The sequence below is a fragment of the Nonomuraea ceibae genome (assembly GCF_019396325.1).
GTDB lineage: Bacteria > Actinomycetota > Actinomycetes > Streptosporangiales > Streptosporangiaceae > Nonomuraea > Nonomuraea ceibae.
Genome location: NZ_JAHKRO010000006.1, coordinates 110,430 through 167,652, shown reverse-complemented (window position 1 = coordinate 167,652; position 57,223 = coordinate 110,430). Strand labels below are relative to the sequence as shown.

General features: G+C 71.6%; 49 protein-coding genes (2 of these 49 only partly in view). 23 read left to right on the top strand and 26 right to left on the bottom strand.

The genetic code is table 11. The features are described 5' to 3' along the window. The 4 genes from KME80_RS06905 to KME80_RS06890 form a co-directional block, all read right to left on the bottom strand. Window positions 1–458, bottom strand: the 5' portion of a protein-coding gene (locus KME80_RS06905) for a metallophosphoesterase family protein (RefSeq protein ID WP_219501591.1). 25 nt of this gene lie to the left of the window's left edge; 458 of the gene's 483 nt are visible here — the first part of the coding sequence; it begins with the start codon at window positions 456–458; its stop codon lies beyond the left edge, outside the window. Between the two features lie 614 nt (window positions 459–1,072). Beyond that, complete coding sequence (locus KME80_RS06900; protein ID WP_219501589.1) at window positions 1,073–1,690, bottom strand: hypothetical protein; 618 nt, start codon at window positions 1,688–1,690, stop codon at window positions 1,073–1,075. Further along, a complete protein-coding gene (locus KME80_RS06895) occupies window positions 1,687–2,238 on the bottom strand; it encodes an RNA polymerase sigma factor (RefSeq protein ID WP_308125638.1) in 552 nt (183 codons plus the stop codon). The genes KME80_RS06900 and KME80_RS06895 overlap by 4 nt, the downstream gene beginning before the upstream one ends. 128 nt (window positions 2,239–2,366) lie before the next feature. Further along, a complete protein-coding gene (locus KME80_RS06890) occupies window positions 2,367–3,020 on the bottom strand; it encodes a YdcF family protein (protein ID WP_246644228.1) in 654 nt (217 codons plus the stop codon). 201 nt (window positions 3,021–3,221) lie between these two features. Between KME80_RS06890 and KME80_RS06885 the strand changes: the two genes are divergently transcribed. Beyond that, window positions 3,222–4,202 carry an endonuclease/exonuclease/phosphatase family protein gene (locus KME80_RS06885; protein ID WP_308125637.1) on the top strand — a complete coding sequence of 327 codons (981 nt, stop codon included), beginning with the start codon at window positions 3,222–3,224 and terminating at the stop codon, window positions 4,200–4,202. Between the two features lie 52 nt (window positions 4,203–4,254). Next, entirely contained in the window at window positions 4,255–5,406 is a 1,152-nt protein-coding gene (locus tag KME80_RS06880; protein ID WP_219501661.1) for an MFS transporter, read from the top strand. A gap of 36 nt (window positions 5,407–5,442) precedes the next feature. Here the strand turns inward: KME80_RS06880 and KME80_RS06875 are convergent, their stop codons facing one another. Next, window positions 5,443–6,576: an esterase-like activity of phytase family protein gene (locus tag KME80_RS06875; RefSeq protein WP_219501584.1), complete on the bottom strand. Its 1,134-nt coding sequence runs from the start codon at window positions 6,574–6,576 to the stop codon at window positions 5,443–5,445. Between the two features lie 280 nt (window positions 6,577–6,856). Between KME80_RS06875 and KME80_RS06870 the strand changes: the two genes are divergently transcribed. The 4 genes from KME80_RS06870 to KME80_RS06855 all read left to right on the top strand — a co-directional run bounded on the left by KME80_RS06870 (window position 6,857) and on the right by KME80_RS06855 (window position 11,161). Then, window positions 6,857–8,578, top strand: a complete 1,722-nt coding sequence (locus tag KME80_RS06870; protein WP_219501582.1) for an HAD-IIB family hydrolase — start codon at window positions 6,857–6,859, stop codon at window positions 8,576–8,578. 73 nt (window positions 8,579–8,651) lie between these two features. Further along, a complete protein-coding gene (locus tag KME80_RS06865; protein ID WP_219501580.1) occupies window positions 8,652–9,257 on the top strand; it encodes an RNA polymerase sigma factor in 606 nt (201 codons plus the stop codon). Beyond that, window positions 9,250–10,296 (top strand): CU044_5270 family protein, encoded by a 1,047-nt coding sequence (locus tag KME80_RS06860; protein WP_219501578.1) that lies wholly within the window; start codon window positions 9,250–9,252, stop codon window positions 10,294–10,296. The genes KME80_RS06865 and KME80_RS06860 overlap by 8 nt, the downstream gene beginning before the upstream one ends. A gap of 28 nt (window positions 10,297–10,324) precedes the next feature. Beyond that, window positions 10,325–11,161, top strand: coding sequence for a hypothetical protein (locus KME80_RS06855; RefSeq protein ID WP_219501576.1), 837 nt, complete (start codon window positions 10,325–10,327; stop codon window positions 11,159–11,161). Window position 11,162: 1 nt separating this feature from the next. Here the strand turns inward: KME80_RS06855 and KME80_RS06850 are convergent, their stop codons facing one another. The 3 genes from KME80_RS06850 to KME80_RS06840 are packed head-to-tail and all read right to left on the bottom strand — an operon-like array spanning window position 11,163 to window position 14,305. Then, complete coding sequence (locus KME80_RS06850; RefSeq protein ID WP_219501574.1) at window positions 11,163–12,254, bottom strand: sialidase family protein; 1,092 nt, start codon at window positions 12,252–12,254, stop codon at window positions 11,163–11,165. Between the two features lie 40 nt (window positions 12,255–12,294). Beyond that, on the bottom strand, window positions 12,295–12,954 hold the full coding sequence (locus KME80_RS06845; protein WP_219501572.1) for a potassium channel family protein: 660 nt from the start codon (window positions 12,952–12,954) through the stop codon (window positions 12,295–12,297). After that, window positions 12,947–14,305, bottom strand: coding sequence for a TrkH family potassium uptake protein (locus KME80_RS06840; RefSeq protein WP_219501570.1), 1,359 nt, complete (start codon window positions 14,303–14,305; stop codon window positions 12,947–12,949). Before KME80_RS06840 ends, KME80_RS06845 begins: the two co-directional genes overlap by 8 nt. Window positions 14,306–14,425: 120 nt before the next feature. On the opposite strand from KME80_RS06840, the gene KME80_RS06835 reads away from it, so the two are divergent. Further along, entirely contained in the window at window positions 14,426–15,298 is an 873-nt protein-coding gene (locus KME80_RS06835; protein ID WP_219501569.1) for a sulfotransferase family protein, read from the top strand. Beyond that, complete coding sequence (locus KME80_RS06830) at window positions 15,295–16,452, top strand: glycosyltransferase family 4 protein (RefSeq protein WP_219501567.1); 1,158 nt, start codon at window positions 15,295–15,297, stop codon at window positions 16,450–16,452. The genes KME80_RS06835 and KME80_RS06830 overlap by 4 nt, the downstream gene beginning before the upstream one ends. 12 nt (window positions 16,453–16,464) lie before the next feature. On the opposite strand, the gene KME80_RS06825 is transcribed toward KME80_RS06830, so the two are convergent. The 3 genes from KME80_RS06825 to KME80_RS06815 all read right to left on the bottom strand — a co-directional run bounded on the left by KME80_RS06825 (window position 16,465) and on the right by KME80_RS06815 (window position 18,431). Further along, the gene (locus KME80_RS06825) at window positions 16,465–17,397 is read right to left on the bottom strand and encodes a sporulation protein (protein ID WP_219501557.1); all 933 of its coding nucleotides are present in this window, start codon (window positions 17,395–17,397) and stop codon (window positions 16,465–16,467) included. Between the two features lie 67 nt (window positions 17,398–17,464). Then, the gene (locus tag KME80_RS06820) at window positions 17,465–17,833 is read right to left on the bottom strand and encodes an STAS domain-containing protein (RefSeq protein ID WP_219501555.1); all 369 of its coding nucleotides are present in this window, start codon (window positions 17,831–17,833) and stop codon (window positions 17,465–17,467) included. A 73-nt stretch (window positions 17,834–17,906) separates the two neighbouring features. After that, entirely contained in the window at window positions 17,907–18,431 is a 525-nt protein-coding gene (locus KME80_RS06815) for a MarR family winged helix-turn-helix transcriptional regulator (protein WP_219501554.1), read from the bottom strand. A 116-nt stretch (window positions 18,432–18,547) separates the two neighbouring features. Between KME80_RS06815 and KME80_RS06810 the strand changes: the two genes are divergently transcribed. From KME80_RS06810 to KME80_RS06800, 3 genes are all read left to right on the top strand, one after another. Beyond that, window positions 18,548–20,704 (top strand): transglycosylase domain-containing protein, encoded by a 2,157-nt coding sequence (locus KME80_RS06810; RefSeq protein ID WP_219501553.1) that lies wholly within the window; start codon window positions 18,548–18,550, stop codon window positions 20,702–20,704. A gap of 115 nt (window positions 20,705–20,819) precedes the next feature. Then, a complete protein-coding gene (locus tag KME80_RS06805; protein WP_219501552.1) occupies window positions 20,820–21,791 on the top strand; it encodes a LacI family DNA-binding transcriptional regulator in 972 nt (323 codons plus the stop codon). Then, window positions 21,778–23,085, top strand: coding sequence for a serine/threonine-protein kinase (locus KME80_RS06800; RefSeq protein ID WP_219501551.1), 1,308 nt, complete (start codon window positions 21,778–21,780; stop codon window positions 23,083–23,085). Before KME80_RS06805 ends, KME80_RS06800 begins: the two co-directional genes overlap by 14 nt. Here KME80_RS06800 and KME80_RS06795 read toward each other — a convergent pair. Further along, window positions 23,082–24,452: a glycoside hydrolase family 12 protein gene (locus KME80_RS06795; RefSeq protein WP_219501550.1), complete on the bottom strand. Its 1,371-nt coding sequence runs from the start codon at window positions 24,450–24,452 to the stop codon at window positions 23,082–23,084. The genes KME80_RS06800 and KME80_RS06795 overlap by 4 nt on opposite strands. A 222-nt stretch (window positions 24,453–24,674) precedes the next feature. Between KME80_RS06795 and KME80_RS06790 the strand changes: the two genes are divergently transcribed. Next, the gene (locus KME80_RS06790; RefSeq protein WP_219501549.1) at window positions 24,675–25,742 is read left to right on the top strand and encodes a lytic polysaccharide monooxygenase; all 1,068 of its coding nucleotides are present in this window, start codon (window positions 24,675–24,677) and stop codon (window positions 25,740–25,742) included. Window positions 25,743–25,763: 21 nt separating this feature from the next. After that, window positions 25,764–26,300, top strand: coding sequence for a hypothetical protein (locus KME80_RS06785; protein ID WP_219501532.1), 537 nt, complete (start codon window positions 25,764–25,766; stop codon window positions 26,298–26,300). A 142-nt stretch (window positions 26,301–26,442) separates the two neighbouring features. Here KME80_RS06785 and KME80_RS06780 read toward each other — a convergent pair whose 3' ends face one another. From KME80_RS06780 to KME80_RS06770, 3 genes are read right to left on the bottom strand one after another with little or no spacing between them, the layout of a single operon-like run. Then, the gene (locus KME80_RS06780; protein WP_219501530.1) at window positions 26,443–28,005 is read right to left on the bottom strand and encodes a cellulase family glycosylhydrolase; all 1,563 of its coding nucleotides are present in this window, start codon (window positions 28,003–28,005) and stop codon (window positions 26,443–26,445) included. A gap of 57 nt (window positions 28,006–28,062) precedes the next feature. Next, a complete protein-coding gene (locus tag KME80_RS06775; RefSeq protein ID WP_308125636.1) occupies window positions 28,063–30,561 on the bottom strand; it encodes a glycoside hydrolase family 9 protein in 2,499 nt (832 codons plus the stop codon). Window positions 30,562–30,572: 11 nt separating this feature from the next. Continuing rightward, complete coding sequence (locus KME80_RS06770; protein ID WP_308125635.1) at window positions 30,573–33,524, bottom strand: glycoside hydrolase family 48 protein; 2,952 nt, start codon at window positions 33,522–33,524, stop codon at window positions 30,573–30,575. 267 nt (window positions 33,525–33,791) lie between these two features. On the opposite strand from KME80_RS06770, the gene KME80_RS52620 reads away from it, so the two are divergent. Continuing rightward, window positions 33,792–36,143 carry a glycoside hydrolase family 6 protein gene (locus KME80_RS52620; protein WP_308125634.1) on the top strand — a complete coding sequence of 784 codons (2,352 nt, stop codon included), beginning with the start codon at window positions 33,792–33,794 and terminating at the stop codon, window positions 36,141–36,143. A 61-nt stretch (window positions 36,144–36,204) separates the two neighbouring features. Here KME80_RS52620 and KME80_RS06760 read toward each other — a convergent pair whose 3' ends face one another. From KME80_RS06760 to KME80_RS06740, 5 genes are all read right to left on the bottom strand, one after another. Next, entirely contained in the window at window positions 36,205–36,603 is a 399-nt protein-coding gene (locus KME80_RS06760) for a DnaJ family domain-containing protein (RefSeq protein ID WP_219501525.1), read from the bottom strand. A 16-nt stretch (window positions 36,604–36,619) separates the two neighbouring features. Beyond that, the gene (gene folP / locus KME80_RS06755) at window positions 36,620–37,525 is read right to left on the bottom strand and encodes a dihydropteroate synthase (protein ID WP_308125633.1); all 906 of its coding nucleotides are present in this window, start codon (window positions 37,523–37,525) and stop codon (window positions 36,620–36,622) included. Between the two features lie 89 nt (window positions 37,526–37,614). Beyond that, window positions 37,615–38,079 (bottom strand): ATP-binding protein, encoded by a 465-nt coding sequence (locus KME80_RS06750; protein ID WP_219501523.1) that lies wholly within the window; start codon window positions 38,077–38,079, stop codon window positions 37,615–37,617. 88 nt (window positions 38,080–38,167) lie between these two features. Next, the gene (locus tag KME80_RS06745) at window positions 38,168–39,220 is read right to left on the bottom strand and encodes an NAD-dependent epimerase/dehydratase family protein (RefSeq protein ID WP_219501521.1); all 1,053 of its coding nucleotides are present in this window, start codon (window positions 39,218–39,220) and stop codon (window positions 38,168–38,170) included. A gap of 42 nt (window positions 39,221–39,262) precedes the next feature. Then, on the bottom strand, window positions 39,263–40,444 hold the full coding sequence (locus tag KME80_RS06740) for a zinc-dependent alcohol dehydrogenase (protein WP_219501519.1): 1,182 nt from the start codon (window positions 40,442–40,444) through the stop codon (window positions 39,263–39,265). Window positions 40,445–40,655: 211 nt separating this feature from the next. Here KME80_RS06740 and KME80_RS06735 point away from each other — a divergent pair, with 211 nt between their 5' ends. The 4 genes from KME80_RS06735 (at window position 40,656) to KME80_RS06720 (ending at window position 46,812) form a co-directional block, all read left to right on the top strand. Continuing rightward, window positions 40,656–41,705: a polyprenyl synthetase family protein gene (locus KME80_RS06735; protein ID WP_219501518.1), complete on the top strand. Its 1,050-nt coding sequence runs from the start codon at window positions 40,656–40,658 to the stop codon at window positions 41,703–41,705. Window positions 41,706–41,812: 107 nt separating this feature from the next. Further along, window positions 41,813–43,225, top strand: a complete 1,413-nt coding sequence (locus KME80_RS06730; protein ID WP_219501516.1) for a family 2B encapsulin nanocompartment shell protein — start codon at window positions 41,813–41,815, stop codon at window positions 43,223–43,225. Window positions 43,226–43,261: 36 nt separating this feature from the next. Then, window positions 43,262–44,626 carry a family 2B encapsulin nanocompartment shell protein gene (locus tag KME80_RS06725; RefSeq protein WP_246644225.1) on the top strand — a complete coding sequence of 455 codons (1,365 nt, stop codon included), beginning with the start codon at window positions 43,262–43,264 and terminating at the stop codon, window positions 44,624–44,626. A 35-nt stretch (window positions 44,627–44,661) separates the two neighbouring features. Beyond that, complete coding sequence (locus KME80_RS06720; RefSeq protein WP_219501514.1) at window positions 44,662–46,812, top strand: terpene synthase family protein; 2,151 nt, start codon at window positions 44,662–44,664, stop codon at window positions 46,810–46,812. A gap of 19 nt (window positions 46,813–46,831) precedes the next feature. On the opposite strand, the gene KME80_RS06715 is transcribed toward KME80_RS06720, so the two are convergent. Both KME80_RS06715 and KME80_RS06710 read right to left on the bottom strand, forming a co-directional pair. Further along, window positions 46,832–47,164, bottom strand: coding sequence for an STAS domain-containing protein (locus tag KME80_RS06715; protein ID WP_219501511.1), 333 nt, complete (start codon window positions 47,162–47,164; stop codon window positions 46,832–46,834). A gap of 347 nt (window positions 47,165–47,511) precedes the next feature. Beyond that, window positions 47,512–47,763 (bottom strand): hypothetical protein, encoded by a 252-nt coding sequence (locus tag KME80_RS06710; RefSeq protein ID WP_219501509.1) that lies wholly within the window; start codon window positions 47,761–47,763, stop codon window positions 47,512–47,514. Between the two features lie 359 nt (window positions 47,764–48,122). On the opposite strand from KME80_RS06710, the gene KME80_RS06705 reads away from it, so the two are divergent. Continuing rightward, complete coding sequence (locus KME80_RS06705; protein WP_219501506.1) at window positions 48,123–48,692, top strand: C40 family peptidase; 570 nt, start codon at window positions 48,123–48,125, stop codon at window positions 48,690–48,692. Window positions 48,693–48,905: 213 nt separating this feature from the next. Here the strand turns inward: KME80_RS06705 and KME80_RS06700 are convergent, their stop codons facing one another. Further along, on the bottom strand, window positions 48,906–49,157 hold the full coding sequence (locus tag KME80_RS06700) for a hypothetical protein (RefSeq protein ID WP_219501505.1): 252 nt from the start codon (window positions 49,155–49,157) through the stop codon (window positions 48,906–48,908). Window positions 49,158–49,565: 408 nt separating this feature from the next. On the opposite strand from KME80_RS06700, the gene KME80_RS06695 reads away from it, so the two are divergent. After that, entirely contained in the window at window positions 49,566–50,057 is a 492-nt protein-coding gene (locus KME80_RS06695) for a hypothetical protein (protein WP_219501503.1), read from the top strand. A gap of 9 nt (window positions 50,058–50,066) precedes the next feature. Beyond that, a complete protein-coding gene (locus KME80_RS06690; protein ID WP_219501501.1) occupies window positions 50,067–50,624 on the top strand; it encodes an O-methyltransferase in 558 nt (185 codons plus the stop codon). A gap of 152 nt (window positions 50,625–50,776) precedes the next feature. Here the strand turns inward: KME80_RS06690 and KME80_RS06685 are convergent, their stop codons facing one another. Next, window positions 50,777–51,217 (bottom strand): MarR family winged helix-turn-helix transcriptional regulator, encoded by a 441-nt coding sequence (locus KME80_RS06685; protein ID WP_219501499.1) that lies wholly within the window; start codon window positions 51,215–51,217, stop codon window positions 50,777–50,779. Beyond that, window positions 51,214–51,840 carry a type 1 glutamine amidotransferase family protein gene (locus KME80_RS06680; RefSeq protein WP_219501496.1) on the bottom strand — a complete coding sequence of 209 codons (627 nt, stop codon included), beginning with the start codon at window positions 51,838–51,840 and terminating at the stop codon, window positions 51,214–51,216. The genes KME80_RS06685 and KME80_RS06680 overlap by 4 nt, the downstream gene beginning before the upstream one ends. 60 nt (window positions 51,841–51,900) lie before the next feature. On the opposite strand from KME80_RS06680, the gene mads6 reads away from it, so the two are divergent. After that, complete coding sequence (gene mads6 / locus KME80_RS06675) at window positions 51,901–53,253, top strand: methylation-associated defense system protein kinase MAD6 (RefSeq protein ID WP_219501494.1); 1,353 nt, start codon at window positions 51,901–51,903, stop codon at window positions 53,251–53,253. Between the two features lie 113 nt (window positions 53,254–53,366). Then, complete coding sequence (gene bla, locus KME80_RS06670; protein WP_219501492.1) at window positions 53,367–54,293, top strand: class A beta-lactamase; 927 nt, start codon at window positions 53,367–53,369, stop codon at window positions 54,291–54,293. A gap of 567 nt (window positions 54,294–54,860) precedes the next feature. Here bla and KME80_RS51705 read toward each other — a convergent pair. Continuing rightward, a protein-coding gene (locus KME80_RS51705) for an AfsR/SARP family transcriptional regulator (RefSeq protein WP_219501490.1) crosses the window boundary here: on the bottom strand, window positions 54,861–57,223 show its 3' portion. The gene runs 328 nt beyond the window's last position; 2,363 of the gene's 2,691 nt are visible here — the last part of the coding sequence; its start codon lies beyond the right edge, outside the window — the gene reads right to left on this strand; its stop codon occupies window positions 54,861–54,863.

The window sequence follows — 57,223 nt, the reverse complement described above, 5'->3', positions numbered from 1 at the left end:
TCCACCAGCTCCCCGCCGTCCACCTCCAACACCCCCACCGTCCCGTACGGCTGCCGCCGCCGATCCGTCGGCGACCCGGGATTGAAGATCCGGAACTCGCCGGCTGACTCGTCCAACGGAATGTGCGAATGCCCGAACACCACCAGATCCGCCGCCGGGAACCGCCGCCGCATCCGCCCCAGCCTGCCCTTCGCCGGGCCGCTGTCGTGGATCATCCCCACCCGCAACCCGGCCAGCTCCAGCTCCAGCGTCTCCGGCGCCACCACGTCCGGGCCGTCGTTGTTCCCCTTGACCACGTGCACGGGCGCGTACTCGGCCAGCTCGTCCAGCACCGGCCGCACGCACACGTCCCCGGCGTGCAGGATCACCTCCGCACCACGCAACTGCTCGGCCACGCGCGGCGGACACGACCGCCAACGCCGCGGGCCGTGCGTGTCGGCCAGCACCACCACCCTCATCCCCTGCCCTTACCCCCAACGGCAAGGTCCTCGCCCACGGCGCTCCGCGCTCCCCTGCTCGGGCTCCCTCCAGTGGGGGGCCCAGCCCCCCACACCCCCGGCAAGGGGCCTCCCGGCCCCCTGCACCCCCGGCGTGGACCGGGGGCGCTCGGTGCAGAGGGACCGGTCGCCCGGCAGCACCCGCTCACGGGGGTGACGGAGTCAGCGGGCCGGGCCCTCGACCCACGGCGGACCGAGACGGGCCCTCGCCCCAAGGCGGACCGGCCACCCGGCCGTGCCCGCCCACGCGGAATCCCGGAGGCCAGCATGCCGGGCAAGGCACTCGACCCAAGCCGGACCGAGACGGGCCTTCGCCCCCGAGGGGGACCGGCCACCCGCCAGCACCCGCTCACGCGGAATCCCGGAGCCCTACAGGCGGGGCCGGACGCTCGGGCCAGGGGGACCGGCCGCCCCGGGCCGGGCGCTCGGTCCAGAGAGGACCGGCCACCCGGCCGAACCGCCCGCCGAGCCGGGCGTTCGGCTCGGAGGGACCAGGTCGCAGAACCCGGTCGCCTGGGTTCGCGGGCTGCCCCTGGTGGTCATGGCCCTGGTCGGGCGGGTGCGGTTTCGGTGGGTCAGCTACTAGCGGGGGAAGGCCGGCCGGGGCGGTCGGCATCGTCCCAGAGCGGGTCGTCGACGACCACGCAGGGCTTGACCTGGCCTTCGACCACGTAGGCCGCGAGCTGCCACTGGACCGCCGGCTTCGCCGCCTCGGCGGCCCCGCCGGTCCTCTCGGTGAACGCCATCACCAGGGTCTGCCCGGTGCCGACGTGCCGGGGGTCGATGGTGAACCCCTTACCGGGCCGCAGGCGTACGGCCTTGTCCGATGCGGAGCCCTCCCACTCCTCCGGGGACGCACCTCCGACGATCTTGCCTCGGTTCCCCTCGCAGGACTTGCCGGGCTTGAGGTACGTGATGTCGGCGGGGACCTTCAGCCTTTCCAGGTCCCGTTCCAGCTTGTCGGCGTCCCTGAACTCGTTGAGCTGGACGTTGATCGTGCCGTCGGCGTTCTCGGCCACGGCGTACGCGGGCTGCTCCGACCCGGTCAGCAGCGGCACCGCGATCGCCGTGACCGCGGCCAGGCCGGCCACCGCCGCCCCGGTGAACAGGCGGCGACGGGTGCGGTGACGCCGTTCGGCACGGGCGGTCATCTCGGCTTTGAGCTCCATCAGTATCTGCTCCTCGAATCTCATCCTGGTGCTCCCTCCATGACCAAGGGCAGTGCCTGCAGCTTGCGGCGGGCGCGGTGCAACCGCACCTTGGCGGTCCCCGGCCGGATGCCGAGGGCGATCGCCGCTTCGGTGACCGTGAGCTGGTCGACGACCACCAGTTCCAGCACGGCGCGTTCGCGTTCGGACAGGTCGGCCATGGCCTTGAAGACCTCCCTGGCCGATCTCTCGGCGTCGATGCGTTCTTCGAGCCTGGCGAGGTCGTCGGTGTCCAGGACGCGGCGGCCGCCCACGCGGTTCGTCAGCCGCGACTCCTTGAATGCCCGGCGCCGCTCGCTCGACAGCGTGTTGCGCGCCACGCCGTACAGCCATGCCAGTTCGGGCCCGAGCCCGGGCTGGTAGGTGCGGGCGGAGTCGAGCACCGCCAGGAACACCTCGGCCACGAGATCGGCGACCGTGTGCGGATCCTCGACCCGCCGAGCGAGGAAAAGGGTGATCGCGTCGACGTGCCGCCGGTAGAAGGCTTCGAACGCCACCTGATCTGTAGCGATCTCCGCCCGTTTGCGATGCACCGGCATGCTCCCTTCGTCATCTGACATCCCCTTTTGGGCAGAACCGCGCGAAGGGTTACACCGCGAAGGGTGACGAAGGCGGCGCTTCTCTCGTCACCCCCCGAGCGTCCGGGTGCGGGTCCGGGGCCTCATGGGATGACCCTGCTGTCGAACCCGGCGCGCAGCAGCGACTCGTAGGCGCCGCGTACGGCCGGCGGGATCTCCTGCTCGACGCTGTAGCCGCGGGCCGGGTACTCGATGACCCGCTGGAGGTCGCCCACCAGCATGTCGATGACCAGTTCGCCGTCGCCGATCGCCCGGACGTACGCGTCGAGGCGCTGGGCCCCCGAGGCGCACACCACCTCGACCTCGGGCCACACCTTGCGGGTCGTGGCGTAGGCCCGGCGTTCCATGTACGGCTTGGAGATGAGCATCACCGAGCGGGGGCGGATGCCGGCCTCGTGCAGGACCCGGCGGGACAGGACGATGTTCTCGCTGGTGTTGGTGGCTCGCGGTTCGAGGAGGATGGCCTCGTCGGGCACGCCGAGCCCGATCGCGTGCTCCCGGTAGTGGACGGCCTCGCCATGGGGGAAGCGGGCGGCGGTGGTCGGCGTGGTGGCGCCCGAGAAGACCAGGCGCGGGAACCAGCCTGCGTGGTGGAGCGCCGCCGCGGTGGACGCGACGCCCAGGTCGTGGCTGCCCAGTCCGATCGCGGCGTCGCAGTGGCGCAGCGGGTGGTGCATCTGGAGGTAGTCCCAGAGCAAGCCGGCCTGCCTCCACTGCTCGTCGGTGATGCCCGCCAAGGCTGCTCCCGGTCCTCGTGGTCAGGTTCCTTCCAAGGGCTCGTGGCCGTGTCCATGATGGCACCGGCGATCTACGGACACCCGTGAGCGGCCCGCGGGCCGGCCGGCTTCCACCGCAACCGGGTCCCATCTTGAGCGGCCGCTCAGGATGCGTAGGCTCCACCTCAGAACGTTCAGCGCGATTCGGAGCGGCGGAAGCACGTGGGCATCTCGGTCGAGGACAAGGAGGCCGGCGGGGCGCCGCCGCGCCGTCGTCGGCGCAGCCGCTGGCTGTCGTGGACGGTCGTGGCGTGCCTGGCCGGGTGGGCGGTGGTGCGCGTGGGCGGGCTGGAGGCGGGCTCGTTCCTGACGCAGCTCGTGACCGTGACGCCGCTCGGCGCGGTGCTGTCGCTGCTGGTGGCGCTGCTGGTGGTGCGGCGCAACCGGCCGGCGGCGCTGGTGGCTCTGGTGGCGTGCGTGCTGATGGCGGCCGTGGTGGCGCCGAGGGCGTTCGCCGTGGGCGAGCGGCCGGTGGGCGGCGTGCCGTTCAGGGTGCTGACGATCAACCTGTTCGGGCGGGCGGACCCGCAGGCGGTGGTGGAGCTGGTGCGGCGGCTGCGGCCGGACGTGTTCAGCGCGCTGGAGCTCACGCCGCGCGCGGTGGCGGCGCTGGACGCGGCGGGCCTGGCGGAGCTGATGCCGCACCGGGTGCTGGAGGCGGACCACGGCGCCACGGGCAGCGGGCTGTACGCGCGGCATCCGCTGACGGCGTTGCCCGATCTGTTCACGCCGATCGGGCACAACATGCCGGCCGCCGCGCTGACGCTGCCCTCGGGCGGCAGGGTGGAGGTGGTGGCCGTCCATCCGAACCCGCCGCTGGGCCGGAAGACGGCAGGCTGGTACGCGTCGCTGGCCGCCCTGCCCGGGCTGTCGCCGGACGCGGTCCGGGTGCTGGCGGGCGACTTCAACGCGAGCCTGGACCATCGCGCCTTCCGTGAGCTGCTCGACCGTGGCTACGTGGACGCCGCCCGGCAGGTGGGCATGGGGCTGACGCCGACGTGGCCGGACCGGGCCGTGCCGCCGTTCATCACGATCGATCACGTGCTGGTCGACGAGCGGGCCGGGGTGCGCGAGGTCCAGGTGGTGGACGTGCCGCGTACGGACCACCGGGGGGTTTACGCGGAGCTTAGGCTGCCCGGCTAGACTCGCCCGCATGAAGTGGCGACATTGATTCGTTGACGGAAGCCCGTCCCGGCTGGCGGGCACGCTTTATCTTTACTCGTTCCTGGATGAGTTCGTCCTGCTCTATCCGGTCTATGCGCTGCTGTTCAGCGAGACCGGGTTGTCCGTGGCCGAGACCACCTCGCTGTTCGTGATCTGGTCGGTCACCGGGCTGCTGCTGGAGGTGCCCTCCGGCGCGCTGGCCGACGTACTCTCCAGACGGTTGCTGCTGTGCGTGGGGCCGCTGCTGGCCGCCGCGGGCTTCGCGCTGTGGGTGATCTTCCCGTCCTACTGGGTGTTCGCCGCCGGGTTCGTGCTGTGGGGCGTGCGTGGCGCGCTCACGTCCGGCTCGCTGGAAGCCCTGGTGTACGAGGAGCTGGAGCGCGCCGGCGAGGCCGAGCGCTATGCCGGGCTGATGGGCCGGGCCTCCTCGGTGGGGCTGGCGGCGACGGCTTCGGCGATCGGGCTGGCGATCCCCGTGTTCGCCGTGGGCGGTTATCCGGTGGTGGGCGCGGCCAGCGTCGTGGCCTGCCTGCTGTGCTCGCTCGCCGCCCTGGCGTTCCCGGAGCATCGCACGGCCGCGGCCGCCGATGACGACGACGAGCCCGGCTACTGGGCGGTGCTGAAGAGCGGGCTGTCGGAGGCGCGCGGCAACCGTCACGTGTCGAGGTGGCTGGTCCTGTCGGCCGTGGCGGGGGCGATCTGGGGCGCGCTGGAGGAGTACGTCCCGTATCTCGGCAAGGAGCTCGGGACGCCGGTCGCCTGGGTGCCGGCGCTCGTCCTGCTGGTGTGGGCCGCGGCCACGGCCGGCGGGCTGCTGGCGGGCCGGGCCGAGCGGGTGGCGGAGCGGCCGTTCGCGGTGATGCTGCTGGCCGCGGCGCTGGCGCTGGCGGGCGGCGCGCTGAGCGGGGAGCTCGCCGGGTTCGCGCTGATCGCGCTGGCCTTCGGGGCGTTCCAGCTCGCCGACGTGGTGGCCGACGCGCGGCTCCAGGAGAGCATCGACGGGCCGAGCCGCGCCACCGTGACGTCCGTCGCGGGGCTCGGCAAGGAGGCGGTCACGCTGCTCGTCTACGCGTCGTACGGCGCCGCGTCGACGATGGCGGGTCACGGCCTGACGTTCGCCCTGTTCGCGGTGCCGTACGTGGTCGTCGCGCTGGTGTGGGGACGCAAGAGCCCGCGCCCCTGATGGAGGGCAGGGGCGCGGGCGGTCGGGCGGGCGGCGTCAGCAGCCGCGGACGGCGAAGGCGAGGAACTGCGTCACCTCGCGCTCGTCGAAGTTGTCGTCGGAGCCGGCGACGAGCGTGCACTCGCCGGTGCGCAGCCGGGGACCCCAGGCCAGGCCCTCCAGGTTCTGCACCGGCCCGCGCAGGTCGCTGAAGTCGTAGACCAGCCGCTTGCGGACCGGGCGGTACGACCGGCCGTCCGCGAGGCTCCGCCGGGGCAGCACGTCGGTCGCGCCGCGCAGGTCGATCTCGTACAGCTTGACCCGGTAGTCCACGCCCTCGATCCAGGAGCGTTCCAATGCCAGGTAGCGGTGGTCGTCGATGGCGAGGAGCTCGGAGACGCCGCTGTCGGTCGCGCCGGTCGGCGGCACGGGCGCGGCCGGGAGCGGGTCGATCGGGTAGGCGTACTGGCCGAGCAGGTGGCCGTCGCGGTTCCAGACGGTGATCCTGGCCGGGGCGCCGCGCTCCACGGTGGGCGGCTGCCCGTCCTCGTAACGCGGTCCTTCGGCCACGGCGGCGATCGTGCGCGGGCCGAGCGCCAGGCCCTCGAAGCCGAAGTTGCGCCGGGGGCCGCTGTCGGTGGTGGTCAGCCGGAGGTTGCGCGGGATCGGCAGGGAGCCGAGGTGGCGGCCCTGGCGGTCCATGCGGCGCACGAAGAGCTGGGAGACGGGGATGTCCGGGTTGCGCGTGTCGGGCCGGTCGCCTTCGTGTCCCCAGACCAGGTGGCGGGTGCGCCGGTCGAAGCGGATCGTCTCGGGGTCGGCCGAGCGCGGCTTGCCGTAGCCGGGGTAGGGCTCGCCGTCGGGGCCGATGAGCGTCTTGACGCCGGAGAGGTGGGCTCCGGTGAACCTGCCGGTGCGCCGGTCGAAGTCCAGCCTGCCGGTGTAGAAGCGGGCCGGGTTGTAGCGCCACCGGTCGTCGGAGATGAAGTACCAGGTGCCGGTGCGCGGGTCACGGTCCAGCCCGGAGAAGCCGCCGACGACCGTGCCCGCGAACTCCATCTTGTGCGGCAGCCGCTGCTCGCCGAGGAAGCGGGTGACGCGCACCCGCTCGGCCGCCATCACCGGCTGCGCGAATCCGATGGCCAGCGCGAAGGCGACCGTGACCTGCGCTATCCGCCGTGGATACAGCATGTGTTCCCCTGTCCGTGTAGGGCCTGCGAACCGGGGGACATGAGATCGCGGGTGAGGGCGGATTTCCAGGTAGCGGGGCAGGCGAAAGTTCGCGCACCGGCGAAGGCCGCGTTTCCCCTGAAAACGCGGGGCGAAGTGTCAGCGTCACGCGGGATACGTGAGAGAACCGCCGCAGATCCGCGGCTTTCCCGCTTCGCCCGGAGCGGGTCGTGCGACCGTTTCCACTCCTCCGTACGGGGTGATCCAGATTTCGCCGGGGTCTCGGGGGTACGTGCGCGACATGAGGTATCACGTGCTCGCCTGCGACTACGACGACACGCTGGCCAGGCACGGACGGGTCCATGAGCACACCGTCCGGGTCCTGGAGCGCGTCTCCCGCTCGGGCAGGAAACTGCTGCTGGTGACCGGGCGGGAGCTCGACGACCTGCTGTCCGTGTTCCCGCACGCCGACCTGTTCGACCTGGTGGTGGCCGAGAACGGCGGGCTGCTCTACGACCCCGGCAGGCGCAGCGCCGAGGCGCTGGCCGAGGCGCCGCCGCCGGAGCTGGCCGACCGGCTGCGCGCGGCGGGCGTCACGCCGCTGGGCGTCGGCTCGGTGGTGGTCGCCACGCGCGAGCCGTACGACGCGCAGGTGCACGAGGTCATCCGGGACCTGGGCCTGGAGCTGCAGGTGATCAGGAACAAGGGCGCGGTCATGGTGCTGCCGCCCGGCGTGAACAAGGCCACCGGCCTGGCCGCCGCGCTCGACCGGCTGCGCCTGTCGCGGCACAACGTGGTGGCCGTCGGCGACGCGGAGAACGACCACGCCTTCCTGAACGCGGCCGAGTGCGGCGCGGCGGTGGCCAACGCGGTGCCGGCGCTGCTGCGCCAGTGCGACCTGCCGCTGGGCCGGCAGGCGGGCCACGGCGTCGTCGAGCTCGCCGAGCTGCTGCTCACGGGCGAGCTGGACCAGATCGAGATCCCGCGTCACGACGTGCTGCTGGGCCACGGTGACGGCGGCGAGGCGCGGCTCAAGCCGTACGGGACGGGGCTGGCCGTGGCGGGGCCGTCGGGCAGCGGCAAGTCCACGGTCACCACGGCGCTGCTGGAGCGGCTGGTGGAGAGCGAGCACCAGTGCGTGGTGATCGACCCGGAGGGCGACTACGCCGAGTTCCCGGGCGTGGCCGTACTGGGCGAGCCGGACCGGCCGCCCGCGGTGGAGGAGGTGCTGCGGCTGCTGGAGTCGCCCGGGCACAGCGCCGTGGTGAACATGATCGGGATGCCGCTGCGCGACCGGCCCGCGTTCTTCGCCGAGCTGGTGCCGCGCCTGGTCGCCATGCGGGCCAAGCTGGGGCACCCGCACTGGGTGGTCGTGGACGAGGCGCACCACCTGATGCCGGCCGAGCTGCAGGAGGTGCCGCTCAAGGACCCCGGCGACCTGGGCTCGATCATGCTGATCACCGTGCATCCCGAGGCGCTCAGCCCGGCCGCGCTCGACCTGCTGAACGGCGTGATCGCGGTCGGGCCTGAGCCCGCCGACACGCTGGGCGCGTTCGCCGACGCGCTCGGCCGGCCCTTGCCGGCCGTCGAGGGCGAGGGCGGTGACGGCAGCGTCGTGCTGTGGCACATCGCGCTGGACGCCGCCACGCGGATCCAGCCCTCGGAGGCCCGCGCCGACCGCACCCGCCATCGCCGCAAGTACGCCGCCGGCACCATGTCCAAGGACAAGAGCTTCTACTTCACCGGCCCCGACGAGCGGCTGCACCTGCGGGCGCGCAACTTGCACACGTTCGTGGAGCTGGCCGAGGGAGTGGACCAGGAGACGTGGACGTACCACCTGAAGCGGGGCGACTACTCGGCCTGGATCCGCGACCGGCTCGGCGACGACGAGCTGGCCGGCGAGGTCGAGGCGGTGGAGCGGGAGGAGCCCGACGACAGCCTGAGCCAGGTGGTCGGCCTCATCGACCGGCGCTATACGCTGCCGGCCGAGCCCACCCGCTACGACCCGGACCACGACGACTGATCACGCGGGGACCGTGAAGGGGAAGGCGACGATCGGTGGAGTAGGGGTGTAAGCAACAGAAGGGACACCCCGAATGACCGCGCCCCCCGAGGTGAGCGACCCTCCGGTCGCGGCCGACGACGCGGCCGTGATCAAGGAGTCCGTCCGGGAGCCGGAACGCTTCGCGGTCCTCTACGACCGGTACGTCGAGGAGATCTACCGCTACCTGGCGGCCCGCCTCGGCCCGGAGGCGGCCGACGACCTGACCGCGGAGACGTTCCTGACGGCCTTCCGCAAGCGGCACACGTTCGACCCGGCACGCGGCGGCGTCCGGCCCTGGCTGTACGGCATCGCCACCAACGTGGCCGCCCAGCACCGCAGGGGGCTGTCGCGGATGTTCGCGGCCTTCCGCCGGGCCCCGGCGGCCGAGCGGAGCGAGGCGGGCCCCGAGGAGCGGGTGCCCACGCGGCTGGACGCCGCGGGCGCGCGGGGGCCGCTCGCGGCGGCGCTGGCCGCGCTGCCCGCGGGCGACCGCGACGTGCTGCTGCTCGTCGCCGTGGCCGGGCTCAGCTACGAGGAGGTCGCGGCCTCTCTCGGCATCCCCTACGGAACGGTCGGCTCCCGGCTGCACCGCGCCCGCAAGAAGGTGCGGAAGGCGCTCGGCGAGGTCAACCCGGTGATCGGAGACATAGATGGATGACCTGTCCGCGGTGCGGGAGCTGCTGGCCCCGCCCGGCCCGTCCCGGGAGACGGTGGCGCGCGGGCGCGACCGGCTCCTGACGGAGATCGCCCGCGACCGTCCCCCGAGGGGCGCGCACGACAGGCCCGCGCGCAAGCGGGTGCGGGCGGCGCGGTGGGCGACGTTCGGGCTGGGGCTGGCGTCGGCGGGGGCGGCGGTGGCCGTCGTGCTCTCGTCGGCGCCGCCGGTCGAGGCCCCGCCGCCCGACGCCCGCACGGTCCTGCTGGCCGCCGCCACGTCCGCCGCCCGGCAGCCCGCCGAGGGCGCCTGGTGGGGCAACAAGCTGATCAGGGGCGTACGGTTCCGCGACCCCGGCGACCGCTACACCCTGGAGCAGACGGCCGCCGAGGAGACCTGGCTGCCCACGGGCAAGATGACCGACCCGCACTGGCTCGTCCTGCGCTACCTGGGCGTCAGGCCGGCCACGCCGGAGGACGAGGCGGCCTGGCGGGCCGACGGCTCCCCCACCCGCTGGTCCTACCCGTACGGCAACGGCGGCGGTCTCGGCGGCGACTCCTACGAGGTGGAGGCGGCGCCCGGCGAGGCCAGGTCGTTCGAGCAGGAGGACGTCGACTGGCGGCTGCTGACCGCCGGCAGGCCGCTGACCAGGATGGCCGAGCTGCCCGCCACGCCGGAGGGCCTGCGCGCCCTGCTCGGGCCCGGCGACAGGGAGCTGATGACCAACCTGGGCTCGTTCGTCCTGGAGATGCCGGTGCCCGCCGGAACCAGGGCCGCCGCGTACCGGCTCATGGCCTCGCTGCCCGGCGTCACCGCGCAGGGCCGGGTGACCGACGCGCTCGGCAGGACCGGGGAGGCGATCGCCTACCGCGACCCGGCCGACGGCTCCGCCAGGCGGCTCATCGTCGACGACGCGACCGGGGCGCCGCTCGCGCTGGAGACGCTGGCGCCCTCGGGCGAGCTGAAGCAGTTCACGGCCGTCGCGGAGAGCGTCTGGGCCGACCGGCGGCCCGACCTGCCCAACCCCGAACCCGCATCCTGACCCCCGAACCGGAAGGTGACTGCACACGATGCGTAAGACGATCATGATGGTCGCGGTCCTGGCCCTGGCGGCGACCGCCACCCCGGCGCAGGCCGCCGAGGCCGACCCCGGGGCCGGCGGCAAGTTCTGGCAGACCCGGACGACGTTCACCATGACCCACCCGCGCAAGGTCGGCACCGCGCCGAACACGTACTGGGTGGTGCAGCGGCGGATCAGCGAGTCGACGTCGGCGTCGACCGGCGACCGGTGGATGGGCTTCCGCGAGCTGGGCGTCAAGCCGAAGAGCGCGGCCGACCGGGCCGCCTGGAAGCGTGACGGCTCGCCCGCCTCGTGGCGCTACCGGACCGAGGGCATGCTGGTGAAGCTGTCCACGGAGCCGGGCAAGGCGAGGCTGAGCAAGATCAGGCCGAGCGGGTTCATCCTGGCCGGGCGGAAGATGTCCTACGAGGAGCTTCAGGCGCTGCCGTCGGAGCCCGCCGCGCTCAAGGAGCGGCTCGTCGAGATCCGCCTGGCCGCCCCCGAGCCGCCGCGCCGCGAGCACATCAAGCTCGGGCACACGTACGAGGAGCTTCTGCACGAGCTGCCCGTGCCGCAGAAGGTGCGCGCGGCCGCGTTCGCGCTGCTGTCGGCGGAGCCCGGCACCGAGGTGACCGGCGACGGCGCGAACCGCAAGAAGCTCACCGTGACCGACGGCAAGGGCGACTGGCGGATGCGGCGCAGCGTCACCGTCGACACCTCGGCCATGCTGCTGGTCGCCGAGAAGCTGGACACCTGGATGGGCGGCAAGCCGTTCCCGAACAAGACCTGGACGAAGGTCGTCGAGTCCGGCTGGACCGACCAGGCGCCCACCGCGCCGAAGGGCTGACTCAGGCCAGCTCCGCGGCCGGGACGCGGCGGAAGGCGATCGACTCGTACGGCCCGAAGTCGCCGGTCTCGTAGAGCAGGCCCACCGTGGCGGGGTCGAGCGCCGTCAGGTCGGAGTAGGCGGCGGGCAGCCCCGACACGGTGTGGGCGACCCGCCAGGTGACGCCGAGGTCGTCGCTGGCCCGCACGGTCATGAGCGCGCGGGCGTCGGGCGCGGCCGGGCCGGAGAACAGCAGCGTCCCCGTCGGCTCCCAGAACAGGACGCTGCCCTCCACCACCGGCCCGCTCAGCCCGGCCTGCGGGCGGAAGGGCAGCTCCAGGCTCTGCCCGCCGTCGGCCGAGTAGGCGTCGGCGCGGGTGCCGGGAGCGGCCGAGTCGGTGCGGGTGTTGAGGTAGAGGCGGCCGCCGGGCAGCTCGGCGGCCGTGGTCTCGTTGACGTTGACGTAGCCGTCGGGGTTGTCGTCGACGTAGCCGATCCGCCAGGTCGCGCCGCCGTCGTCGCTGAGCAGGCAGTGGCCGCCGTTGTAGGCGCCCTCGGTGCCGTCGTGGCCGGCGGCCGGCGGCAGCGAGTGGTTGGCGGGCACGACGATCCGGCCCGCGTGGGGGCCGTGCCGGAGCTGGAGCGCGTGGCCGGGAGTGGTGGCGTACCAGCGCCATTCCGGCCGTTTCACGCTCGCGGTGATCTCGCGCGGGGCCGTCCAGGTGACGCCGTCGTCGGCGCTCTCCTGCACGAACACGCGGCGGCCGTCGGCGGCGGGCACCTGGCCGCGCCGGATCTTCGCCTCGGTCGCCGCCGGGCCCTGCCGCACCGACACCAGGACGATCCGGCCGTCGGAGGTCACCACCGGGGCCGGGTTGCCCACGGTGCCCCCGCGCGGCTCCTCGGCCACCACGCGGGCCTCGCTCCAGGTGTCACCGCCGTCGGCCGAGCGCTTGACCACCAGGTCGATGTGGCCGGAGTCGCCGGCCGAGCCGCGCCGCCCCTCGGCGAACGCCAGCACGGTCCCCGCCCGGGTGACCACGACGGCGGGGATGCGGAACGTGTGGAAGCCCTCGGTGCCCGCCCGGTAGGGCACGGACGTCGCGTACGCCATCCGGCCACGGTAGGAGGGACGGGTGAACGGCGGGTGTCCGTCAGCTGAGCTCCGAGAAGCGCTCGATCTGGTCGGTGCGGCCGGACACCAGGATGATGTCGCCGTAGGACAGCTCGGTCTCGGCCGTGGCGTACGTGAACGCCTCGCCCTCCTTCTTGACCGCGACGACCGTGACGCCGTACTTGCGCCGCAGGCCCGACTCCCCCAGCGGGGTGCCCACGTACTCCTTGGGCGGATGGGTCTTGATCAGCGCGAAGTTCTCGTCGACCTCCATGTAGTCCAGCAGCCGGCCGCTCACCAGGTGCGCCACCCGCTCGCCCATGTCGAACTCGGGCAGCACGACGTGGTGCACGCCGACCCGGCTCAGGATGCGCCGGTGCTGCTGGCTGACGGCCTTGGCCCAGATGTCGTCGATCTCCAGCTCCACCAGCAGCGAGGCGGACAGGATGCTCGCCTCCAGGTCGCCGATCGCCACCACGGCCCGGTAGAAGTCGGGCACGCCGAGCTGCTGGAGCGCGTCCAGGTCGGTGGCGTCGGCGGTGGCGAGGTGGGTGATGTGGCCCGCCAGCGCCTGCACGATCTTCGGCCGGTGGTCGATGGCCAGCACCTCGGTGCCCCGGCGGGTCAGCTCCAGGGCGAGCGAACTGCCGAACCGGCCCAGCCCGATGACCACCACGGGGTCATTGCGCTTCTCAACCAACGATCATCCGCTCCTCAGGTAGTTCGTAATGCCGGGTCCGCTCCTTCAACGCCAGCGCGGAGCCGATCGTCAGCGGGCCTATCCTGCCGACGAACATCAGCAGGACCATCAGCACCTGGCCCGGGACCGTCACGTCGGCGGTGATGCCCGTCGACAGCCCCGCCGTGCTGAACGTGGCCACGACCTCGAACAGCACCCGGTCGAGGCTGTGCGGGGTGAGGACGAGCAGCACGTAGGTGCAGACGGCGACCAGGCCGGCGCTCATCATCGTGATCGTGACGGCCTGGCGCTGGGCCGACTCGGAGATCTGCCGGTGGCCGATGTTCACCTTGGACTCGCCGCGCAGCTCGGCCCACATGACGAAGGCCAGCAGCCCGAGCGTGGTCACCTTGATGCCGCCGGCGGTGCCCGCGCTGCCGCCGCCGATGAACATCATCAGGTCGGTGAACAGCCAGCTCGACGGGTAGAGCTCGCCGATGTTGACGCTGTTGAACCCGGCGGTGCGCGCCATGGACGACAGGAAGAACGCGGCCAGCAGCTTGCCCGAGTCGTCCAGCGCGCCCAGGGTGCCGGGGTTGCGCCATTCGGTGGCCAGGTAGACCAGGGTGCCGAGGACCAGCAGCACGATGGTGGCCACGACGGTGATCCTGGTCAGCACGCTCCACCGGCTCGGGTGCCGCCAGGACTTCAGCAGCTCGAACACGACGGGGAAGCCGAGCCCGCCCACGGTGACGGCGGCGGCGATCGTCAGGCAGATCCACGGGTCGGTGACGAACCCGATGACGTTGTCGGACCAGAGCGTGAAGCCCGAGTTGTTGAAGGCGGAGATGCCGTGGAAGACGCCCAGGTAGAGCGCCTCGCCGATCGGCTCGTCGTAGCCGATCAGGAAGCGCAGCGTGAAGACCACGGCCGCGATCGCCTCGCACACCAGGCTGAAGACGACGACCTTGCGCACCACCTTGCGCATGTCGGCCATGGTCGGCGTCTTGGTCTCGGCCTGGGCGAACAGCCGGGCGCGCAGCCCCAGCCGGCCCGACACCAGCACGGTGAACACCGTGGCCAGCGTCATGATCCCGAGGCCGCCGATCTGCACCAGGCCGATGATGACCACCTCGCCGAACGTCGACCAGTGCGTGGGCGTGTCGACGACGACGAGCCCGGTCAGGCAGACGGCCGAGGTGGCCGTGAACACCGCGGTGAGCCAGCCCGGGGACACCCCTTCGGTCGTGGCGAAAGGGAGCATCAGCAGCAGCGTGCCGATCAGCGCGGCCGTGCTGAATCCCGTCGCGATGACCTGCGCGGGGTGGCTGTAGCCGCCGAGTGAGAAAGAGGCGGCTCGAACACGTCTCATCAGGTGCGAGGCTCCAGCAGGAAGCAATGAGATGGTCGAGGATATACGGCGCCGTCACGGTTCCGTATCGACCCCCGATTCCCAGGGAACTACCAGGAAGGATGAGTAGTCTCCCTCTGCATGAGCTGGCAGCGTAAGATCAACAAGGCGCTGGTCAGGTTCACCGGATTCCAGGTCAATCGAGTAGGGAACCAGGGTATTACGAAGGCGGCGGCCCCCGCGCCCGCCAAGCCGGCCGAGGTCGAGATCCGGCCGCCGGCGGACCCGGCGGCGGACCGGCTCCTCACCGCCCCCGTCTTCATCATCTCGCCGGTGCGGTCCGGCTCCACCCTGCTTCGTTCGATCCTCAACGCTCATTCGGCACTGCACGCCCCGCACGAGCTCCACGTGCGGCGCCTCAGAGTGGAGTTCGGCACGACCCTGGCCAGCAAGGCGATGGCGGCGCTCGGCCACAACCAGGCCGATCTGGAGCACCTGCTCTGGGACCGGGTCCTGCACCGCGAGCTGGTCCGCAGCGGCAAGCGCTACATCGTGGACAAGACCCCGGCGAACGCCTTCGCCTACGAGCGGCTCGCCACCTGCTGGCCGGACGCGCGGTTCGTCTTCCTGCTGCGCCACCCCGCCTCCATCGCGACCTCCTGGCACGAGGCCAGCCCCGACAAGCGCACCCCCGACGAGGCCGCGCTCGACGCGCTGCGCTACATGAAGGCGGTGCAGCGGGCCAAGTCCGCGCTCACCGGCCTCACCGTGCGCTACGAGGACCTCAGCGCCGAGCCGGAGAAGGTCACCCGGGAGATCTGCGAGTTCCTGGGCGTGGAGTGGGAGGCCGGGATGCTCTCCTACGGCGAGCAGACGGTCATCCAGAAGGGCCTCGGCGACTGGCGGGACAAGATCCGCACCGGCACCGTCCAGCCGGGCCGCGAGCTCCCGCCCGAGAAGTCCGTCCCCGAATCGCTCAAGCCGATGTGCCGGAGCTGGGGGTACCTCCCGTGAAGATCCGCTACCTGATGCTGCACGCCTACGGCATGGGCGGCACCATCCGCACCGTGATCAACCAGGCCAACGCGATGGCCGAGTACGGGCACGACGTGGAGATCATCAGTGTGGTGCGGCGGCGGGAGAAGGCGCAGTTCGCCATCCACCCGGGCGTCCGGGTCAGCACGCTCGTCGACCAGCGGCAGGGCAGGCAGGCCGACTCGCTGCCGCGCAAGGCGTGGCGCCGGGTGCGCGGCAAGATCGTGCCGCGCGGCGAGTTCGCCGCCGACTACTTCACCGAACGGGTGGAGAAGGCGGTCATGGACTACGTCGCCGGGCTCGACCACGGCATCCTGGTCACCACCAGGCCCGCGCTCAACCTGATCGCCGCCCGCCGGGCCGGCAAGGGCGTGGTCAAGGTGGCCCAGGAGCACATGAACCTGACCGCCTACCCCGAGACGATCCGGCGCGACATCGCCCGCTACTACGGCAGGTTCGACGCCGTCGCCGTGCTCACCAAGACGAACCAGCGCGAATACCAGCAACTGCTGCCGGGCGCCCGGATCGTGCAGATCCCCAACGCCGTGCACAAGGTCGACCAGGAACGTTCCCGCCAGGAGAACCCGGTCGTCCTCGCCGCCGGGCGGCTCGTGCCCCAGAAGGGGTTCGACATGCTCATCCCGGCCTTCGCCGAGGTCGTCAGGGAGCACCCGGAGTGGCGGCTGCGCATCTTCGGCACCGGCCCGCGCAAGCCCCAGCTCGCCGCCCGCATCGAGGAGCTCGGCATGACCGGGCACATCTCGCTCATGGGCCGCACCGACCGGCTCGACGCGGAGCTGGCCGACGCCTCCGTCTACGTGCTCAGCTCCCGGTTCGAGGGGCTGCCGATGGTGATGATCGAGGCCATGACGCACGCGCTGCCGGTCGTGGCCTTCGACTGCCCGACCGGGCCGCGCGACGTGCTGACCGACGGGGTCGACGGGGTGCTGGTGCCGCCGCGCGACACCGAGGCGCTCGCCGCCGCGCTCAAGGAGGTCGTCGCCGACCGCAGGAAGCGCCTGGAGATGGGCGAGGCCGCCGTGGTGACCTCGCGCGCCTACGGCCCCGACGTGGTGATGCCCCAGTGGGCGGACCTGTTCGCCGAGCTGCTCGGCGAACCGGCCCGCCGCTGACGGTGACGGCGGCTACCAGTCGCCGTCGCCCTCCTCCTCGCCGCCCTCGAACGCCTCCTCGATGAGCTCGCCGGCGACCATGCCGCCGACCACGCCCATCGCCCCGGCGGCGACCATCCCGCCGAGCCCGCCGCCCCCGTGGTGGTGGCGCTCCTCGTGGTAGTGGTGGCCCTGGTGGTGGTGGCCGCCGCCGTAGGCGCTCAGCCCGGCCAGCCAGCCGCCGATCTCGGCCGCCCAGTCCTTGCGCAGGGCCTCGTCGTGCCCGACGCGGAAGCGGCCGATGGCGTCGCCGTAGCCGCCGGAGCGCTTGTCGGCCTCGATGACGACGTGCATCCCCTCGGCGTCGGCGACGAACGTGAGCTCCGCCTCCTTGATCTGCCCGGGCGGCCCGTAGAACTCGATCTCCTGGTAGACCGGCAGCTCCTGGTGGATGCCGTGGATGCGGCCCACCTCCACGTCCGCCGACTTGAACGCGAACCCGAGCTGCAGGAACGCCTCCATGACCCGCTGCTGCGACGGCAGCGGCTCCACGCTCAGCGGGTCGAGGTCGCCCTTGTCGACGGCCTTGGCGATGGCCAGCTCGGTGCGGACGCCGAGCCCCATCCCGGTCAGCGGCTGCCCGCCGACCTCGCTCACCGGCGTCTCCCACGGCACGGCGACCTCGAACGGGATCGTCCGCTCCTCCCCCTTGGCCAGCGTGAACGGCCCCGAGACCCGCATCCGGTGCAGCTCGGCGAGCCCGTGGGCCTCGCCGTCGCCGATCTCCGCCTCGGCCCGGGCGACCAGGCCGAGCGTGACGTGCTCGATTTCGGCGTCGAAGTCGCCGCCCTTCAGCCGCACCTCACCCGCCAGGAGCCCGCCGGGCCGCACCCGGGGGGTGGTGAGGACGGTGTCGACCGAGGGGGCTCCGACGCCGAAGGCGCCCAGCATCCGCTTGAAAACCACGTGATTACTCTCCGTTCCGGTACGGCTGGCGTACCGGAGAACGATCACCGGTGCGGCGCGGTTCCCGTCATTCCCTGGCGGTCTTGAGCATCAGCTCGGCCACGGCGACGTCGACACTCTGGCTCAGCGACACGTGGCCGAGCAGGTCGGTCTGCCGCAGCACGTTGACCAGGTGGGGGGTGGGCCGGGCCAGGATGACCTCGCCGCTGCCCTCGGCCCGCATGCGTTGCAGCACCGCGGCCAGCACGCCGATGACGGAGGAGTCGTAGAACATCAGGTCGGCCAGGTCGAACACGAGCACCGGGCCGGGCGACCAGTCCCACACCGCGTCGACGTGGGCGCTGAACCGTTCGCGCCCGGCGTGGTCCAGCTCGCCGGCCGCCACCAGGACCGTGCACTCCCGGTGCCGGACCGTCTCGATGCGCAAAGCGGCCACGCACTACGCCTTCCCCGGGGTCCTGCCGTTAGTCCGGTGACTCGGGGGTAGGACGTAGGCCGTGACCGCCCCCTCAGTCGCCCCCCGGATCGCCGGTGAGCTCACCCGTGAGGTCGCGCAGCATCGAGCGCAGGACGCGGTCGAGCGCGGCGCTCTCGCCGGACGGCACCAGGGCGGCCAGCCGGTGCAGGTTGGCGGCGTGGTCGGTGAGCGTGGCGTCGATCACCCGCCGGCCCTCGCCGGTGAGCGCGATGCGGAAGCTGCGCCGGTCGTCGGGGTCGAGGCTGCGCTCGACGAACCCGGCGGCCTCCAGCCGGTCGAGCCGGTTGGTCATCCCGGCGCGCGAGAGCCGCAGCACCGCGGACAGCTCCGACGGGATCATCGTGTACGGGCTTCCGGCGCGGCGCAGCGCGGCCAGCACGTCGAACTCGCCGGGGCGCAGCCCGTGGCGGGCGAAGACGCGCTCGACGTCCGCCTCCAGCAGCCTGGTGACCTGGACCAGCCGGGCGAACAGGCCGAGCGGCTCCATGTCGAGATCGGGCCGCTCCCGGCGCCACTGTCGCAGGACGGCGTCCATGGGGTCGGGTTCGGCGGTCATGGTCAACGATTCTACGGAGGTGAGACCACGATCACATCGATCCGGATACGCGGCATTCGTGAGGCCTATATGGTTTGGGACGGGGTTGAATTGGCTATCGGGGAGGTTCCTGCACCATGAGCCGGGGTACGAGCATCCTTCGTCTGACCGGGGCCGCCGCCGCGGCGGGCGTGCTGGCCGCGGCCATCGCCCTGCCGGCCATCGGCGGCGCCGGCGCGATGTTCGTCAGCGCCTCGGAGGACCTCAACCTCAAGCCCGAGGACCTCAAGGAGCCGCCGCTGGCGGAGAAGACCACGGTCCAGGACGCCAAGGGCAACGAGATCGCCACCTTCTACGAGGAGTACCGCGAGGTCATCCCGCTCTCCCAGGTGGCCGAGGTGATGAAGACCGCGATCATCTCCATCGAGGACTTCCGCTTCTACGAGCACGGCGCCATCGACATCGAGGGCACCATCCGCGCCCTCGCCAAGAACCTCAGCTCCGGCGGCATCGCCCAGGGCGGCTCCAGCATCACCCAGCAGTACGTCAAGCAGGTGCTGGTCAACTCCGCCGTCACCGACGAGCAGAAGGCCGCGGCGACGGAGGCCAGCTACGCCCGCAAGCTCAACGAGCTGCGCTACGCGATGGCGATCGAGGAGAAGTACACCAAGGACCAGATCCTGGAGAAGTACCTCAACATCGCCTACTTCGGCGCGAGCGCCAACGGCGTGGAGGCGGCGGCCAAGCGGTTCTTCGGCGTCTCGGCCTCCGAGCTGGACCTGGCCCAGGCCGCCACGCTGGCCGGAGCCGTGCAGAACCCCAACAGGACCGACCCCAACCTCGGCAGGAAGCAGCGCGCCGCCCTGCTGGAGCGCCGCAACATCGTGCTCAACCGGATGGCGGAGCTCGGCAAGATCACGCCGCAGCAGGCTGAGGAGGCCAAGGCCAAGAAGCTCGGCTACAAGGGCACCCCGCTGCCCGGCGGCTGCGAGACCAGCAAGTACCCGTACTACTGCATGTACGTGCGCGCCGAGGTGCTCGGCAACCCGATCTTCGGCAAGTCCAAGACCGAGCGCGCCCAGCTGCTCAGCCGGGGCGGCCTGACGATCCGGACCACGCTCGACCCCAAGATGCAGAAGGCCGCCGAGGCCGCGATCAAGAAGCACGTGCACGCCTCCGACCGCCCGGTGGCCTCCGAGGCGCTGGTCGAGCCGGGCACCGGCCAGATCAAGGCGATGGCGGCCAGCCGCAAGTACGGCAACAACAAGCGCAAGAACGAGATGTCGTACAACGTGGTCGCCAACGCGGCGCACGGCGGCGGCGTGGGCTTCCAGCCGGGATCGACGTTCAAGACGTTCACGCTGCTCACCGCCCTCAAGGAGGGCATGAAGATCAACGACGGCCTGTCGGTGGGCGCCGGCTACCGGGCGCCCGGCTATTCGACGTTCAAGAACTGCAAGGGCGAGAGCATCGGCGACCCGTCGCACACCGTCACCAACGACGAGGGCTCGGGCGGCTTCAAGACGCTGCAGACCGGCACCTGGGGCTCGGTCAACACGTTCTTCATGAAGCTGGAGGAGAAGGTCGGCCTCTGCGACACGATCAAGACCGCGAAGTCGCTGGGCATCGAGCGGGCCGACGGGCTGCCGCTGCTGGAGTTCTCCACGTTCACGCTCGGCACGAACGAGATGGACCCGGTCACCGTGGCCAACGCCTACGCGGCGATCGGCGCCCGGGGCAAGTTCTGCGAGCCGATGGTGATCACGCAGATCACCGACCGCTACGGCAAGGTCAAGAAGTACGACCCGAAGTGCAAGCAGGTGCTGGACCCCGAGGTGGCCGACGCGGCGGCGAACGTGCTGCAGGGCGTGTTCACCCACGGCACGATGCGGGGCGTGGGCGGGATCGGCCGTCCGGTGGCGGGCAAGACCGGCACCTCCGACGCGCAGGCGACGGCCTGGTTCGCCGGGTTCACGCCGGACCTGGCGGGCGCGGTGAGCATCGGCGACCCGCGCGGGGCGCAGAAGTACAAGCTGAACGGCGTCACCATCGGCGGCAAGTACTACGGCTCCGTGTTCGGCGCGAGCGTGCCGGGGCCGATCTTCAAGGACACCATGATGGCGGCGCTCAAGGGCACCAAGGCGACGCCGTTCCACCCGATCAACACCGCGCGCTTCGGCGGCTGCGGCTCCAGCTGCGCGCCGGTGCAGCGGGACCGGGACGAGGCCGGCCAGCGGGAGGACCTCGAACTGGGTGACGGCACCGTGCGCTTCGACGACGGGATCGGCCGCTGAGCTCACCGTCTTCCTTACTCGCTGCCAATGGCCCAGTACAGAGGGCCTGTTAACGGCGGCGAAACATTGATAACGTGGGAGCGCTCCCAGGGATCTTCGGCGCGAGGTGCTGAGAATGTCCGAGCAGCCCACTTTGGCACAGGTCGCGGCGGCCGCTGGGGTTTCCCCGGCAACCGCCTCCCGAGTTCTCACCGGCTCCGTCCGGGTCAGCACGTCGACCCGCAGGCAGGTCTACGAAGCGGTGTCCCGGATGGGTTACGTGCGCCAACGAGCCCCCAGGGGATCGGTGTCGAGAGCCGCCGCGACAGGCGTGACCGCGGTCGTCTGCGATCATCTGCCGCGATTATTCTCCGAACCGTACTACGCGCGGCTCCTGTCGGCCACCGGCGCCGTCGTCGCCGAGCACGGCACCCATCTGATGGTGACGACCGTCAACCCCGCCTCGTCCACGCTGCCCACGCTGTCCGGCGCGGTGCTGCTCATCGGCGCCCGTGAGCGCCATCCCCTGGCCATCAAGCTGTGCACCTCCGGCATCGCGGTGCGCAACATCGGCCGCCCGCCCCACGACCTCAAGCTCCCGTTCGCCGACGTCGACAACCAGGACGGCGGCCGGCAGGCGGCCGAGCACCTGCTGCTCACCGGCCGCCGCGCCGTGGCGGCCATCGGCGGCCCGCCGTCGCTGCCCGCCGCCCGCGACCGGCTCGACGGGCTCGTCCGCACCCTGCGCGAGGCCGGCATGGCCGAGGTGCCCGTCGCCTACGGCGACTTCACCGCGGCCTCCGGCACCCACGCCATGCAGTGGCTGCTGCGCCACGCTCCCGGCCTGGACGCGGTGTTCGCCGCCTCCGACCTGATGGCCGCCGGCGCGATCCAGGCGCTGCGGCGGGCCGGCCGCCGGGTGCCCGCCGACGTCGCGGTGATCGGGTTCGACGACGCGCCCGTCGCCAGGCACACCAATCCGACGCTGACCACGGTCCGCCAGCCCGTTGAGGAGGTCGCCACCATCGCCACCCGGCTCCTGCTGTCAGGAACGACGGGCATCGACCCGATCCTCCCCACGGAACTGGTCATCCGTGACTCGGCATGAGCCCGGGGACATCCTCGCCCGCAGGTACCTGCTGCTGGACCCGCTGGCCACCGGCGGCATGTCCGTCATCTGGCGGGCCTTCGACCAGTCGCTGCAGCGGGTCGTCGCCGTCAAGGTGCTGACCTCGTCCCTGCAGACCGGTCTCGTCGACCGGATGCGCGCGCGGAGCGAGGCCAGGGCCGCCGCCCGGTTCATCCATCCGGACGCGATCGAGATCTACGACTACGGGGAGGCCGTGACCGCCAACGGGGAGGTCGCGGCCTACGTCGTGATGCCGCTGCTCGACGGCACGCCGCTGGCCGAGCGGGTGGCGGGCGGGCCGCTGCCGTGGCCGCGCGCGGCGGCCATCGGCGTGCGGCTGGCCCGCGTGCTGGCCGCCGGGCACGCGCGCGGGCTCGTGCACCGCGACGTCACCGGCGAGAACGTGCTGCTGACCGCCGACGGGCCGAAACTGCTCGACTTCGGCATCGCGGCCTGGGCCGGCGACCCCGACGACGACCGCGGCACCCCGCCGTACGTCGCCCCGGAGCGGCTCGACGGCGCGCCCACGCATCCGGCCGTGGACGTGTACGCGCTGGGCGTGCTGCTCTTCACCATGATCACCGGGCGGACCCCGTACCCGGAGACCACGTGGGAGGAGATCGAGGCGGCGCGCCGCACCTCGCCGGCGCCGCGCCCGGCGGGGGCGCCGCACGCGGTCGCCACGCTCTGCCAGCGCTGCCTGGACCCGGACCCGGCCCGCAGACCCACGGCCGACGAGGTGGCCACGGCGCTGGCCGCCGCGCTCACGCTGCCCAGGCGGCTGCGCAAGGGCCTGGCGGTCGTGGGCGCGGCGGCGGTCATGTCGGTCGCCGCGTCGCTGGCCATGTCGGTGCTCGTGTGGTTCCAGCCCCCCGCCGAACGGGCCGGGCCGGAGGCGGGCCCCTCGCCCACGGCCGCGGCGTCGTTCCCGGAGTCCGAGCTGTTCACGCGGTCCGAGCCGATCCCGCAGGCCGAGCCGTTCCCCGGGTCCGAGAGCCCGCCGGTCGAGGCGCGGACCATGCGGCAGGCGGTCGACGGGTTCCACAGCGCGCTGGAGACCGCCGTGTGCGGGGCCACCGACGGTGACGTGGCGCTCGACCTGAAGCAGGTGCTGCGCGGCGTGCTGGTGACGCCGGGCCAGGAGGAGACCGGGCTGGCCTCCCTGCGCCGCAAGCTCACCGACCGCGAGCGCGAAGGGAGGCTGACCCCGGGGTGCCGGTCGGCGCTGGAGGTGTCGCTCAACGAGATCACCGCCGCCCGGCGGGCGCCCTAGAAGGCGCAGGTGTAGCCGGAGGGGAGCTGGGTGCTCGACGCCGGGCGGGTGGCCTGGAAGCCGAACGTGGTGCTCGCGCCGGGCGCCAGCGTGCCGTTGTAGGGCAGGCTGGTGGCCGTCACCGTCTGGCCGCTCGTGGTGAGCGTCGCGCCCCAGGAGCCCGCGATCGCGTGGCCCGCGGGCAGCGTGAACGTGACCGACCAGCGGCTCGCCCCGGAGGAACTGCCGTTGGTGACGGTCACCGGCTGGATGACGTAGCCGGTCGACCAGCTCGTCTGGGTGGTGGGGGTGACCTCGCAGTCGCCGCCGCCGCTGCCCGGCAGGGTGGTGGCCGTGACCGCCGCCGACTCCGGCGAGGTGTTGCCGGCGCCGTCCCTGGCGCGGACCCGGTAGCTGTAGGTCGTGGCGGGGGCCAGGCCGGTGTTCGTGAACGACGTGGAGGCGGTGGTGCCGACCTGGGTGTAGGCGCCGCCGCCGGTCGAGCGCAGGATGTCGTAGCCGGCCAGGCCGCTGCCGCCCGAGTCGGTGGCGGCGTTCCACGACAGGGTGGTGGCCGTGGCGGTGGTGTTCGCGGTCCGCAGGCCCGACGGGGTGGTCGGCGGGGTGGTGTCGGTGCCGCCGCCCGTGGTGGTGAACGAGAAGTCGTCCACGGCCAGGCCCGCGCCGCCGATCCACGGCTCGAAGCCCGCCTGGACGCTCGTCAGATACCAGGAGCGCTGCCCGTAGCCTCGGCTGACCACGTCCGCGTAGAACGTGTCGATCGCGAAGTCGATCGAGGTCGCCGGGGAGGTGCGGACGTAGGAGATGACGTTCCAGCCGATGTTGCCGAACCAGACCTCCCAGGAGGACCCGGCCAGGTTGACGGTGCCGACGCGGTTGCCGATCGGCTGGATGGAGCCCTGCCGGTTGAGCCAGATCATCAGCTCGGCGCCGGTGTTCTGCCCGTCGGTGCGCGGCGTCGGGTCGAACCACAGGTCGTAGGAGGCGTTGTACGTGCCGCTGCCCGGATAGGTCATGCGCACGCTGGAGCGCAGGTTGCCGAAGCCGCTCGCACTCGCCTGCATCGGCAGGCCGCTGCCGGTGGTGCAGTTGGCGTAGTGGCACCCCGCGTAGATCGACGGGTAGCCGGCCGGGGCCCCGCTGGTGGAGTTGTTGTGCGCGGACTGGGTGACGGTGAAGCCGCCGCTCTGGTCCACGTCGATGCACTGGGCCGTGTCGGCGCCCCAGACGTTGTTCTGGACGATGTAGCGCCCGCTCTGGACGCTCGTGGAGCCGTACTTCTCGCAGATCACCGGCGCGGCCTCGGCCGGGGCGGCGACGATGAAGGTGGCGAGCAGGAATCCGACGAACAGGTATAAGCGCCTCATGGCACGCAGGATTCGCCAGCGTCCGGACGCCCGGCAACCGGCCGGGGGCGGCGGGCCGGGCCGTCACAGCGCGCACCAGGGGAAACCTGCACGGTGATCGGCTGAAAGTTTCACGCCACGTTGTCGAACGAAGTGAAGACGTGTTGTAATGCGGCCACGCGAGTGCTGCCGGGCGGGCGGGTCGTGGCGGGTTCCTTCGTCATGCGAGCAAAGGAATCACCCATGAGAGTCTTCCGTTCGGCGGCCGTGGCGGTCGCCGCGGCCCTGGCTTTGATCACCGCGGCCTTGGTCGTCCCGGCCCAGGCGCACGGCGTCACCATGTTCCCCGGCAGTCGCACGTTCCTGTGCTGGCAGGACGGCCTGCGCGAGAACGGCGCCATCCAGCCCTACAACCCGGCCTGCGCGGCAGCCGTCGCGCAGAGTGGCACCACGCCGCTCTACAACTGGTTCGCGGTGCTGCGCTCCGACGCCGGGGGCCGGACCACCGGCTTCATCCCCGACGGCCAGATCTGCAGCGCCGGCACCGGCGGCCCGTACGACTTCACCGCCTACAACGCCGTGCGCAACGACTGGCCGCTGACGCACCTGACGTCGGGCGCCAGCATCACCATGCGGCACAGCAACTGGGCCGCGCACCCGGGCTCGTTCGTCTACTACGTCACCAAGAACGGCTGGAACCCGAACGCCCCGCTGAAGTGGTCCGACCTGGAGCAGTTCGGCAGCGTCAGCAACCCGCCGCAGTCGGGCGGGCCCGGCGGGCTCAGCTACTACTACTGGAACGTGCAGCTGCCCTCGGGCAAGAGCGGCCGGCACATGATCTTCGTCCACTGGATCAGGTCGGACAGCAACGAGAACTTCTACAGCTGCTCCGACGTCACCTTCGACGGCGGCAACGGCGAGGTCACCGGGGTCGGCCCCGGCGGCAGCACGTCCAGCCCCAGCCCCGACCCGACCATCACCCCGACCGACCCGCCGCCTCCCGGGGGCTGCACGGCCACGCTGCGCGCCACCGACACCGGCTGGGCCGGCCACTTCCAGGGTGAGGTGACCGTCCGCAACACCGGCACGACCGCGATCAACGGCTGGAAGGTCAACTGGACCTTCAGCGGCGGCCAGGGCTTCGAAGGCTCGCCCTGGAACGGCGTGCTGAGCGGCCAGCCGCCGTCGGTCGAGGTGAAGAACGCCTCCTACAACGGGCAGATCGCGCCGAACGGCTCCACCACATTCGGCTTCAACGGCACGGGCAGCGTGCCGAGTCCCGTGCCCGCGCTGACCTGCACGCCCGCGTAGGTCATCGGGATGCTGGAAGACATGCGGAGGCCGCGGGCGCGGCGGGGACGGGTCATCGCCGTCACCGCCGTGGTCGTGGCCTCCGTCGCCGGGGCGGCGGTGGCGGCGAACCTGTGGCGGCCCGGGCTGCCGTCGCAGCTCAGGGAGCCGCTCGCCGCCCGGGTGACGGAGATCCTGGAGAAGTCGTCCCCGGCCGAGCACCACGAGCACGGCCACGAGTTCGGTGAGGACGCGGGGCGGGTCGTGTGCGCCGTCGAGCCGTTCGGCGTCGCGCCGGAGAACGCCGCCACCGTGTCCGAGGTGCGGTGGGTCTACGCCCGCCACATGTGCGCGATCACCGGCGCGGGCGCCGAGTGGGCGATGTCGGTGCGCGTGTCGGGCCCGCTGGCCGTGCGCCTGCACGACCCGGTCGAGGTACGGGTGCCGGAGCCCGGCGCCGGCTATCCGGAGCGGGTCAGGCTGGTCATCCCGCCGCGCCTGCACGAGGAGGCGTTCGCCGAGTTCGCCGATGACGAGGTGATCGAGGCGGCACGCCGGCGGTTCACCGAGGCGCGTTAGCGGGCAGGTCGAACGCGGCCGGCGAGAGGGGGAGGACTCTCCGGGCCGGCCGCGTTCACGCCATCCGGGCGGGATGGTGTCGTAGGGGCGGTTCACAGCAGGGGGACGGGCCTCACCTCCTCAGGGGGCGTGGTGCGGGGGTTCAGCCGGCGCAGGCGTAGCCGGAGGCCACGCTGGTCGAGCCGCTGGGCCGGCTGGCCTGGAAGCCGAACGAGGCCGGCAGCGAGGCGTTGTAGCCGAGGTTCCTGGCCGTCACCTTCTGCCCGTCGACCGTGACGGCGGCGTTCCAGGAGCCGACGATCGTGTGCCCGGCGGGCAGGGTGAACGTGACGGTCCAGCCGGAGCCGGTGCCGGTCACCGAAACGGGCGAGACCACGTACCCGTTGCCCCACTGGCTGCCGACGGTCGCGGTGACCTCGCAGTCGCCCTCGCCGCCGCCGGGGAGCGTGCTGAACGCGGTGGTGGGTGAGGGCGCCGACTGGTTGCCCGCCGCGTCCCTGGCCCGCACGTACACCGTGTAACCGGTGCCGGGGGTGAGCCCGGTCAGGCTGATCGACGGGGTGGCCGAGCTGCCGAGCAGGGCGCCGCCGCTGTCGTGGACGTCGTAGCGGGTGACGCCCACGTTGTCGGTGGAGGCGGTCCAGGTCAGCGTGGCGCCGGTGGTGGTGATGCCGGAGGCCGCCGGGGCGCCCGGGGCGGTGGGCGGGGTGGTGTCGTCCGGGCCGCCGCCGCCGTAGATCGCGGCCTCGCGGGCGGTGGCGGCGATGCCGTCGGCGCCGTTGAACAGCCGCTGGCCCCACGGGGTGAGCTGGTCGACGTCGAAGTTCGTCACCTGGTCGAGGTACTCGACGCCGCCGCCGTTGCCGCTCCACGACCAGCCGAGGTAGCCGAGGCCGCGGCTGACGGCCTGGGCCATGATCGTGTCCTCGTCGGGGTTGCCGTCGGAGTGGTTGTGCCCGAACTCGCCGACGACCAGCGGCAGCCCGGCGGTGCGGAAGGCGTCCATGTAGGAGGTGATCTCCGCTGCCGTGTCGAAGACGCCGTACATGTGGACGGAGAAGATCGTGTTCTTGTCCGGGTCGCTGTCGAAGACGGCCCGGGCGTTGTCGCGCATGGTGAACTGCCAGTCCTGGCCCCAGTTGGGGGCGTCCACCATGAGCGCGTGGTCGAAGCCGTTGGCGCGCAGCTTCTGGATGGCGGCCGTGGTGGCGGCGGCCCAGCCGGGGGTGACGGCGTTGTTGCCGACGGGCTCGTTGCCGATGTTGACGATGACGTAGTCTTCCTGGCCGACCAGGGCGCTCTTGACGCTGATCCAGTAGTCGGCGGCGGCGTCGAGGGTGACGGCGCCGCTCTGCTCGCCGTAGCCCGTCGTGTCGTGATTTTCCAGGATGCAGATGAGTTTGTTCTGCTTGCACAGGGACACGACGTTGGCCACGTCGGCGACGCCGTTGGCGGTCCAGCGCCCGCCGCTGAGCACCACGCGGACGGCGTTGGCGCCGAGCGACTTGATGTCGGCGAACGCCCGGGTCTGCGAGGTGTACCAGGTGTGGGCGTGGCTGGTGCCACGGATGACGAACTCCTGGCCGCCCTTCTCGACGATCTTCGTGCCGCTGACGTGCAGGCCGGTCGCGGCGTGGGCGGGAGAGGCGATCAGGACGACGGGGAGGAGCAGGAGTGCCGCCAGCGCGGCGAGCCGGGATCTCATGTGGTGCCTTTCGCTGGGAGGTCCCGCCCCCCACCGGGGAGGGCGGGACCCGGGTTCTCAGGCGGTGGTGCAGGTGATCGGGTCAGGGGTCGCCCCGCTGCCCGACGCGATGAAGCCGAAGGAGGCGGTCCCGCCGGGAGCGAGCGCGCCGTTCCATGCCTCGTTGCCGACGGTGAGCGTGCCGCCGGACTGGCTGTGCTTGCCGCCCCAGAGCTGGCTGACGGTGCCGGATTGCGCCCAGGAGACCGTCCAGCCGCCGATCGCCGACGTGCCGGCGTTCTTCACCGTCACCTCGGCCTGATAGCCGCCGCTCCAGGAGTTGACCAGCTTGTACGTCGCCGTGCAACCGCCGGTGGGCGGCGGCGTGTCGGTGGTGGCGAAGGACGTGCTCGCCGACGGCTCGGAGCTGTTGCCTGCGGCGTCCCTGGCCACCACGTGGACCGTGTACTCGGTGTCGGCGTCGAGCCCGGTCAGCTCGAAGGTCGTGCCCGGCGCGGTGCCCGCCTTCTCGCCGTCCAGGTAGACGTCGTAGCCGCTGACGCCGACGTTGTCGGTGGCCGCGGTCCACGACAGCCTGGCCGTGGAGCCGGTGATCGCGGAGACCGCCGGCTTGCCCGGAGCGCCGGGCGGGGTGTCGTCCTCCTCCTCGGGCCCCGGCGGGTTGCCCCAGATCTTGGTGGCGCCGCTGTAGAGCGTGATGTTGGAGGTACGGGCCGGCGTCGTGCCCGGCGTGGTCGGGATGCCCCGGTACGACCAGTCGTTGGCCGGGTCCCAGGTGCCCGCGCTGGCGATGCGGAACTGCACCTCACGGCGGTGCTGCGACTGCCCGGCGGGCGCGATGTCCTGCCCTGAGCAGTCGATGGCCGCATAGTAGGTGCTGCCGCCCGCCGCGTGCAGGGTCGGCGCCGCGCACTGGGTGTACGCCGACGACACCGTGATCTGCGACGCGGTGGTCGACCCGTCGAGCGTGAAGTAGTAGCGGAACGACCCGTCGGACAGCACCCGGGCGGGCCAGCCCGACTGGTTGCGCACGATGGCCTTGATCTCGGTGAAGTTCGTGCCGGAGGCGTTGACCCCGGCCTCCACGAAGATCTCCGGCCCGTCGGGCGTCTCGGCGACCGGGAAGCCCGCCGCCGGCGCGCCGCCGTACTCCTTGTAGAGCCGGGCGAGCGCGCTGGTGAAGCCCGCGTTGTAGTCGGTGGCGACCTCGTTCATCACGTAGTCGTCCCGCTTGTCGGTGTAGGCGTCGTCCGGGTCAGGCGGCCCGCCGACGAGCGCGCCGTACAGCGTGTGACGGCTTTCCACAGGTGTGGATATCTGGTCCGTCCACGAGCCGTGCGCGGTCCGGTGGTGCGGCGCCTTCGGCGGGTTGGTGCCGAACCCGACCACGTACGAGGAGTTGCGCGGATTGTCGCCGAGCGCGTAGTTGATCTGCCGCACCGCGAAGTCGTGGTAACGGGCCTTGCGCGTGGCGTCGCTGATCGAGTCGCTGTGCACGAGCGCCGCGAACGCCGTGTTGGCCGCGTACCGCAGCGACCCCCACCGGTCCAGCACCGCCTGGCCGCCCGGCGAGTAGCGCACCTTCGAGCCGTTCACGCCGACCGTCCACCAGTCGAGCCAGCGGTTGGCGTCGTCGAGGTACTTCTGCTTGCCGGTCAGCTTGTGCAGCAGCACGTAGGCGCCGTAGGACTTGTCGTCCCAGGCGATGGTCCACTTGTACGACTTGATGGAGGTCTGGGGCTCGGTGCCGAGGCTGTCGTAGGTCGACTCGGCCTTGGTCAGGAAAGCCGGGTCGTCGGTGGCCCTGTACAGCCAGATCGCGCCCCAGACCAGCTCATCGGTGAACCCGCTCCAGGAGTTGTAGTAACCCTGGGCGTCGGTGATGCACTCGCTGTACTTCTTCCTGACCGTGTCGGCGAAGGAGTACAGCTGCTTGGCATGCGTCACCAGCTTGTCCGCGTACGCGGGGTCGGTCGGCCGGAAGACGATCGAGGAGGCGGCCATCGCCGCCGCCGTCTCGCCCGCCAGGTCCGACCCGCCGCACGACGCGTCGATCTTGTACGCTGGCCGGTCCATCGCCATGGCCTCGGCCGGGCCCCACCAGGCGTGGTCCCTGCCGCCGTGGCCGACCTGGCCGTAGAGCGTGTTGGGCGACGGGTGCGCCTTGACGAAGTAGTCGTTGACGAACCTGAGGTTGTTGAGCAGATGGGTGAGCTGGCCGGAGGCGGCGTAGGCGTCGCGGTACTCGACCGCGCCCCAGGCCAGCATGGTGGCGGAGAACGCCATCGGGAAGCCGAACTTCACGTGGTCGCCGGCGTCGTACCAGCCACCGGTGAGGTCCAGGCCGACGTCCGCGCCGTCGTCGAGGCCCGAGTCGCCGCGCCAGTTGACGCGGTTCCAATCGGGCAGCTCGCCCGACTGCTGGGCCTCGTAGAACCAGAGCGACTTCTGCAGCGCCTCGCCGTACGCGAACGCCGGGGCGGCGGAGGCGGGCGGCGCGGCGACGATCAGGGGCACGGCGAGGGCCGCCGCCGCGACGGCGGCGACCCTCTTCACGAGCGGGTTGTTCACGGGAAGAGCCGTCCGAACTCCGCCAGGGCGACGGCCACGTCGACCTGCGCCCAGAAGCGGTGGTAGTTGAACGTGGGAGCCGGCCCGGTGCCGTCCAGGTAGGCCTTGACCTCGGGCCAGTCGGGGTCGTTCTCGTAGAAGGACCTGATCGACAGGAACGTCGAGTCCGAGTTGATCGGGTCGCCGTTCGGCATCGTGCCAGTCCAGCCCGCGGGCACGTGGACCGGGTCGTCGATACGCTGGTAGTCGGTCTTGGTCTCCTCGACCGAGACGCCCTTGTCGTCGCGGTTCTCCCACACGGCGTCGAGCAGCGCCTTGGCCGTGTCACGGGCCTCGGCGTGGTTCGCCCGGGCCGCGTAGTACATCAGCACCTTGGCGTAGGAGCCGGCCACGCCGACGTCCTGGGTGTGGTTGACGACCTCGACGTGCAGGTCGGGGTTGGCCGGCGGCATGCCGGACGTGGCGTTGAAGTTGCCCGCCGGCTGGCCGGTCCAGCGCAGCGTGGACGGGATCTGGTAGTCGCCGCCGGCGCCGACCGTGGTGTTGTCGAGCGCCCAGGCCACCCACTTGTCGAGCAGGGCCTTGGCGTCGGCGTTGCCGGTGACGTTGTACAGCTCGGCCACCCGCTCCATGGTCCACGCCTGGAAGCCGAACCACTGGTTCGACGGCGGGTCATGGTAGACCGGCTGCCAGTCGTAGGCCATGCCGTGGAACTTGGGCAGGTTCGCCGGAGGCGTGGCGTAGTGTCCGTTCCAGCTGTTGGTCGCGCCGCCGGCGATGGCGCCTTCGGCCGACTGCAGCCAGGTGTAGAACTGGAGCTGCCGGGTGAGGCTGGTGCTCCAGTCGGTGGCGCCGGTCGCGCTCTCCGGCCGCAGCTCGGCCACGTTCGACAGCGCCCAGGCCGCGAACGGGTTCTGATAGCCGGAGTGGTTGTGGCTGGAGCCGATCCGCCAGGCCCAGCCGGCGTTGGAGTCGGTCGCGCCGCCCCAGGCGTAGTACCAGGACAGCAGGTAGCTGGCGGAGTTCTTGCCGGTGCCGGCCGGGCACGACGGGCTGGTGCAGCCCGGCTGCTTGAAGTACTTGTCGTACATGGCGTAACGCAGGTAGTCGCCCATCTTGGCGGCCTTCTCCACGGTCGCGGAGATCTGGTCCGCCTTGCCCTGCGCCTTGGCCCAGGTCAGCGCCCAGTACGCCACCTGCACCGCGCGCGCGTCGGCGTCCGGGGCGTTGGTGTACTTCCACTGCTTGGCGTAGGAGGAGTCCTTGATGAACAGGTCCAGGTAGCCGTTGGTGCCGCCGTGCGCGAAGGTGTCGCAGGACGGCTGCGGGATCGTCTCGAAGACCGACTCCTCCGGGCCGCGCTGGTAGGTGTTGATGTAGGCGGGCTTGGTGGTGCCGTCGCCGCAGCGGCCGAAGCCGTAGGTGTTGTCCACGTCGAGCAGCCAGTGCATGCCGTAGACGTCACGGGTGCCGTACGCGGTCTGCAGCTCGTTGGCGATCGGGTCGGAGCCCACGCTGACGCCCTGGTCGATCTGCGACGGGTAGTTGCTGATCTCCAGGTGCTCGGCCGCGTACGTGGCCGGCTTGGCCGGGTTGTAGAAGGAGTTCGTCGGCTGGTCCCTGGTCGCCGGGATGATGTACGTCTCCATCGACTCCCAGGCGTCGTTGAACTTCGTCCAGTCGCCGGTCACCTGGCCGTAGACCGCCTCCAGCCACAGGTAGTAGCTGTAGGCCTCGGAGGTGGTCTCGTGCCCGTGGTCGGGCGCCTCGACCATGAACGTCTCCACCGAGTGGTACGGCACGCCCTCGGGCGAGAAGTAGCCGTTGGCGGGGTCGTGCAGGTCGTTGTACATCTCGGTGAAGCGCTGGATGTACTCGTTGTCGCCGCCGGGCAGGTCGTCGTCCGCCTCGGTGGCGGTGACGTCGACCGGGTCGTAGCCGGTGGCGCTCACCCTGAACACCGCGGTGCCGGCGGAGGTGTCGGCGTCGTCGGCGGCCGACAGCGTGACGGTCTGGGCGGTGTTCCAGTTGGCCGTGGTGAAGGTGCGGCCGGCCCCGGCGCTGACGGTCAGGTCGGCGTCACCGCTGGCCCGCGCGGTGTTCACGGTCACGCTCGCGGCCGGCTGGCGCGAGAGCTTGACGGAGAACGTGGCGGTGCCGGTCTCCGGTACGGCCACGGACTGCGGGCTCACGACGAGCGCCGGCGTGCTGTCGGAGCCGACGGTGATGCCGACGGGCGCGGAGTTCGTGGTGGCGCCGTCGTTGTCGGTGGCCCTGGCGGTGATCGAATAGCTGCCCGCGGCCACGTTCTGCCAGTTGTAGGTGTAGGGCGCGCTGGTGTCGGTGCCCAGCAGGGTGGAGCCCTGGTAGAAGTCGACCTTGGAGACCGTGCCGTCGGAGTCGGCGGCGGTCGCCGCGATCGGCACGGTGGCCGGGGCGGTGAACGTCTGGCCGGCCGTGGGCGAGGTCAGGGAGACCGTGGGCGCCTCGTTGTCGTCCTCGCCGCCGCAGGTGGTGCCGTTGATCGCGAACGAGGTGGGGGCCGGGTTGCTGCCGGTCCAGGAGCCGTTGAAGCCGATGGAGGTGCTGGCCCCGGTGGCGAGGGCGCCGTTCCACGGCATGTTCTTGGCGGTCACCCGGGTGCCCGACTGGCTCCAGGTGGCGCTCCAGCCCTGGTCGTACTTCTGTCCCGTGGTCGGGAAGTCGAAGGTCAGCGTCCAGTTCGTGAGCGGGTCGCCGAGGTTCTTGATGGCCACGCTGGCGGTGAAACCGCCCTGGTTCGAGCCGCTGTTCCACTGGTTGGCGGTGTAGGTCACCTCGCAGGCGACGGCCGCGCTGGCGGGGGTCTGGGCGAGCACCGTGGTGGTGCTCGCCACCAGGACCAGCGCCGCGGCCGCGGATAACCGCCTGGCCAGGCGCGTGAGGAAGGGGCGGGGTCTGTGACTCACGGTTTCTCCATGGGAGTAGGGGGGTGGGAGCGCTCCCATGCCGCATTGTGCGCTTCGGCGAGGAGGAGATGTCAACGAAATGGCGTCCGGGTGACGGCCGGATTTCCTCTCACCTGCCTGCGTGGCATGAAAGTTTCACGGTGCTTGCCTGGCATCGCGCGAGCGTGTGGCCCGCCGGGGCCTCGGCGGGCCACCGGTCGCTGTACACATTTGTGAATGGCCGCCCACTATGGGAGCGCTCCCACTCACCACAGGAGATGATGATCCGTGAAACTCCTACGCGGCCTTCGGAGATGGGCCGTCACCGCGACAGCCACCTGTGTCGCGGCCGCCGGTCTCGTCGCCGGGCAGACGACCGCCGCCCACGCCGCGGTCTCCTGCGACGTCGTGTACACCCCCAACTCGTGGACATCCAGCCCTGGTCAGGGAGGTTTCACCGCGAACCTCACGCTGAAGAACCTGGGCGACCCCCTCAACGGCTGGACGCTGGCCTTCGACTTCCCCACCACCACCCAGAAGTACACCCCCAGCGGGTGGGGCGCGGAGATCAGCCAGTCGGGCACCCGGGTCACCGCCAAGAACATGCCGTGGAACGGCGCCCTCGCCACCGGGGCCAGCACCACCATCGGCTTCAACGGCACCTGGTCCGGCACCAACCCCAACCCGACCACGTTCACCGTGAACGGCACCACCTGCGGCGGCCCCGGCGGTGAGACCCCCGCGGTCGTCACCTCCGCCAGCTCCGTCGCCGTCAACGAGGGCGGCACCGCCACCTTCACCGCCAAGCTGTCGGCCGCCCCCTCCTCGAACGTGACCGTCAGCACCTCGCGGACCAGCGGCGACGCCGACCTGAGCGTCACCTCCGGCGCCTCGCTCACCTTCACCCCGTCGAACTGGAACACCGCGCAGACGGTCACCCTGGCCGCCGCGCAGGACGCCGACACGACGGCGGGCACCGCGGTCTTCACCGTCGGCGGCACCGGCGTCACCTCGACCACGGTCAACGCCACCGAGGTCGACGACGACAGCACCCAGGAGCAGTCGCTCATCGTCACCCCGACGTCCGTGACCGTCCCCGAGGGCGCCACCGGCGCCTACACCGTCCGCCTGGCCACCCAGCCGTCCTCCGGCGTCACCGTCACCACGACGGCCGGCAGCGGCGACGCCGACCTCACCGTGAGCTCCGGCGCCTCCCTGTCGTTCAGCACGGCCAACTGGAGCACGCCGCAGACCGTGACCCTGGCCGCCGCCCAGGACTCCGACGAGGTCAACGGCACCCGGACGTTCACCGTCGCCTCCACCGGCCTGACCTCCCGCACGGTCACCGCCACCGAGGCCGACGACGACGGCGACACCACCCCCGTCCACGTCGAGAACCCGTACGCCGGAGCCACCGGCTACGTCAACCCGAGCTGGTCGACGAAGGCCGCCGCCGAGCCGGGCGGCGCCGCCATCGCCAACACCTCGACCGCCGTGTGGATGGACCGCATCGCCGCCATCGAGGGCCCCGGCGACGCCCTGGGCCTGCGTGAGCACATGGACGAGGCCGTGCGGCAGGACGCCGCCAACGGCGCCACGCCGCTGACCATCCAGGTCGTCGTCTACAACCTGCCCAACCGCGACTGCTCCGCCCTGGCCTCCAACGGCGAGCTCCGCATCTCCGAGAACGGCTTCAACCGCTACAAGGCCGAGTACATCGACCCGATCGCCGACATCCTCGACGACCCGCAGTACGCCAACCTGCGCATCGTCACGATCATCGAGCCCGACTCGCTGCCCAACCTGGTGACCAACATCAACACCTTCGCCGACTGCCGCGAGGCCAACGGCCCCGGCGGCTACGTCGACGGCGTCCGCTACGCGCTCGACAAGCTGCACGCGATCACCAACGTCTACACCTACGTCGACGCCGCCCACCACGCCTGGCTCGGCTGGGACTCGAACTTCCAGCCGTCGGTCGACCTGTTCCACCGCACCGTCACCGGCACCGCGGCGGGCGTGGACAGCGTGGACGGCTTCATCGTCAACACCGCCAACTACTCCGCGCTCAAGGAGCCGCACTTCACCATCAACACGACGGTGAACGGCACCACGGTCCGCCAGTCCAAGTGGGTCGACTGGAACTACTACGTCGACGAGCACACCTTCGCCACCGCCCTGCGCAACGCCCTGATCGCCAAGGGCTTCCGCTCCGGGCTCGGCATGCTCGTCGACACCTCGCGCAACGGCTGGGGCGGCAGCGCCCGCCCGTCCGGCCCGAGCACCGCGACCAACGTGGACACCTTCGTCAACGAGTCGCGCGTCGACCGCCGCCTGCACGCCGGCAACTGGTGCAACCAGAGCGGCGCGGGCATCGGGATGCGGCCGACGGCCAACCCCGAGCCGGGCTTCGACGCCTACGTGTGGATCAAGCCTCCGGGCGAGTCGGACGGCTCCAGCAAGGAGATCCCGAACACCGAGGGCAAGAGGTTCGACCGGATGTGCGACCCGACCTACACCGGCAACGACCTCAACGGTCACAACATGTCCGGCGCGCTCGCTGACGCGCCGATCTCCGGCCAGTGGTTCTCGGCCCAGTTCCGCCAGCTCGTGCAGAACGCCTACCCGCCGCTGTCCTAACCCCTGATCACAGGGCCCAGGCCGCCGGATCAACCCCCGGCCTGGGCCCTGTAACCATGTGTCAGCCCCTGCTGCGCCACTCCGACACGATCCGCTCGACGTCGTACGGGACGAGGTTGTGCGGCGGGCCGGACAGCCCGGTCCTGATGGCCTCGCGGATCCGGTCGTTGATCTCGTCGACGATCAGCCGGACCTCCCCCTCGGACCTGGCCTCGGCGGCGGCCGCGAGCGCCTGTTCGGCGTCCTTGCGCAGTTGCAGGCTCGGCGGGAGCGGCATCGACAGCCCCTCGCTCTCCAGCTTCTGCTTGATCCACCAGTGCTCGTCGTACGGCTTGTCGGCCCCGGGGAGCGGCTTGCCGGCGCCCGGCAGGTCGTCGAACTCGCCGCGTTCCTGGGCTTCCCTGATCTGCCGGTCCACCCAGCTCTCGAACTGCATCCCGCCCGGCTTGCGCTCGGTCACCCCTGGTCCCTTCTCCCTACGCGAGGTTGTGGTGCGGGGCGGCGGGCTGCCGCCAGCCCAGCATCGCCTCGGTCATCCGCACGGACGCCACGGTCGCGGGCACGTCGTGCACCCGGACGATCCGCGCCCCGCGCAGGATCGCCATCACGTTGGCGGCGATGGTGCCCTCGGTCCGCTCCCCCTGCGGGCGGCCGATGCTCTCCCCGATGAAGTCCTTGTTGGACAGCGCCACCAGCAGCGGGTAGCCGACGGCGGCGACCTCGTCCAGCCGGCGCATCAGCTCCAGCGAGTGGTAGGTGTTCTTGTTGAGGTCGTGGCCCGGGTCGATGACGATGCGGTCGGGGGCGATCCCCGCCGCCAGCGCGGCCTCCACCCGCTCGCGCAGGTAGGCGGTGACGTCGGTGACGATGTCGGCGTAGTCGGGCCTGAACACCCGGCGCCCCGGCCCGCCCAGGCTGTGGGTGACGACCACGGTGACGCCGGTGCGGGCGGCGACCTCGGCGATGCCGGGCTCGCGCAGCCCGTTGGTGTCGTTGAGCACGTCGGCGCCCGCGGCGATCGCGGCCTCGGCGACGGCCGCGCGGTGGGTGTCGACGCTGATCACGGCGTCGGTGACGCGCCGCACCTCGGAGATCACCGGCACGACGCGGTCGATCTCCTCCTCGACGCCGATCTCGGCCTGGGCGGCGCTGAAGGCGAACCCGCCGATGTCGACCCAGTCGGCGCCCTGCTCGACCGCTCGCGACGCCGCCTCGACGGCCCGTTCGAGGGCGAAGGTCCGGCCCTGGTCGTGGAAGGAGTTGGGGGTGCGGTTGACGATCGCCATGATCGCCACCTGTCGCCGGAAGTCGAACTCGCGCCGCCCGATCCGCCGCACCGGGTGGGACATCTCGGGCGGGGCAGTGCTCACTCCACCGGTCACGACACCATCCCCTTACGAGCTCGGGCCACCTGCTTGGCAGCCTACCTTCCGGGGAGGCCGGGCTTCCGGCCGTGTCGGGCGGTGAAATGTCAGGCGGTGAAGCGCATGCGGTGGCTGTCGGTGCCGACGCGGATGCGCCTCATCCGGGGGCGGGACGCGCACGGGCGCCGGGGCAGGCGCATGGCGAGATCGACGACGGTTCCGCAGGGACCGGTGTGGAAGTCGGCGTCGTCGCACAGCCGTTTGATCAGGAAGATGCCGCGGCCGGTGCCAGAGGTGTCGGGCGGGCGGTGACGGCCCTCGACGTAGCCGTTGGGGATGCCGGAGCCCCGGTCCGCGGTCTGGGCGCGCAGGACGCCGTCGGCCGTCCACAGTCTGAGCGTGCCGTGCCCGCCGGCGTGCGTCACGACGTTGATGACGCTCTCGTGAACGGCGAGGACGAAGTCCTCAAGCCTCGGGCCGGCCAGTCCGGCCCCTGATGCGTGCCGGGCGACGGCCTGCCGGATTCCGGTGACCTCCCGGCGGCTGATGGGCTGGGTCATGAGCGTGCGCATGGCAGCAGCTTCCTAGCGACGTTCCTCGTCATCGGCGGGCCGCGCTTCTGGACCTCACAAGGCTCCCCACTGCCCTGACAGCCGGGCTTCACACCTTCGACCGCCCGCCGATCCCGGTGGCGAACTCACGCAGCCGCCTCGGCGCGCTGTCGGGGGCGAGCGGCGCGGTGTCCATGCCGGCGCCGTCGTGCAGGCCCTCCAGCAGCGCCTTGATCGCGTCGGGCGCCGAGTGCCTGGGCGTCCAGCCGAGCACGTGGCGGGCGCGGTCCACGTTCATCAGCGGGATGCGCAGCGCCAGCTCCAGCAGGCCGGGCGCGGCGGGGATGAGCCGCAGGTGCCAGCCGGCGGCGACGGCGGCCCGCGCGACCCCGGCCGGGATCGGCACGGTCCTGGCGCCGAGCAGCTCGGCGAGCTCGGCCGGGCCGAGCACCGGCTCGGCGGCCAGGTTGAACGCGCCGGTGACGGGCTTGGTGACGGCCAGGCGGTAGGCCTCGGCGGCGTCGTCGGCGTGCAGGATCTGCATCTTGAGCCCGGGGATGTCGGGCACGAACGGGATCCGGCCCGCCCTGACCAGCCTGCGCGGCAGCAGCGGCCCGGCGAACAGCCTGCGCTGCTCGGTCGCCGCCTGCCGCTGGAAGATGAAGCCCGGCCGCATCCGCACCACCCGGACGCCCGGGTTGTCGTGCTCGAACACGTCCAGCACCCGCTCCACGTACGCCTTCTCGCGCCCGTACGCGGCCCCCGGGTAGCCGTGGGTGGGCCAGGTCTCGTCGACCCGCACCTCCTTCGGGCCGGGCGAGTACGCGCCGACGGATGAGGCGTGGACCAGCGCGGGCACGCCCGCCTGGGCGACGGCCTGGAAGACCCGCATGCTGCCGAGCACGTTGGCCCGCCAGGTCGCGGTGGCGTCGCGGGTCGGCTGGAACAGCCAGGCCAGGTGCACGACCGCGGCGGCGCCGTCGAAGATCTGCGCGAGATCGCTGGTGACGACGTCCGCCTTGACCCATTCGGTGCGGCCGGGACGCCAGCCGGGCAGCCTGCGGGCGACGCCGACGATGGACGTCACGCTCTCGTCGGCTTCCAGGGCCCGGATCACGCTCGTGCCGACGTTGCCCGTCGCACCCACCACCACGACTCTCATGGCGCACCGCCTGCCCCGTCAGAAAGGGACGAAACGCGCTGGTCAGGGTTCGATCAGCACCTTGATCGCGCCGTCCCGCTTCTTCTGGAACATCTCGTACGCCTCCGGCGCCCGCTGCAACGGGACCCGGTGCGTGGCCAGGTCCATCACGCCGAGCGGATCGGCGTCGTCGGTGACCAGCGGCATCAGCGCGCCGACCCACCGCCTGACGTGCGCCTGGCCCATCCGCAGCGAGATGCCCTTGTCGAACATGCGCAGCATCGGCATCGGGTCGGTCATACCGCCGTAGACGCCGATGACGGAGATCACGCCGCCGCGCCGTACGGTGTCGATGGCCTGGTTGAGTGCGGCGAGGCGGTCCACGCCCGCGTGGCTCATGAGCTGGGCGGCCAGCGCGTCGGGCAGCGCGCCCGTCATCGTCTGGGCCAGCTTGGCGGCGGGCGAGCCGTGCGCCTCCATGCCGACGGCGTCGATCACCGAGTCGGTGCCGCGCCCCGAGGTGAGCTGCCTGACCGCCTCCGGCACGTCGGTGGTCTCGCTCGCGTCGACGACCTCGACGCCGTGTCGGCGGGCCATCTCCAGCCGCTCGGGCACGCCGTCGACGCCGATGACCCGGTGGCCGAGGTGGCGGGCGATGCGGGCGCACATCTGGCCGATGGGGCCGAGCCCGAAGACCGTGAGGCTGCCCCCGTCGGGCAGGTGCGCGTACTGGACGGCCTGCCAGGCGGTGGGCAGCACGTCCGACAGGTAGACGAACCGCTCGTCGGGCGGCCCGTTCGGCACCTTGATCGGGCCGAACTGGGCCTGCGGCACCCGCAGGTACTCGGCCTGGCCGCCCGGCACCTGGCCGTACAGCTTGGTGTAGCCGAACAGCGCGGCGCCCATGCCGTGCTCGCGGACCTGGGTGGTCTCGCACTGGGCGTACAGCTCCATGCCGCACATGTGGCAGTGGCCGCAGGAGATGTTGAACGGGATCACCACCCGGTCGCCCGGCCTGAGCGTGGTGACCTGCGAGCCGACCTCCTCGACGATGCCCATCGGCTCGTGGCCGAGGATGTCGCCCTGGGTCATGAACGGCCCGAGCACCTCGTACAGGTGCAGGTCGGAGCCGCACAGGCCGGTCGTGGTGACCTTGATGACGGCGTCGTTCGGTTCCTTGATCTGCGGGTCGGGGACGTCCTCGACCCGGACGTCGCGCTTGCCGTGCCAGGTGACGGCCTTCATGGCAACTCCTCAGGATCGGCTTCACGAGCCGCATACCCCCACAAAGCACCCCTAGGCCGGGGAGCGCGAATCGCCTCCAGGTGTCATGACAAACCCTCGGACCAGGCGTTCTTCAGTCCGGAAAAACTCCATCCGGTAAACATGCTTTACACCCTCCGTATTCGGTGAGTAACTACTGGTAGCGAACGGTAGACAGAAGGAGCCCGGCACCATGACGGTGAGCTTCACCCCCAACTTGCTGGGGCCGCGGATCGACGACCGCCTGATCGGCTTCCTCGACGAGTGGCAGGCGCCGGTCTCGGACCCGGACGTGGTGGCGGCCTACCGGTTGCTCGTCGAGTTCATCCTGGGCGGCGGCAAGCGCATCCGCCCGCAGCTGTGCTACTGGGGGTGGCGGGGAGCCGGCGGCGACGACTGCGACGAGATCATCAGCGCGGCGGCCGCCCTTGAGCTGTGCCACGCGGGCCTGCTCATCCACGACGACATCATGGACGGCAGCGATCTGCGCCGCGGCCAGGCCACGGTCCACCGCAGCCTGGCCCGGCTGCACTCCGGGCCCGGCGCCGAGGCGTTCGGCCGGGCGGGCGGCATCCTGCTCGGCACGCTCAGCCTCGCCTGGTCCGACACGCTGCTGTCGTCGTGCGGGGTGGAGCCCGTCCGGCTGCGGGCGGCCCACCACCTGTTCGACACGATGCGCACCGAGGTCATCAGCGGCCAGTATCTGGACATCCTCGCCCAGCTCCGGGCCGGCGTCAGCGTCGAGCAGGCGCTGACCACGATCCGCTACAAGACGGCCAAGTACACCGTGGAGCGGCCGCTGCAGATCGGCGGCGCGCTCGCCGGGGCCGAGGCCGGTCTGCTGCGCGCCTACTCGGAGTTCGGGGTGCCGCTGGGCGAGGCGTTCCAGCTGCGTGACGACGTGCTCGGCATGTTCGGCTCGTCGGGCGAGACCGGCAAGTCGGCGCTCGACGACCTGCGCGAGGGCAAGCAGACCGTCCTCTACGCGCACGCCGTCCAGCGGGCCACGCCCGCCCAGCTCGCCTACCTGCGCGCCTGGCACGGCAACCCCGACCTGACCGAGGAGCACGCCGCCGAGGTGTGCCAGATCATGACCGACACCGGCGCGCTCGCCGAGGTCGAGTCGATGATCGACGATCGGGTCCGCACCGCGGTCCGCGTCCTCGACGCCACGGCCATCGAGGCCGAGGCCCGCGTCGCGCTCACCGTCCTGGCAGCCGAGCTGGCGCACCGCGACAGCTAGACCGGCCCCGGGCACGGCGGGCGCTTCGTGCTGCCCACTGACGGTCACCGACCGTAACTGAACTTTCCTCTCAGTAACGTCCAACCTTCTCCTGATTGGTGGAGCACGTGACAGAAACGACAGAATCGACCGCACCGGTCAACGGCAACGGGCACCAGCTCAGCCTGAGCACCGACGCCGCGCGCAACCTGGCGACGACCACCAAGACCGCGCCCCAGATGCAGGAGATCACCTCCCGGTGGCTGCTCAAGCTGCTGCCCTGGGTGCAGACCTCCGGTGGCGTCTACCGGGTCAACCGCCGCCTGACCTACACGCTGGGCGACGGCCGCATCACCTTCAGCACCACCGGCTCGGAGGTCCGGGTCGTCCCCGCCGAACTGTCCGAACTGCCCATGCTGCGCGGCTACGACGACATCGAGGTCCTCGAAGCGCTCGCCTACCGCTTCGCCCAGCGGGAGGTCGAGCCCGGCGAGGAGATCGTGCGTGAGGACGAGCCGGTCGACCAGCTCGTGCTCATCGCGCACGGACGTGTCGGCAAGGAGGCCCAGGGCGCCTACGGCGACACGCAGAACCTGGGCGTGCTCGCCGACGGCGACTACCTCGGCGAGCAGTTGCTGTCCGGCGGCGGCCAATGGGAGTTCTCCGCCAAGGCGAAGACCGCCACCACCGTGCTGACGCTGTCGCGGGAGGACTTCCAGCAACTGCTGGACCGCTCGCCAAGCCTGCGCGAGCACCTGGAGGCGTGGCAGGCGGCCAGCGATCGGGCCAGCAACGACTACGGCGAGGCCGCGATCGACATGTCGTCCGGGCACAGCGGCGAGCCCGTGCTGCCCGGCACGTTCGTCGACTACGAGCTGAGCCCGCGTGAATACGAGCTGAGCGTCGCCCAGACCGTCCTGCGCGTGCACAGCCGGGTCTCCGACCTCTACAACCAGCCGATGAACCAGCTCGACCAGCAGCTCAGGCTGACCGTCGAGGCGCTGCGCGAGCGACAGGAGGACGAGCTGATCAACAACCGCGAGTTCGGCCTGCTGCACAACGCCGACTTCAGCCAGCGGGTGCGCACCCGCACCGGCCCGCCCACCCCCGACGACATGGACGACCTGCTGGCGAAGGTGTGGAAGGAGCCGGCGTTCTTCCTGGCCCACCCGCAGACCATCGCCGCCTTCGGCCGGGAGTGCAGCAAGCGCGGCCTCTACCCGCAGTCGAGCGAGGTCAACGGCCACCGGGTGCCCGCCTGGCGGGGCGTGCCGATCTTCCCGTGCAACAAGATCCCGGTCTCCGGCCGGCGCACCAGCTCCGTGCTGCTCATGCGCACCGGCCAGGAGAACCAGGGCGTGGTCGGCCTGCACCAGACCGGCATCCCCGACGAGTACCAGCCGAGCCTGTCGGTCAGGTTCATGAACATCAACGAGAAGGCCGTCGTGTCCTACCTGGTCAGCGCCTACTACTCGGTCGCCGTCCTGGTGCCCGACGCGCTGGCCGTGCTGGAGGACGTCGAGATCGGGCGCGAGGACTAACAGAGCATTTCCGGCCAGGGATTGGTGGTGTTTCGGTTGTCGGAGTTGGAGGCACGGCTGAGCCTGGACACGGCGGCGGCGCGCAAGCTCGCCACGACGTCCAAGACGGCTCCGCACATGCGGGAGATCTCCCCGCGCTGGCTGCTGCGCGCGCTCCCCTGGGTGGAGCTCGCGGCCGGCACCTACCGGGTGAACCGCCGCCTCACCTACGAGACGGGCGGCGGCCGGGTGGCCTTCTCCCATACGGGGACGCGGCTGCGGGTGGTGCCGCCGAGCCTCACCGAGCTGCCCTTCCTGCACGGGTACGAGGACCGGGACGTGCTGGAGTCCCTGGCCGGAATGTTCGAGCAGCGCGAGTACGTGCGCGGCGAGGTGATCGCCAGGGAGGGATCGCCGCAGAACGAGCTGATCCTGCTCGCCCACGGCAAGATCGCCAAGCTGTGCACGAGCACGTACGGCAACAGCGTCGCGCGGGGCATGCTGTCGACCGGCGACCACGCCGGCAGCCGTGCGGACAGCCGATCGACGCCGTGGGAGGTCACGCTGGCGGCACGCACCGCCTGCGCCGTGCTGGCCCTGCCCTGGCAGGCGCTGGACGACCTGGCCGCGCGCCGGCCGTCGCTGGGCGAGCACCTCGCGCGGCGACCGGCCGGCCCGGCCAACAAGTACGGCGAGGCGGCGATCGACCTGCTGTCCGGGCACCGCGGCGAGGTCGTGCTGCCGGGCACGTTCGTCGACTACGACCCGGGCCCCCGCGAGTACGAGCTGAGCGTCTCCCAGGCGGTGCTCAGGATGCACACCAGGGTCGCCGACCTGTTCAGCAGCCCGATGGACCAGACCGAGGAGCAGCTCAGGCTCACGATCGAGGCGGTGCGCGAGGCGCAGGAGCGCGAACTGGTCAACAACCCGGACTTCGGGCTGCTCCACAACGTCGCCCCGGGACAGCGGCTGACCACCCGCACCGGGCCGCCCACCCCCGCCGACCTCGACGACCTGCTCTGCCGCAGGCGCAAGACCCGCTATTTCCTGGCCAACCCGCTGGCCATCGCCGCGTTCGGCCGGCAGTGCAGCGCCGCCGGCGTCTACATGGACAGCGTCGTGCTCGACGGCAGCACGCTGGCCGCCTGGCGCGGGGTGCCGATCCTGCCCTGCGACAAGATCCCGGTCAGCCGGGCCGGCACCAGCTCGATCCTGGCCATCCGCACGGGCGAGGACGAGCAGGGGGTCGTCGGCCTGCACCAGACCGGCGTCCCCGACGAGCACCGGCCCGGCCTCAGCGTGAAGGTGATGGGCATCGACGAGCGGGGGATCACCACCTACCTGGTCAGCGCCTATTACTCGGCCGCGGTGCTCGTGCCCGACGCGCTGGGCGTGCTCGGGGACGTCGAGGTACACAGCTGACCTTCACCTGATCTTCACAGCCGAACGGAGCCACGATGGCGCAACCCTTTGACCTGCCGGACTTCTACGTCCCGTATCCGGCCCGGCTCAACCCCCACCTTGAGGAGGCCAGGACCCACTCCAAACAGTGGGCCAGGAAGATGGGCATGCTGGAAGGCTCGGGCATCTGGGAGGAGGCCGACCTCGACGCGCACGACTACGCGCTGCTGTGCGCGTACACTCATCCTGACTGCGACGCCACCGAGCTCAGCCTGATCACCGACTGGTACGTGTGGGTCTTCTTCTTCGACGACCACTTTCTCGACGTGTTCAAGCGGACGGGCGACCGCGAGGGCGGCAAGGCGTACCTGGACCGGCTGCCCGCCTTCATGAGCACCGCGAGCCCTGAGCCGGTCAACCCGGTCGAGGCGGGGCTGGCCGACCTGTGGGCGCGCACGGTGCCCGGCACGTCGGCCGACTGGCGGGCGCGTTTCACGGAGAGCACCCTCAACCTGCTGAACGAGTCGCTGTGGGAGCTGTCCAACATCAACGCGGGCCGGGTGCCCAACCCGGTCGAGTACATCGAGATGCGCCGCAAGGTCGGCGGGGCGCCCTGGTCGGCGGGGCTGATCGAGCACGCGGCGGGCGCCGAGGTGCCTGCCGTGATCTCCGCCTCGCGGCCGATGCGGGTGCTGCGCGACGCCTTCTCCGACGCCGTCCACCTGCGCAACGACATCTTCTCCTACCAGCGCGAGACGCAGGAGGAGGGCGAGCTGAGCAACGGCATCCTGGTGCTGGAGACGTTCCTCGGCTGCTCGACGCAGGAGGCCGCCGACGCGGTCAACGACCTGCTCACCTCGCGGCTGCAGCAGTTCGAGCACACCGTCGCCGTCGAGCTGGGGCCGCTGTTCGTCGAGCACGGGCTCGACCCGCTGAGCTGCGCCGGCGTGCTGGCCTACGTCAAGGGGCTGCAGGACTGGCAGTCCGGCGGTCACGCCTGGCACCTGCGCTCCAGCCGCTACATGAACCAGAACGCCTCCGCCCCGGCGCTCGGCATGAAGTCGGTCGTCGACCTGCTGGGGCTCAAGCGCGTCAGGTCCTACGCGCACGTGCCGTACGAGAAGGTCGGGCCGCTGCCGGTCCCGGACCTCTACCAGCCGTTCACGCCGGAGCTGTCACCGCACCTGGAGGCCGCCCGGCGCAACGTGGTCACGTGGGCGCACCGGATGGGGCTGCTGGAGGCGCAGCCCGGCATCACCGGCTCGGCCGTGTGGGACGAGGACAAGCTGATCGACTACGACCTGCCGCTCTGCGCCGCCGGACTGGACCCCGACGCGACGCCCGAGGAGCTCGACCTGTCCTCGGCCTGGCTGGCGTGGGGGACCTACGGCGACGACTACTTCCCCGTCGTGTTCGGCCACGGGCGCAGCCTGGCCGCCGCGCGGGCCACCGTGGAGCGGCTGTCGCTGTTCATGCCGCTCGACGGCGTCGCCTACCCGGCGCCCGTCAGCCCGCTGGAGCTGTCGCTGGCCGACCTGTGGGGGCGCTCGGCCCGGCCGATGAGCCAGGGCGCGCGGCGTACGTTCCGGGCGGCCATCGAGAAGATGGCGTCGAGCTGGCTGTGGGAGCTGGCCAACCAGGCCGAGAACCGGGTGCCCGACCCCGTCGACTACGTGGAGATGCGGCGGCTCACCTTCGGCTCGGACCTGACGATGGCCCTGTGCCGGCTGGCCCGGGCCGACCGGATCCCGCAGGAGGTCTACGACAGCGGGCCGATGCGCTCGCTGGAGAACTCGGCCCAGGACTACGCGACCCTGCTCAACGACGTCTACTCGTACCAGAAGGAGATCGAGTTCGAGGGCGAGCTGCACAACGGGGTGCTGGTCACGCAGTGCTTCTTCGGCTGCGACCGCGACACGGCGCTGCGCATCGTGGTCGACCTGCTGGAGTCGCGGATGCGGCAGTTCCAGCACGTGGCCGCGCACGAGCTGCCGGTCGTGTTCGACGATCTCGGGCTGGGCGACGACGGCCGCAAGGCGGTCGCCGAGTACGTCACCGAGCTGGAGAACTGGATGTCGGGCATCTACGTGTGGCACCGCGACTGCCGCCGTTACGACGAGGAGTCGCTGCGCCGTCACCACCGGCCGCCTCGGCCCAAGCTGGCCGGGCCCACGGGGATCGGCACGTCGGCCGCGCTGATCCTCTAGCCGGTCCTTGGAGTGGTCTTCAGGGCACGGCCACCGGGCGGGATCCGTCGAACCAGCCCATCAGCTCCAGCATGCGGCGCTGGCACGGCGTGACGTTGCGCAGGCGGATCCACCGCTCGGCCGGGGGCAGCGCGGGCAGGGCCAGCACCCGGATGCCCGACAGGTCGACGAACGTGAGGGCGGCGGTGTCGACGGTCAGGTGCGGGCAGCCGTCACGCCACAGGGCCAGCGCGCGGGCGAGCGCGGGGCTGTTGGTGATGTCGACCTCGCCGCAGAGGCTGACGGCCGGGTCCGGCGGCGCGGCCAGCACGACGATCCGTAGCTGCTGGTCCTGGTAGAGCAGTCGCTCCATCTGGTGCACACCCCCCATCGCTCCGAGTCCGGGGGTCGGTCACCGCAGCAGCGGCAACCGAGAACCAGGTTACACGAACTATGTTTCTCTTTGTAATGTTCGCGAGAAAAATGACCGTTTACAGCACTTTTATAGAAGGAATGGTCCGATGAGCGTTTCACCCCCATCGGGCCGCTGATCGGGGCCGGGGCCGGGCATGCGAAAGCCCCGGCACTGGTGGTGCCGGGGCCGATCAGATTGCCCGTACGCCTGTCACACGCTGGTGCCACGACCCGGCGGCTCCGGGGCTCCCCGCGTCCGGGGAGGTGCGGGCCGGCCGGGCCGTGCGCGCCACCGGCGCCGCGGGATCAGTCCTCGACGTTGCTCAGGACGTTGCCCTCGACGTCCTGCAGGTGCAGGAAGGTCAGCACGTCGATGTACTTGACCGAGTCGTTGAGGACGTCGTTGGCCAGCGCCACGTCGTCGATGATGGAGAACTGGCTGAGGATCTGCTGGCCGGTGTTGCTGACGTTCGGGCCGACGTCGGCCGAGGCCACGCCCGCGGAGAAGCCGAGCGCGAGACCGCAGATGGCGGCACCGGCGAGAATGCGACGCATCATTTGTAGAACTCCTTCGTAGGAATCGGCGCGGAAAGCGCGTCATCGCGATTGTGTTCGCTGTGCTTTCGAGATGCCTCGGACAACGATCGCGTATCGCGGCTTCGACGGGCAAGGCGAGGCGCCTAAACCTAGGTCAAAACCGATTCACGAGAATCGTCGTGGGCATCGCGCCACCATATGTCCGGATTTATCAGGATTCGTCTGGTGGCTTTGACGGATTTTCTTTCACGTTATGGCCATATGCGCCTCTCGCCTCCCCAAAAGGGTGTTTTGTCCCCATCGGTCGAGAGGAAAGCTCTGGGACAGCAGCGCCGGCATCGAGAGCCGGTGAAACGAGTCGCAGAAGCGGTGGATTGACCATGGAGGCAAGACGCACATTTATCGTGATGGCCCTGGCGTGTGTGTTCACCGGCACGCTGGATTGCGCGCCGGCAGTGGCTCGCGACTGCGGCCCTGAATGCGGGCCGCGTTATTCCGAAACCTTTCACGCGGACCGGGCCGCCGCGGGCGCCATCGCGGTGCGGGCCGCGATCGAGATGATCGGCGTCCCGTACTCATGGGGCGGCGGCGGGGTGGACGGCCCCGGATTCGGCATCGGAAAGGGTGCGAAGACCAAGGGATTCGACTGCTCCGGCCTCACGCAGTACGCGTGGGCCTCGGCCGGGGAACTGATCGGCCGCACCACGAAGGAGCAGTGGCGATCAGGTGCCCGCGTACCCAAGGAACAGGTGCGGCCCGGGGACCTCGTCTTTTACGACAACGATCCGCGGCGCTCCGGCCCCGAACACGTCGGCCTGGCCGTCGATCGCGAGCGTATGGTCCACGCCCCCTATACCGGCGCGTTCGTCCGGCTCGACCCGCTGGACCGGCCGACGTTCATGGGAGCCGTCCGGCCGACCGAGGAAAGAGCGGCGGACGCCGGCCTCTGACGCGCGGCCCCGGACGGCCTGCTCGATGGAGCAGGCCCTCCGGGCCGCCCGCCACCCGGCCCGTCGGTGCGCACCGGGCTGCCGTGGCCTCGAGTATCCACGGCCGCCCTTCCGGGAAACGTCCCGGCGTTTCAACCGGGACCCGGGCGGGGTGACGGTTCACCGGCTTTTGCCGGCGAGCTTTTCAGGTCGAGCGCCGATTTCCCGTCGCTCCTAGTCCTCGACGTTGGCCAGCAGGTTCAGCTCGACGTCCTGCAGGTGACCGACGGTGCCCAGGTCGATGTACTTGACCGAGTCGTTCAGGACGTTGTTCAGCGCGGTGACGTCGTCGATGACGCTGAACTGGCCGATGATGCTCTGGCCCGTGTTGCTCGCGCTCGGGCCGACGTCGGCCGAAGCGGCGCCGGCACAGAAGCCCAGCGCGGCGCCCACGATGGCTGCACCGGCAAGAATGCGACGGATCATGTTTCGTTCCTCCATTGATCGGCGCCTGAGAATTCCAGCGCCTTAGTCGTTTCTGCAGGGCTGTGAGGTGCCGCGGATAACAATTGCGGCAGCGCGCCGGAACCGCAACCGGATCTTCTCAGACCGAGGTCAAGGGGCGGCCTCGGTTTCTTGGCGATCGACACCGCCGCCGAACACAAATGCCGCGGCCGATCCGCGCAATCGAAACGGCATTTCTTTTGGCCTCACCCGGTGATGACGTAGCCGTTCACGCACCGGCGGGAAACCGACGATCACCCGCCGCTTGGGAATCGCGCGCGCCCGCAATACGCCGTGAGGTGTAGCGGCGGTGCCGCCTCTGGTCCGACGCGCGCCCCCCGGGACGCGGGTCACGATGGCCAGGAGTTCGTTCGGGAACCGGAGGTAAAGATGACTGCGATACGACCGCGTACCCGCAAGTCACTGCTGGTCATCCACATCGTCGCCTCGGTCGCGCTGCTGGGCGAGGTATGGGGACTCGTGGTGCTCAATACTGCGGCGACACTCACGAATGACCTCGCTTTGGCCCACGCCGCCTACCGGTTGATGCCCGCGCTCGTTTTCGCGGGCGGGATACCGCTCAGCATGCTGTCGCTCGTCACCGGCGTCCTGCTCGGGCTGACGAGCCACTGGGGGGTGCTGCGCCACGTCTGGGTCGCGGCCAAGCTGGCGCTGCTGCTCGCCACGATCTGCGCGGGGATGTTCCTGTTCGACCCCGAGGGCATGGCCGCCGCCACCGAAGGCGCCGCCCAGGTGGCCTCCTCACGGCAGTGGGCCCAGGTGGCCTCGCTCGGCTGCCAGCTCGCGATGCTGATGCTGGCGACCGGCCTGTCCGTCTTCAAGCCGCGAACCCGGATGCCACGCCTGCGCCCCGCGAGGTAGGACAGGACCATGGAAACCGATCTGGTCACGGCGGCCGTGGCCCGCGCCGAAGAGGCGTCGTTCGCCTACTCGTGCGATCCGGGCGTCGGCCGCCTCCTCGCCGCACTCGCCGCCGCCGTCCCCGAAGGCGGGCGCGTCCTGGAGTTGGGCACCGGCGCCGGCGTCGGGCTCGCCTGGCTCGTCAGCGGCCTCCTGCCGCGCACCGACGTCACGGTCACGAGCGTCGAACGCGACCCCGACCGCGCCGCACTCGCCGCCCGCGACGGCTGGCCCCCCTTCGTCGACCTCCGTACGGGCGACGCCCTGGACCTGCTCGACCGGCTCGGCGCCTTCGACCTGATCTTCGCCGACGCCACGGGCGGCAAGCACGTCGGCCTCGACCGCACCATCGCCGCCCTCCGCCCGCGCGGCATCCTCCTCGTCGACGACCTCGCCCCGGCCCCCGGCTGGGACGACGACCTCATCCGCAAGCAGCGCGCCGTCCGCGACGCCCTGCTCGCCCACGAACGGCTCGTGGCGGTCGAACTCGACCACGCCTCCGGCCTCGTCCTCGCCACCGCCCGCTGACCCTTGCCACCCACCCTCCCCTGCGCGGCACCCCCACCACGTGCCCTCCCTTTGCGGCACTCGCCGCTCAACCCAGAAGCCGGAGTGCGGGTGGGGAGCGGCCCACACCCCCGGCGGGCCGCCCGGGAGCCGCCTGGGTGCCGCCCAAGGGGTCAGTCGGAGAGGCGGTCGAGGGCTTCGGAGAGGCGGCGGAGGGCGGCGAGGGTGTCGCGGGCGGCGGGCAGCCCCAGCTCGGCCACCAGCCGGTCGGCGAGCTCCTGGTGGGCGGGATCGATGCGGGCGATGGCGGCCCGCCCCTCCGGGGTGGGGTGGAGCAGCTTGGCCCGCCGGTGCGCCGGGTTGGGCAGGTATTCGGCCAGCCCCTTCTCCACCAGCAGGTCGGCGATCCGCTGGACGCCCTGACGGCTCATGCCCATCACCCTGGCCACCCCGGAGACCGGCAGCGGCTCGTGCAGGATGGCGCCCAGCACCTGCCACCAGGCGGCGGTGAGCCCGGCGGGCCTGGCCAGCTTCTCGGCGACGTCGAGAAACTGGCCGTTGAGCCGGAAGACCGTCAACGCGCTGCCCGACAGCAGCTCGCCCGTTTCGCTCATGCCGCCATCAGCACCTCGTACGCCGACGCGTCGCTCTTGGCGAAGAGCCGGTACCAGGCGTCGAGCACCTCGGGCGTGTAGACGTCGAGCCGGCGGAAGATCTCGCGGGCGAAGGCGACGGGCTCGGTGGGCCCGGCGGTGATCAGGTCGCCGTCGAGCACCGCGTCGCGGTCCTGGTAGCGCTTGGCGCCCCCGTACCCCTGCTGGGCCTCCAGGTACTGCAGCACGGCGCTCGTGTGGTCGCGGTCGTCGAGCAGCCCTTCGCGGGCGATCCCGGCGACGGCGCCGCAGATGGCGGCGACGGGCACCCCGGCGTCGAGGAACGCGCGTGCCTTGCTGGCGTACGGAGCGAGGTCGTCGCCGGCGTCCCACAGGTCGGCGCCGGGCAGGATGAGCAGGCTGCTGTCCTGCGGCGTGAGCGCGTCGAGTGTCAGGTCGGGAACGATCCGCATGCCGCCGGCGGTGGTCACGGGCTCGCCGGTGAGCCCGACCGTGACGATCTCATAACTGCCGGGCTCCCGGTGGAAGCGGCCACTGCGCAGGTGGGCGGTGGCGTGTCCGGTCTCCCAGTCGGCCAGAGTGTCGTAAACGGCTACATGCACGGGCTTTGTCTTCGTCGTCATGACAACATACTGTCATAACGACAACATGCTGTCAACTCCAACCCGTGCGAGGATAGGCGCATGGCAGAGATCGTCGGCGGGGGACCTCCGGTCAACGACGCCGAGCGGCGGGTGATCACCTACCTCCGGGATCACGCACCGGCCGACTGGCTGCTGCTGCACAACGTCGAGGTTCCGCGCGGAGACGACGTCTTCGAGGTCGACCTCCTCGTGCTCACCGGCCACTCGCTCGTCGTCGTCGACGTCAAAGGCACCCGCGGCCGCATCGAGGTGTCGGGTTCGCGGTGGTTCCCGCCGCGGCGGGAGGCGTTCGGCTCGCCGGTGGCCAAGCTGCGCGGCACCGCCAAGGCGCTCAAGGGACTGCTCGTCTCCAGAGCCACACAGCTCGAACGCGTCTACGTCGACAGCCTGGTGGTGCTCACCTCGCCCGACGCCCAGCTCGTCGACCCCGCCGGGCGCGACGCCGTCAACGTCACCGACCTGCCCCGGCTCATCGCCACGCTGAGCGACGTCTCCCGGGTCAGGCGCGGGTGCAGCCCCGACGCCAAGCCCTACTTCGCCGCGATCCTCGACGCGCTCAACCAGACCGTACGGCGCAGCACCGCGCCCCCGCGCTACGGCAACTGGGAGGTCGAGGAGCAGCTCGGCGGCGACGCCAGGATCACCGAATACCGGGCCTTCAACGCCACCCTGCCCGGCAGCGAGACCGTGCTGCTGCGCGTCTACCAGGCCGACCCGCTGGCCGACCAGGAGTCACGGGCCGCCGAGCGGCAGCGCATCGCCAACGCCTACCAGTCGCTGGCCCGCATCCCGCCCCACCCGAGCCTGGTGCGCCCGCGCGACTTCTTCGCCATCGACGACGAGAGCCGGTTCGTGCTGGTGCTCGACGACGTCCACGGCCAGGCCCTCCACCTGCGGCTCGGCCAGGGCGTACGCCTGACCGTGATCCAGGACATGCTGAGCGGCCTGGCCCACGCGCACGCCCACGGCGTCATCCACCGCGCGCTCACCCCGGCCAGCGTGCTGGTGACCGACGACGGGCACGCGGTGCTCACCGGGTTCGACTACGCCAAGCCGGGGCCGCGCAACTACACCGTCGCCCACGAGCTGCACAACGTGCTCGACGCCCACTACGTCGCGCCCGAATGCCACGAACGGCCCGACCGGATGACGGCCGCCTCCGACGTCTACGCCGCCGGCGTGATCGCCTACCAGCTCCTCACCGGCGACCTGCCCGCCGGCCCCGACGCGCACGGGCCCGACGTGCCCGACGTGGTGCGGCGCATGCTCGACCACACCCCGGCCAAGCGCCCCACCGCCGCCGAGGCGCTCGACATCCTCCGCCACCCGCCGGCGCCCGCCCCCGAATCCCGGCTCAGACGCCTCGTCCGCCGCTTCGTCCCGGGCTCCTGACCTGCATACATACATTTTCTGATATTCGTACGTTCGCGATATCGCTATTAGACATGAGCTGATCACGTCTGGTTTGCTCCTGCCCTCTGACAGCGAACAGCGAAGGACTTGACATGCTCCGTTCCCGGCAGGCCCTGCGATCGGCCGCTCTGGCGCTCTCCCTCCTCGCCGGCGGCGCCACCCTCCCGGCCACCGCCGCGCCCGCGACCGCCGCCGCCGTGCACCTCGCACCCGGCGCGACGGCCAAGAAGGAACTGCGCGCCCTGGAAGCCGCCTTCCAGGGACGCATCGGCGCGTACGCCGTCGACACCGCCACCGGCCGGACCGTCGCCTACCGCTCGGACGAACGCTTCCCGCTGCTGTCCACGTTCAAGGCCCTGCTCTGCGGCGCCGTCCTCCACAAGGCGCGCACCGCCGAGCCCGGGCTGCTCGCCAAGCGCCTCCACTGGACCGCCGACGACCTCGTGACGCACTCCCCCGTCACCGAGAAGCACGTCAAGGACGGCCTGACCGTGGCCGCCCTGTGCGAAGCCACCATCACCACCAGCGACAACACCGCCGCCAACGTGCTCCTCAAGGAGATCGGCGGCCCCGCCGCCGTCACCCGCTACCTGCGCACGCTCAAGGACCCCATCTCGCGGCTCGACCGTACGGAGCCCACGCTCAACGACTGGACGCCCAAGGAGAAGCGCGACACCACCACCCCCGCCGCCGCCGCCCGCGACCTGCGCGCCCTCACCGTCGGCGACGCCCTGCACCCCAAGGACCGGCACCAGCTCAACGCCTGGCTGATCGCCAACCAGACCGGCGACACCCGCATCCGCGCCGGCCTGCCCAAGACGTGGCGCATCGGCGACAAGACCGGCACCAACGGGTCCCGCGGGCTCGCCAACGACATCGCCGTCATCTGGCCCGCCAAGGCTTCCGCCCCGATCATCATGACCATCTACACCAACCGCACCGACCCGGCCGACCCGGTGGACGACAAGGTCATCGCCTCCACGGCCACCATCCTCGCCCGCGCCCTCAACACCCTCTGACCGCCTGGCCGACAAGCCCCTCCCCAAAGGGGCCCCGTACCCCCGGAGGTGCGGCGCCGCGCCCGAGGGAGGGCAGGCGCCCCCGGGAGAGGCGAGCGCCCCCGCGAGGGCGGGCGCGCCCCCGGGAGAAGCAGGTGCCGCGCCTATGGCCGGCGGCCCGCCCCGAAGGGCCCCTGCCCGAAGGGCCGCATGCCCCCGCGGAGATGGTGGGGCCGCGCCCCCGGGAGGGACGGACGCGGCCCTCGGGAGGCCGGGCGGCGGGCCGCCTCCCCGAAAGGGCCCCTGCCCGAAGGGCCGCATGCCCCGCGGAGACGGCGGTGCCGCGCCCGAAACAGGGCCGGTACGACCCCCGGGAGGGCGGGCGTCGTGCCTTGGGCGGCGGCTTGCCCTCGTGGACGGCCGGCGTGTCCCGTTGGTTCGCGCGCTCCCGTGGGGGGCCGGGTGGGGCCGAGGGTGTGCGTGGGCGGGTGGTGGCCCTTTCGGGAACGTGCGCCACTTCGGCGGGGTGGCCGTGTCGGCGGGGTGGCCGCGCCGGGGGCGGGGGCGTTGGGCGGTGGGGCGTACGGGTTAGGCGGGGAGGGTGCGGCGGAGGGCGGTGGCGTGGGCCTGGTAGTCGAGGGCGAGGCCGGTGCGGCCGGCGGAGAGGTGGAGGTCGGCGAGCAGTTGGGTGGTGGAGGCTTCGCCGCTGCGGTCGCCGAGTTCGCGGAAGACGAGGAGGGAGCGTTCGAGGCCGGCGGAGGCGGGGGCGAGGTCGCCGCGGGCGACCTGGAGGCCGGCGAGGCTTTGCAGGGCGTAGGCGCCGCAGTGCCGGTCGCCGAGGGATTCGAAGATCTCCAGGGCGTGGCGGTGGAAGGACATGGCCTGGTGGAGGTGGCCCATCTGGAGGCAGACGCAGCCTTCGCGGTGGGAGTCGCCGAGCTCCTGGGCGAGGCGCATGGCCTGGGTGAGGGATTCGGACGCCTGGGCGAGGTCGCCGGCGCGCAGGCAGGCGCGGCCGATGGCCTGGCGGGCGAACGCCTCGCCGTGCTGGTCCCCGGCGGCGAGGAACATGGCGAGGGCGCGGCGGAAGTGGCCGAGGGAGCGGGCGTGGCGGCCGCGGAACTGGTGGACGGCGCCGAGCCCGCAGACGGAGGTGGCCTCGGCGCGGAGGTCGCCGAGGTCGTGGAAGAGGCGGCGGGAGCGGGTGAAGCCGTCGGCGGCCTCCTCGTACCGGTCGCGGTAGAGGGCGACCTGGGCGAGGCCGCGCAGCATGGCGGCTTCGCCGTACGTGTCGCCGGCGGCGCGGGCGGCGGCCAGGGCGGCGGTGTGGGTGCGCTGCCAGGTGTCGAGGTGGCAGCGCAGGTCGAGGTAGGGGACCATGGCGGCGGCCAGGCCCCAGGCGGAGGCGGCGAGGCCGGTGCGGGCGGCGACGGTGACGGCGGCGGCGAGCGTGTCGTGTTCGGCTTCGAACCAGGAGAGCGGGTCGGCGGTGAGCCGGTCGAGGAGGGGTTCGGGGAGCCGCCAGCGGGGGGCGTCGGCGGCGGTGAGGCCGAAGACGGTGGTGGGCAGGCGGGCTCGGGCGTGTTCGGTGGTGGCGGTCCAGGCGGCGAGGACGCGGGCGAGCCCGTCGCGGTGGGGGGTGCGTGAGGTGGAGTGCTGGCGGATGAGGTCGGGCAGGCGGTAGCGGGGCTGGCCGACGGGGTCGGTGCCGACGAGTTCGAGGAGGTTGACGTCCACGAGCAGGTCGGTGACGTCGTCGGCGCGGTGCCGGTCGAGGGCGGCGGCGACGACCCAGCCGGGCTGGGGCGCGGCGCCGAGCAGGCCGAGGGTGGCGAGGGTTCGGGCGGCTTCGGCGGGCAGGTGGCTGTAGCTGCGGTCGAGGCGGGCGCGTACTTCTTCGAGTTCGCCGAGGCGGTCGTCCTGGAGGCGTTGCCGCAGGACGGACAGGGACCAGCCGGGGCGTCCGGCGAGGCGGGCGCCGGCGCTGCGGAGGGCGAGGGGGAGCCGGCCGCAGGCGGTGACGATGGCGAGCGCGTCGGCGCGTTCGCGGGCGACCCGGTCGGGGCCGGCGATCCGGGCGAGGAGGCGCAGGGCGTCGTCCTCGGGCAGTTCGGCGAGGGTGACGTGGCGGGCGCCCGGCAGTTCGGTGATGCGGCGTCTGCTGGTGATGATGACGGCGCTGTCGTTGCCGGGGAGCAGGGGGCGTACCTGGGCGGCGTCGAGGGCGTCGTCGAGCAGGATGAGCATCGGTCGTTCGGCGAGCAGGGAGCGGAGCAGGGCGGAGCGTTCGTGGAGGGTGGGCGGGGGGCGTTCGGCGCCGAGGGCGCGGAGGGCTTCGGCGAGCAGGTCGGCGGGGTGCCTGCCGCCGAGGTCGAGGTGGAGCTGTCCGTGGGGGAAGCGGGGCCGGAGGAGGTGCGCGGCGCGTACGGCGAGGGCGCTCTTCCCGGCGCCGGGCGGGCCGGTGATCACGGCGACGGCGGCGGGGCGCGGGCGGGTGAGTGCGGCGAGTTCGGGCTCGCGGCCGGTGAAGTCGGGGATGTCCGGGGGGAGCTGATGCGGGGTGGTGGGGAGGGAGTCGTCGGCGAGGACGGTCTCGTAGGCGCGGCGGAGCTCGATGCCGGGTTCGACGCCGAGTTCGTCGACGAGGCGGGCGCGGATGCCGGCGTAGGCGCGTAACGCCTCGGCTTTGCGTCCGCCGGCGTGGAGGGCGAGGATGAGGCGGCCCCACAGGTCCTCGCGGTAGGGGTGTTCGGCGAGGAGGGCGCGCAGTTCGCGGACGGCTCCGGCGTGGTCGGCCCGGTCGAGGCGCTGGGCGATGAGTTGTTCGGCGGCGCGGAGCCGTGCTTCGTGGAGGGGGTCGAGGCGGCGTTCCCACAGGGGGCTGCCGGGCAGGTCGGCGAGGGGGGCACCGCGCCAGAGGGCGAGGGCGTCGGCGTAGCGGCCGTGTTCGA

Coding starts and splice junctions, on each gene's coding strand:
- KME80_RS06680 (WP_219501496.1), bottom strand. CDS start 51,840: ATGACGACGAAGACAAAGCCCGTGCATGTAGCCGTTTACGACACTCTG.
- KME80_RS06715 (WP_219501511.1), bottom strand. CDS start 47,164: ATGGAGCGACTGCTCTACCAGGACCAGCAGCTACGGATCGTCGTGCTG.
- KME80_RS06745 (WP_219501521.1), bottom strand. CDS start 39,220: ATGAGAGTCGTGGTGGTGGGTGCGACGGGCAACGTCGGCACGAGCGTG.
- KME80_RS06700 (WP_219501505.1), bottom strand. CDS start 49,157: ATGATCCGTCGCATTCTTGCCGGTGCAGCCATCGTGGGCGCCGCGCTG.
- bla (WP_219501492.1), top strand. CDS start 53,367: ATGCTCCGTTCCCGGCAGGCCCTGCGATCGGCCGCTCTGGCGCTCTCC.
- KME80_RS06855 (WP_219501576.1), top strand. CDS start 10,325: ATGCGTAAGACGATCATGATGGTCGCGGTCCTGGCCCTGGCGGCGACC.
- KME80_RS06860 (WP_219501578.1), top strand. CDS start 9,250: ATGGATGACCTGTCCGCGGTGCGGGAGCTGCTGGCCCCGCCCGGCCCG.
- KME80_RS06710 (WP_219501509.1), bottom strand. CDS start 47,763: ATGATGCGTCGCATTCTCGCCGGTGCCGCCATCTGCGGTCTCGCGCTC.
- KME80_RS06840 (WP_219501570.1), bottom strand. CDS start 14,305: ATGAGACGTGTTCGAGCCGCCTCTTTCTCACTCGGCGGCTACAGCCAC.
- KME80_RS06735 (WP_219501518.1), top strand. CDS start 40,656: ATGACGGTGAGCTTCACCCCCAACTTGCTGGGGCCGCGGATCGACGAC.
- KME80_RS06865 (WP_219501580.1), top strand. CDS start 8,652: ATGACCGCGCCCCCCGAGGTGAGCGACCCTCCGGTCGCGGCCGACGAC.
- KME80_RS06705 (WP_219501506.1), top strand. CDS start 48,123: ATGGAGGCAAGACGCACATTTATCGTGATGGCCCTGGCGTGTGTGTTC.
- KME80_RS06900 (WP_219501589.1), bottom strand. CDS start 1,690: ATGAGATTCGAGGAGCAGATACTGATGGAGCTCAAAGCCGAGATGACC.
- KME80_RS06790 (WP_219501549.1), top strand. CDS start 24,675: ATGAGAGTCTTCCGTTCGGCGGCCGTGGCGGTCGCCGCGGCCCTGGCT.
- KME80_RS06740 (WP_219501519.1), bottom strand. CDS start 40,444: ATGAAGGCCGTCACCTGGCACGGCAAGCGCGACGTCCGGGTCGAGGAC.
- KME80_RS06805 (WP_219501552.1), top strand. CDS start 20,820: ATGTCCGAGCAGCCCACTTTGGCACAGGTCGCGGCGGCCGCTGGGGTT.
- KME80_RS06785 (WP_219501532.1), top strand. CDS start 25,764: ATGCGGAGGCCGCGGGCGCGGCGGGGACGGGTCATCGCCGTCACCGCC.
- KME80_RS06795 (WP_219501550.1), bottom strand. CDS start 24,452: ATGAGGCGCTTATACCTGTTCGTCGGATTCCTGCTCGCCACCTTCATC.
- KME80_RS06780 (WP_219501530.1), bottom strand. CDS start 28,005: ATGAGATCCCGGCTCGCCGCGCTGGCGGCACTCCTGCTCCTCCCCGTC.
- KME80_RS06870 (WP_219501582.1), top strand. CDS start 6,857: ATGAGGTATCACGTGCTCGCCTGCGACTACGACGACACGCTGGCCAGG.
- KME80_RS06685 (WP_219501499.1), bottom strand. CDS start 51,217: ATGAGCGAAACGGGCGAGCTGCTGTCGGGCAGCGCGTTGACGGTCTTC.
- KME80_RS06875 (WP_219501584.1), bottom strand. CDS start 6,576: ATGCTGTATCCACGGCGGATAGCGCAGGTCACGGTCGCCTTCGCGCTG.
- KME80_RS06835 (WP_219501569.1), top strand. CDS start 14,426: ATGAGCTGGCAGCGTAAGATCAACAAGGCGCTGGTCAGGTTCACCGGA.
- KME80_RS06815 (WP_219501554.1), bottom strand. CDS start 18,431: ATGACCGCCGAACCCGACCCCATGGACGCCGTCCTGCGACAGTGGCGC.
- KME80_RS06720 (WP_219501514.1), top strand. CDS start 44,662: ATGGCGCAACCCTTTGACCTGCCGGACTTCTACGTCCCGTATCCGGCC.
- KME80_RS06690 (WP_219501501.1), top strand. CDS start 50,067: ATGGAAACCGATCTGGTCACGGCGGCCGTGGCCCGCGCCGAAGAGGCG.
- mads6 (WP_219501494.1), top strand. CDS start 51,901: ATGGCAGAGATCGTCGGCGGGGGACCTCCGGTCAACGACGCCGAGCGG.
- KME80_RS06750 (WP_219501523.1), bottom strand. CDS start 38,079: ATGCGCACGCTCATGACCCAGCCCATCAGCCGCCGGGAGGTCACCGGA.
- KME80_RS06850 (WP_219501574.1), bottom strand. CDS start 12,254: ATGGCGTACGCGACGTCCGTGCCCTACCGGGCGGGCACCGAGGGCTTC.
- KME80_RS06695 (WP_219501503.1), top strand. CDS start 49,566: ATGACTGCGATACGACCGCGTACCCGCAAGTCACTGCTGGTCATCCAC.
- KME80_RS06810 (WP_219501553.1), top strand. CDS start 18,548: ATGAGCCGGGGTACGAGCATCCTTCGTCTGACCGGGGCCGCCGCCGCG.